The organism is Bacteroides faecalis, assembly GCF_003865075.1.
GTDB classification, from domain to species: domain Bacteria; phylum Bacteroidota; class Bacteroidia; order Bacteroidales; family Bacteroidaceae; genus Bacteroides; species Bacteroides faecalis.
In genome coordinates, this window is sequence record NZ_BHWB01000003.1 from 1 (window position 1) to 57,671 (window position 57,671).

The window sequence follows — 57,671 nt, forward strand, 5'->3', positions numbered from 1 at the left end:
TCGTGACAGCCAAAGCTTTCTCCATGGTGAACTTGTAATAACATCATTGGTCGTCTTCCCCTGATACCGGTTCGTATATTCCGAAGCAGTATTGCGGATATCGGAGAAAGAAAAACCCTTGCTATGCGGTCCCAGATCAATGGCCATCTCCGAAGAATCCCCCGGATTATTGACCACCGTTCCCGTCAGGGCAGTAGTAAGATTCCCATTACTTGCCCCATCCGTAACCACATAGTACGTTCCCGGCATAAGCAGTGGAATATTGATACAAGCACTTTTCGTATTGCTGCAAGCACCACTGCCCGAATAATCATCATTGAAGTACAACACCCGTTGCCTGTCGGAAGAGAACACTTCAGATATGTGTCCGCTACCGCAGAACCACAGGTATTGATCCCTATTCCCATCGGCTGGGTAATGGTAATAAAACGGTAATATACCTCCTTGCCCGCCTTTTCCGGTTGTTTGCTACTCGAAAAGTTGGAAGTACTTCGCGTATCGGTATAGGTAAAGTCGAAAAAACGGCTGCCCACCTCTACCGGATAGGAGAAGTCACTGCCCACAGGCGGGAGAGTCCCACTGAAATTAAAGCTGAACTCGGAAGTTCGAAGGCGCCTTCCCCAGCCATAAATATAATACTCTCCCGGTGAAAGCTCCACTTGCTGGGCATTATTATCCCCACTATTGGAAACACAAATCGTATCCCCGGCAGCATTCATCAGGCTGGACTGCGAATAATCATATTCATCCCAGACCCCTCTTTGCCTTAAGCTCACCTTCATCGGATTTTCTAACGTGAAACGGTAAACAACGTCATGCGTATATCCATCCACCCTCACATCCTTGGCTGAGCGATAGTCATTTCTAAACTGATCGAAATCCTTCACACTGGGAGTCAGATCGAAGTTATCACGAAAGCTCCCCAGCTCAAAAGGATAACAGAAATCCTCTCCCGCAGTACGCTCACCTCCCTCAATCTTCACATCGATTGTTACATCGGGCACAGGAACATTCAAATTACCCGACTGCTCGCCCTCCACTACAAAATAATAGATCCCGGGAGTCAATCCGAACACAATATTGGAGTGCAATTTGTATTCCCACCTCTTACCGGCATCATCCAACAACATAACATTGGTCCAACAGCGGTCAGGACGGGTCACATTAAACCTTACGGTCATTGAATTAGTCAGTGTAATCCGGTAAAAGATCTCTTTAACGCCAAGGTAAGGAGGATAATCCACATCCCAGTAAAAATCATCCCCGAAATCCCCCGTATACCGGCTATCGGTAAATGTAAAAGGGCTGTCATGCGTGCCGATGTCAATAGCTGTGTCCATACGGTGTTGATAAGTCGGTTGCCCGAACATCACTGCCGAGAACAAACCAAACAATAAGATACAAATATATTTTTTCATATGTTTCTTCTTTTTTTAAGTTCTGTTATTGTATTTCATTTCTTGTGTTATTTCCCCAAACGGTAGATATACTGCTGCAACATCACCTTCTGCAAATCGGGATCCACGTAATAGCTGTCCGTCAAGCGGTTATAATGGTCATACTCAAAACGGGTCACTACACCATTCGGGTCCGTCACTCCGGTAAGCCCCTGCACCGGATCGTAATCGTAGAGCGTCACCCTGGCACCCGGAAGTCCGTTCCGAAGAGAAGCGATCTTGTTCAGGATATCATCCGAGGGTTCCACAAAGCCCGACCAGGCATCCAACACATTCGTATCTGTTGCCGAATAGCCCATTCCGACCAACACCTCATCGCGGGTGGCATTTTCAATCTTAGCTATCGGAAAACGGTTAAGACAGCCCCACAGGAAAGTGACGGGAGTGCCATCTTTACCTTTAATTTCAGCTACATTATTGTGACCGTCATAAGCCGTATAAATCACTTCGTCACGAAAGTCAGACATCCGGTCCGTCTTGCTGCGGATACGTTCCGGGAAACAAGTACCATCCTTGAACAGGATGCGGTTCTCACGTGAATGCCCGCCTTCACTATGCTTGTGATACGAAAGGACAGCAGGAAAACCACCCAGAAACTCATATTCATCCGTAACACTAGTACCGTTACTGTTGGCTGTTTCCACCTTCCCGGGTTCCAGCGAAACTCCCGGATTAGAGAAATCGATGTTGTACGAATATTCCTTCGTCGTCACAAGGCTGTCACGACGTCCGTTGGCCGAATAATACTCGGTCGTTTCTTCCTTGCTGAGCACACAGTAGTTGGTCACATCCAGAAAAAACTCAGTCTGCACCTTTGCATTCTCATCACTGGGCGTATAATAATTACTGGCGACAAAAAACTCCTTGCCGCTGAGCGTACTTGTATTCATGTATTTGCGATAACTGTCGGTACCAATCGAAATCAGCCGTACCGGAAGATCGACAAAAACACTCCCGTTGGAAGAGACCCTGGTATTTTCATAATCCGTACGTGAAACCAGCTCATCCTTCCTGAAACAATTCTTACGAATCAAGCGCCCATAAATCTGATAACTATCGGAAGGGTGTCTGGACAGGTCATCCGAAGGTTCCTGCGGATGGGCGGGGAAAGGACGGAACAGTTTGCGCAACTCTTTCTCCGGCTTGTTTTCCAGAAACTGCTTAACCATATCGGTCTGCCCGTCATACCAGCTCAGCACTCCCTCGTAATTGTGTAGCTTCACATGATAATAGTAATCCGTACGGATAGGCTCCATCTCCTCTCCGCTGATTTCTTCGCGGACAATATTATACATCACCGCACTTCCGTTGTTGAACGTAATGTGGAGTGGGGCATGGAACGATACGTGGTCAGGTACTCAAACCAGGTAAAGTCGTTGGTGGGACCTTCTACAAAATTACTCATGCCCGAGCAATAATCCCGTTCGCTGACAATGTGCTTGATGGCGCCACCGCCCCAGATCGGTTCATAACCGGCATTATTCACTTTGGTCAGTCCATACCGATACGATTTAACCGTACGGCGGTTCGTATGCGGATCGGTGGTAACAATGCTCTTTACGCGCAGCCCGCCTACCGGATGAAGATAATTGCGGTACTTGTCCGAACGGTCGGGGTCGCGGAACCCACCGTAATTCCCCTCATACTCGAAAGTCGTCTGTATCCCTTGCGGATCGGTGATACGGCTGAGAATACCGGACGCAGCCCACCCGGCATTCGCTTCCCGGTTCCTGCCCGAATGTTCAAGGATAGTTTCCAGTGTTTTACCTATCCCGTTGGGCACATACACTTTTCTGCGGAAACTGGGAATATTCTTTTCGTCTTCAGTGGCGGTATTGGCACCGTTACAGAACCCCCAGTGGTCTACCGCTACGGTGTAGATGGAAGGGACACTATAAATATTATTATAATGAAACGCATACACCTTTGTTTCTACTCCGGGAGCCGAGACACGCACCGAGTCGAGTTTGGTCAGGGAGGTGGAGCTGTTGTAAAGGCTGATAAAAAACTCGATGGAACGGATCGTTTCACCCCGGGCATTGGTCACATCCATACGGTCGTAAGCATCTGTTGCCGTCACATCGGAACCGACTGTCCTGTAAGAAACTGAAAAGGTGTTACCGAAATAATTAATCTTGCTCAGACGTGCCTCTTCACCACGTCCACCCAGAAATGAACCGCTCGTAGGATAATGCACGCCTGCCTGCGCCTCCGAAAGGGGAGTGAGTTTGGCGTTATAAGGCAACGTGTAGCCGTCAGTGTCAATGCGATAATGTTCGTTGGGCTTTCCGGGCACCAGTTTTGAGAAGACAATCTTGGGAGCACCATTCTGGATATCATTAATGATGATCCGGCTGTCCATGTTAAAATAAGCGCCCGGATGCAGTCGTGTTCGAGTCGTAGTATATTCAAAGGTGACCGGATGACCGGTCTGACGCGGAGAACGGATGGCCGTACACATCCAGCGGGTGATGATATCGTCCGCTTTCTCGTTCACACCGCCAAACTCGTATTTCACGCCGTTGCCGTCGGTGATATCCATACGTGTTCCATGGTAACGGACGTCATCATTGGTTAGGGGGATGCAACGCATGGAACTGAACGACTCTAGGAAATATCCGCTTCCGCCACCATGGGGAAGCTTGTAGACAAACTTGTCCGGTTGCGTGTCGTATTGGTTGTCCACCTGGGCGTTATAATACCTCAACCGCTCCACCTTGTCTGTCGGGACCGGGCTGTTGCGGGTGTTGAACCATCCGTATGTGTCGCTGTCAGCGACACCTTTGACCTCTCGCATGATGGATGGTTCCAGGTTCAGTGTCCATCCCGTACCGGCAAGTCCGCTGCGTTCTTTGGGTTTGAGCCCCGAGGCATGGTAGGATAGGGAGACTGGAATGGTTATTTCTCCTGCTACGATTTCATACAGGGGGATGGTGATGTTGGGAACTCCCGTACAATAGTCTACTGGGTAGGACTGGTACTTCTCCATGGCTGCCGCCTCCGGTGATACGGGGACGATACGGGGAACGTCCAGGCTGATCTCATGAGGTTGTTGCGCGTGTATTCCTAGTAGCGGAAAACAGACGAGTAAAAGAAGCAGGGATAACTTGTTTATGCCGGTTATCCGGCTTATCCTGTTTTTAGAATGGATCGTATTAAAAATATTCATTATTGTCTTGATTTAAATGGGTTTAGTAGTTTATTTGCTAATAAAATCTTGGTAGACAATCCCCTTGGCAGAACCAGGTTCCTATCCGCAGGGGATTGTACCGATGTTTGTGTACCGAAGCTGTTCACAAGATTCTTTGATAGAATCTGTCTACAATGCTACAGGTTCATTGCATTGCCTCCCAGTGCGCCGAGCACTGCCGAAGCTACAGCGATAATCGCTTTGAGGATGATATCCCATGCTGATTTCTTCATTGCCATCATTTTCTTACCTCCTTTCCGGGGCTTTTAAGTGGTTTAATCGGTTTTGTTATGTTCCTGAAAGTGGCTTTCAATCACTGTCAGTTGGTTTACTATTAATTTTCAATCAGTCGTCGATCAACTCCGGATTAGCTCTTTCACTTCGGATACGGATATGTTCCGACCCTTCAGATAGAGCGTACAACTCCCCTTCATAGTAAGGGTGTTTACTACGATCAGATTGATTATTAATAAGTTAGCAGACAATTGCTAGTAATTGAAATGTCTCATTGCCTACGGTGGTGAATGACACGAGGGCGTGTAAAGTTCGCGTCCATTGGAGAATTTGTTGCTACGTAATGGAGCTCTCTCGTTTACCCGCATATCCTGAACTTGCGGCGCCTCAGGTTCAGTCTTGCCGGCATGATTTGTTGATTGCAGCCGTTCTGCATTGTCTCTCAGGACGAAATTATTCGATGTTATATCGGGATTTAATTTGTTCATTGGTATATTATCTTTTTAGTTTCACAAAATGATTTTAATGTTCAATACTCTACTTACTTTATTCCTTATGATTCGCGACTACCGGCAGAGTGTGACAAGCTGCAAGAAATCAAATGCTTCTGTATTGTATTACTAAAAGCTGCGAAGATATTTCAGTCGGTATACTCCTTTTTAATGTTTTTTAGTTGATGGCATAAATAAAAGTAAGTATTCCCGTATCTCAGGTACTATTGAAATGATTCCTGTAAGTACTATGAAAAAATATTGTATAGTATGTATTCATAATCCTGTCTCCTTTCAATAAAGTATTAATTAAATGTTAGTAAAATAAGTCATAAAAAGTGCATGCATGTTTGTGCTCGGCAAACATTTTTTCCTCTATTTATACTAAAGAAGTATTCAACACTGCAAATATACTAACTATATTGTATCATACAAAATATAGGTTAGTATATTGACATCATTTAACTAACTAACATATAACAGGTAATGATTGCTAGTAAGCAAAAATAGATAAGAGAGGATAAAGGAGCTATTGCTATAGGAAGAATAGGGGATAGATAAGAAGATGAAAATGAAGATGAAACTAACCTTTGTAGCTTTCATTAATTAAAAAGAAACTAATACTAACATATTATCCTTTGCGTAATAGTTAGGTGTAACCAGATTCATGTATGATCTACTTTATCTCTAGAGAATATAAAGCGACTATTTATTGTCACTTGTCACTTTTCGGAATTAAGTCTCAGATAATCAATAGTAAAGTGGTGATAATAGACAAGTGACAATAATAGACAAGTGACAATAGAGTGACAATAGAGATTTATAACATTTCTATTGTCACTACTATTAAGCAATTCAGTTATTTAAATATATGATTGTCAGTCATTAAATATAAAATTCGATTACCGGTCCCCCGAGTGGTAAGAATCCCTTTATCCACTAGATTATTGAGTTCCCGCAGTGCTTTTCCCTTCAATAAACCTGTTATTTGAGTATATTCTTTGCGGGTGATGAAGTGATTTTTGGTTAAAAACGCTTGTAGTCGGGAGTACCTTGTTTCTTCCGGTATATTCGACGATTGTTGGAAACCGGACTTGGAACGGGATACCGTTCCTGAACTACGTCTGCGAAACCATTTTGTAGCTCTGAAATTCACATTATCGAAAGAAATGGATACTGAGCGAATCTCTTTTTTATCCATTACCGGACGTGCCTTCAGACTTACCGAGAAATATCCGAATTCTCCCAGTTTAACGTGATAACCTTCACTCAAATAATAAGAAACTTTCTCTTGGAGAGATACCATAATACCAGCCAAATCCCCTTCCGTAAAAGAAGAAGCTTCCGCTATCTCACGGAACAACTGTTTGCTGTCTACCGTCCCTTTCGATACAATTCGGGGATATAAAGGTTGGATTTCCCCGTCTCCATTCTCATTTGGTTTTCTTCGAAAATCATAATCTGCTGCCATTGCATTATTTGTTTTTTGGTTAGTTAATAGAATTGTTATTCAACTGATACTACGTGTAGTAGAACAAATACTAGTAACCTTAATGTACTGACAAGGCTCGACTAATGTTTTTTGTAAGGTGCACGTTCTCGTTTCATGTACGTGAACCATTCGGATGATGTACGTGAACCCAAAGGATCACGTACGTGGAGCGATGGGATTATGTACGTAAAACGATTTTTATCATTGCAAAGATACACTAATTGGAGCTTTAAAACAACTAAATAAACGGTTTGTTTTCTCTTAAATAAAGGGAATTACGCAATTTTATACGCTGAATTTATTCAATTGAAATAAAAAGGTAAAAAGATTGTTTTTGTGCTATTATTTTATTTATCTTTGAAGAACATATAAACATTCAAGAAGAAAAAATGAAGATAACACAAATCAGGGAGAAAGAAGGCGTAGAAGCGTTGAGTATAATAGAGTTTGAATTGTTGAAGGAGAAAATAAAAACAGAGATAAAGACATGTCCGGTCACCGGATTACGCCAGGCCCTGCATTATGTTTTACCCGGAGATACTTGTACGTTAGCTCAAAAGCTTCCTAAAGTAATGCCTGCTGCCGTCTTCGGACGTGTTAATGGCGTAAGGCGTATGAAAACATACAATGGAGTTGTTGAACTAAGTGTCGGTCCGTTGGCTGGAAAGGCAGAAGTCGAGTTAGTGAAGAGAAAAGCGGCGGAACTGCCGCAAACCATGTTTGCCTTTATGGGGTCGAGTGGGAAATCGGTTAAGATATGGACATGTTTCACTCGTCCGGACGGAACATTACCTCAGACTTCGGAGGAAGCGGAGATCTTTCAGGCTCATGCTTATCGGTTGGCTGTGAAGTGTTACCAACCCCAAATTCCTTTCGACATTCAGTTGAAAGAACCTACCTTGGAACAATATTCACGATTAAGTTATGATCCCGAGCCTTTTTATCGGGTGAATTCCGTCGCTTTCTATTTATCTCAACCTTTGGGCATGCCTAAGGAAACAACTTACCGCGAAAAAGCAGTTGCTGAGAAATCTCCTTGGCAACGTATTGTACCCGGGTATGATGCAAAAGACGCATTAGCATTACTTTACGAAGCAGCTTTGCGGAAAACGTTGGAAGAAATGAAGGAAGGGTGGACGCCGGAGACAGATTTGCAACCTTTGGTGGTACAGTTGGCTAGGAATTGTTTTCTTTCCGGTATTCCGGAAGAAGAAGTGACTCGAAGGACTATTCATCGGTATTATGTTGCCGCACAAGCAATGCTGGTCCGGGCGATGATAGGAAATGTATATAAGGAGTGTAAAGGTTTCGGTAAGAAAGACGGACTGACAAAAGAACAATACCTTGCTTTGCAAACGGAAGAATTTATGAATCGACGTTATGAATTCCGCTATAACACACAGGTAGGAGAGGTCGAGTATCGGGATCGTTGTTCGTTCTATTTTCGTTTTCGGCCATTGGATAAGCGGATGCAGAATAGTATCCTATTGGATGCACAAAGTGAAGGTATTGCGGTATGGGATCGTGATGTGGATCGTTATTTGCATTCAAATCGTGTACCTGTTTATAATCCGTTAGAAGACTTCATCTTTCATCTTCCCAATTGGGATCGGAAAGATCGGATAACGGAATTGGCAGCTCGTGTTCCTTGTGATAATCCACATTGGAACATGCTTTTTCATCGTTGGTTTCTGAATATGGTGTTACATTGGCGTGGAGTTGATAAACAGTATGCAAACAGTACTTCTCCCTTATTAGTGGGGGCACAGGGAACTCGTAAATCTACCTTTTGTCGAGATTTGATACCACCCGAACTTCGTGGCTATTATACCGATAGTATTGATTTTAGCCGAAAGCGGGATGCGGAAATGTATCTGAATCGCTTTGCGTTGATTAATATTGATGAATTTGATCAGATAACTCTTACGCAACAAGGTTTCTTGAAACATATTTTGCAAAAGCCGGTAGTTAATCTTCGTAAACCTTACGGAAATTCGGTACAGGAACTGCAACGTTATGCTTCATTTATTGCCACTAGCAATCAAAAGGATTTGCTGACTGATCCTTCGGGTAGTCGTCGTTTTATCTGTATAGAGGTAAAAGATGCTATTGATACGACTCGTCCGATTGACTATCAGCAGTTGTATGCACAGGCGATGTATGAGATTTATCATGGGGAACGGTATTGGTTTGATGAAAAAGAGGAGGATATTTTGAAGCAAAGTAATCGGGAGTTTGAGCAGACGCCTCCTGCTATTCAATTGTTTTATCATTATTTCAAGGCTGCAGGAGATGAGAGGGAAGGAGAGTTCCTTTCTCCGATGGAAATTCTGGATTATTTGCAAAAAAGGACGACTATTTCTTTATCTTCCGGCAAAGCAAATCACTTTGGAAGATTGCTTCAAAAAGCCGGAATACCTTCAAGACACACCAACAAAGGGACTGTGTATCGGGTAGTTAAGTTGTAAAATGAGTTAATGATAATATAGAAATTAGTGGCAATAAAGTGACAATAGAAACTGATATTTTTCTATTATCACTTTATTGTCACTGCCTGTTGTCACTGATTTGCTCCTGATTATTAGTGACTTAACTATGAAAAGTGACAAGTGACAATAAAAAGGACTTATAAATCATAGAGTGCCTTGAGTTCAAGTTGTAACCGTTGGTTTATAATCTAGTATAGAAAATTAATATTAGAGAGAAGCCATTGAAAAAGTGTATTTCCTTATTGAGTTATCAGATATATTCCTTAATCTCCTCGGCAGAATCTACAATATAAGAGGGATTGAACTTTTCCAGTTCAGTTCGTGGACGAAATCCCCACGTAACTCCACAAGCAGTAATTCCGGCATTAGCGGCTGTTTGCATATCTACTCCCGAATCTCCCACATAGAGCACTTCTTTTTTGTCTACGCCGGCTATTTTTAGTATGTCAAGAACAATGGTCGGATCAGGTTTCACATTCTTTCCTTCGCGCTGACCAAACACTGCTGTAAAATGGATTTCGGGGAAATAATGTTCAATCAACTTTTGTGTTGCCGAATGATATTTATTAGAAGCAACGGCTAACTGAATACCGGCAGTTTGCAAATTGGATAATAATTCGGGAATACCGGGATAAGGGCAACTATCATCTGCATTATGTTGATCGTAGTAAGGGATAAATTGCTTGCGGACACGAAGTACATTCTCTTCACTTTTCTCTCCTTCGGGAAGTGCCCGTTCAAAGAGTTTATTGATTCCATTTCCTACCATGAAGTGATATTGGTCAATTTCATGAGTAGGATATCCTAATTTATTTAAAGCATAATTAGTACTATGTGCCAAGTCGGCAATTGTATTGAGTAAAGTACCGTCTAAGTCGAATATAACTAGTTTTTTCATTGTGATTTTGAATGTCAATTATGTGTAACTAAAAATTCATTTACTTAACTTTGATTGTTATCGGATGATCTAATTCTTCTTTCCATTGGCGAAGATAGGCGAACCACGCTTCAGGTGTTTTATATCCGAAAGTCTCTTTCATAGAGGTGAAAGTAGTGTAATAATCGAAATAATTGGCCTGCGGTGCACCAACCGTATACAGATAGTTATCTTTGTCTTTCTCTTCCGATTGAACGTAACGTTGAGGAATACATGTTCCCAGCCCAACCGTTTCTTTGGCATATTTGACAGTATCATTTACGGGCCAGTCTGTTCCCCAACTACCCACTAATCCTTTGTGGTCTGAGTATGAAACAGATCCGATAATATCTTGTACGCCTGTACAGAAAGTTTCATTTTTTAATGGCTCGTCAAAGAAGGCTTCAATATGCAGGTCACGATGTCCGGCATAAAGGGTATAACGTGTCGTCATATTCAATTCCGCACCTTGATATTTCCATCCTGTAACTTCAATCTCTGCAATCACACGAACTGGTCCATAAGATATAATACGTTCGGTACGGGTGTCCACAGGAGTGATATGTGTTGCTTTCTTTCCATTCCAACCTTTGAAAGCTCCCGGTCCGCAACTATCAAATACGCGGAGTACGTCGTCGCCGAATCCTTTTGCTAATTGTGCATCTGTAGGATAGAACTGAGACTCTTTGATTTCAAGACCTTTATTGAACTTACCGTAAATATCCGGTGTCTGTTTCTCGTTGAAGTAAAGACGATACCCAACCAATTCCGACTCCAGAACCGGACCATGCGGACGTATCATATTATAGATATCACTTGAACCGGGCACTGTGATAGATTGTACCGATTGGTGCTTGTTTTTTCGTGGTTCTGCAATAAACATCTCCGAGTAGACACGTGCAGGGTAAGTCTTGGAACTTTTTTCCGAAGAGAGCATGACTTTAAAAGTCTTTTTCCCTTGAGCCGGAAGATCGGTAACGAACACGAGTTCGTCCATCTTGTGATCTCTGTCCATATCATCGAGTTGAGAAGGTATTTCTATATTCTCTTCCGTTACAACGGCTGATTTTATTTTAAATCCTACTTTTAGTTTCTGTAGATTGATAACAACGGCTGCATCTGTCTTTGCTTGTTCCCAGTTATTGCTGACTTCTATGGTGAGTGACTTTTCTTGTTTTTGTGCATTTAGTGGCAGTGAACAACAGCCTATTAAAAGTGCGATGATGATGAAATTTTTTTTCATGATTCGGAAAATGATGATAATACCTTTATGTTTTTATGATGCAAAAATAATTGAAAAAGTGGCAAGGTGTTTACTTATTTGCACACTTTGCGTGTTTTTATGCAGAAAGTTTCTATCTTTGCACAAAATTTAACTGTTATAAGATATGAGTTACAACTTGTTGAAAGGAAAAAGAGGTATAATCTTCGGTGCTCTTAACGACCAGTCAATTGCTTGGAAAGTAGCAGAGCGTGCCGTAGAAGAAGGTGCAACTATTACATTATCAAATACTCCAATGGCTATCCGTATGGGTGAAGTTAATGCATTGGCAGAGAAATTGAATTGTCAGGTCATTCCTGCAGATGCGACTAACGTGGAGGATTTGTCGAATGTATTCAAAACCTCTATGGACATACTGAATGGGCAAATTGACTTTGTTCTTCACTCTATCGGTATGTCTCCCAACGTGCGCAAGAAACGTACTTACGATGACCTTGACTATGGAATGTTGGATAAAACATTGGATATTTCAGCTGTTTCATTTCATAAAATGATTCAGGCTGCTAAGAAGTTGAATGCTATTGCTGATTATGGCTCTATCGTGGCATTGAGTTATGTAGCTGCACAGCGTACATTTTATGGATACAATGATATGGCAGATGCAAAAGCATTGTTGGAGTCTATTGCACGTAGTTTTGGTTACATTTACGGACGTGAACATAGTGTACGTGTGAATACGATATCTCAGTCACCTACTTTCACTACAGCCGGTTCGGGTGTAAAAGGTATGGATAAGCTGTATGACTTTGCAAATCGTATGTCTCCATTGGGAAATGCAACTGCTGACGAATGTGCTGATTATTGCATCGTTATGTTTTCAGATCTTACCCGTAAGGTTACAATGCAGAATCTTTTCCATGATGGCGGATTCTCTAGTGTAGGTATGAGTCTTCGTGCAATGGCTACTTACGAAAAAGGTCTGGATGAATATATGGACGAAAACGGTAATATTATTTACGGATAAAAAGATGAAACTACGGATCTCTCTTCTTGTTGTATTAATAAGTATGCTTTTCACCTCCTGTGGGATAAGCACATGGACGAACGGGCAGAAGGAAGAAGAGATTTCTGTTCTAAGATATGATAAGCTGTTGAGCGAATATGTTCGCTCTAACAGCTTTTCTGCTAAACAAAAATTGATAATGAACTATCAGCAACCTACCAAAATCTTGATAGAAGATGTGTTGTCGATAGGTCAAGTGAGAGATGATGCTATTTCTCAACGCTTGCAGAGTTATTATTCGGACACTACTTTGATTCGTTTGCTGAACGATGTAGATAAGAAGTTTCCTAATCTGAATGCAGTGGAGAAAGATTTGAATAAAGGCTTTCGGAAACTAAAAAAGGAAGTTCCTGAGACGAAAGTGCCGTTTATTTATTCACAAGTGTCGGCATTTAATGAGTCCATCGTTGTAGTTGATACCTTGTTAGGAATCAGCCTTGATAAATATATGGGGGAAGATTATCCTCTTTATAAGCGTTTTTATTACGATTATCAGTGCCGTTCCATGCGTCCGGAACGAATTGCTCCGGATTGTTTTGTGTTCTATCTCTTGAGTCGTTATGGGCTGGATTATCATGAGGGTACATGTTTGATCGACAGGATGCTACATTATGGAAAGATTCATTATGTGATGCAGAGTCTGTTGGATTATGACAATATCGGTGAGGCAATAGGGTATTCTGAAGAAGAGCATAAATGGTGTAAGGAACATGAAAAGGATATTTGGAATTATATTCAGACTAATGATCACCTACATGCACGCGACCCGATGATTATCCGGTATTATATGCAACCGGCAGCGGCTATCGATATGTTGGGTGAACAAGCTCCGGCATCGATTGGCACTTGGATGGGAGCACAGATTATTGCTTCTTATATGAAGAAGCATAAAGAACTCAAACTGAAAGACTTGCTGGAAATAACCGATTATCATAAAATGCTTAAAGAATCCGGTTATCTGGCTTCTTAACTATATCCAGTTTCATTCTTCATTCTTAACTCTTTATTAAAAAATGGAAACTGCTCTTTATCTGTTACCTGTTACGTTGGGTGATACATCCATTGAGAAGGTGTTACCTTCCTATAATGCAGAAATAATTCGTGGTATCCGGCATTTTATAGTCGAAGATATCCGTTCGGCTCGTCGTTTTCTGAAAAAGGTTGATCATGATATCGATATTGACTCATTGACATTCTACCCATTAAACAAACATACTTCTCCTGAAGATATTTCCGGCTATTTGAAACCATTGATCGGAGGTGCTTCTATGGGAGTAATTTCCGAAGCGGGTTGTCCCGCAGTGGCCGATCCGGGAGCAGATGTTGTTGCCATTGCACAGCGTAAAAAATTAAAAGTGGTCCCCTTGGTCGGACCTTCTTCTATAATTCTTTCTGTGATGGCTTCGGGATTTAATGGTCAGAGCTTTGCATTTCATGGATATCTGCCGATTGAACCGGGAGAACGTTCGAAAAAACTGAAAGCTTTGGAACAACGGGCTTATACTGAAAACCAGACACAGTTATTTATTGAGACACCTTACCGTAATCATAAGATGATAGAAGATATCTTACAGAATTGTCGTCCTCAGACTAAACTCTGTATTGCTGCTAATATCACTTGTGACGATGAATATATACAAACTCGTGCAGTAAAGGATTGGAAGGGAAATCTTCCCGACTTATCTAAGATTCCTTGTATTTTTCTCTTATACAAATAACATCTTTAAGGTGCTCGTATTCCTCTTCGAAGCAGCTGCTAAAGAAGCCTTTGTCCAAATTTTCCTCTATCTGTTTGAAACTCCATAATTTGCTGTTCTTAAAGCGTGGGCTGCAAAGTATGGAATCGTCTTCTATATCTACTATGAATAGGTAAATAAGGCGGTTGGTTACTTCATTCTCAAAGTGATAGACGATATTAAATTTAGGTTTGATTGATTGATCCACATGAGGAAAGGCGTTATTGAATAAGCGGGTGACACCGTCTGATAAAGATTCACCAAAACGGAGATAACATTCCATGGGTATATCGGTTTTGCCTTTATCCAATATGGCAGTCATCGGTCGGTCACAGAGAAATAACATTCCGTGAGTGGAAACGGCTATTCTGATAACAGGGTTTATATATGCATTCTTATAATTGATTGCTTCAATGGCAAGGCTTTTTCCTATCACGTCTCCTTTGGTATTTACAATAGGAACATATTCGGTATGAGCCATTAAATGATTGAAATACCGGATGGCAATTTGATTGAACAAAATACTGATAATAAAGACACAAGGGGGAAGTATCCTATAAAGAATAAGCATACTTGTTCGAGTCTCAGTATCTTGGCAAACAACTACAATGCTGATAATTAAGAAATGTAAAATCCCGAATATTAGAGCAATACGGGCAGAAACTATAGATGATTCCGCCCCTTGGGCATATAAACGTTTGTTACAAGAACCTATTTGTCGCAAAAAATGATTGATAAATCTTTTTTTGTGCATATAGAGTATCAGCATGGGAATAAGAACACTTACTTCCAAAGTAAGTGGAAGAGCTCCCTTAGGAACAAAGTCGCCCGGAATAAACGTGGCAAGTGTCAGCAGGGATAATATTCCGGTCGATATATATAGAATGAAATTAGGTATTAGTATACCTTTGCGATGAAGCAATAGGTAGATACCCACGATACCCAAACCTGTACCAATGTAAATTGCCGTGTCTTGCGTTATAAATTCACACAGTAAAATGGAAATAATAACGGGGATAAAACCCAATGACATGTTAAACGCTGAAGATAGTACTCCTTTATGCTGCATCTCTCTTGTATTATTATTTGCCGGTGTTATACATATAGAACAAATAGCGAATGTGTTTTGTTTTCTATCGTATATGTTTCTCTGCATGATAGGATGAACGAACAAGTGGAGCACTCTCTACAATGTTAAATCCTTTTTCTAAACCGATTGTTTTATAAATAACGAATTGTTGAGGGGGGACATACTCTGCAACCGGATAATGACGATGACTGGGTTGTAAGTATTGTCCAATAGTAAGTATTTGGCAACCGACCTTTAATAAATCGTCCATCAATTCTTCCACTTCTAGGGGAGTTTCTCCCAAACCTACCATAATACCACTTTTCGATTTAATGCCGCTTTGTGAAATATGTTCAATGACTTTCAAACTAGTGTCATAATTGGCTGCGCTACGTACTAACGGACTAATACGTCGTACCGTTTCCATGTTATGAGAGATGATGTCAGGGCAGGATTCAATGACCAAATCTAATAATTCCATCTTTCCTTGAAAATCAGGAATAAGCACTTCGATAGTTGTTTTAGGGTTCAGACTTTTAATTTCCTGGATTGTTTTTGCCCAGTGGCTAGCTCCTAAATCGGGTAGGTCATCCCGATCGACAGAGGTAATAACTGCATGGTCGAGTTTCATCAAAGTGATGGATTCGGCAACATGAGTAGGTTCGCTATTGTCCAGAGGTTGAGGATGACCTGTTCGCGTGTTACAGAATTTGCAGCTGCGGGTACAAATGTCACCTCCAATCATAAATGTTGCTGTCCCCTTTCCCCAACACTCACCCATATTAGGGCAACGCCCACTGCTGCATATCGTATGCAGGCAGTGGGAGTCTACGATTCGTTTTGTTTCAGTATATCGTTCGTTAGCACCGATATTGATCTTCAGCCATTCAGGCTTACGTACTCTATCAGTCATTACAAGTTATTCAGGAAAAAGTTAGTTATCCGGTTATATAAATGCTGGCGAGTGTTTCCACCATATATGCCATGGTTACGATTCGTATATATCTGCATGTCGAATTGTTTCCCGAGTTGTACTAATTGCTCCGCATATTCTGCACAGTTCTGGAAGTGAACGTTATCATCAGCCATACCATGTACGAGCAATAAATTGCCATGTAGCTTGTCGGCCCGAGTGAATGCAGAAGATTCTTTATATCCTTCCGCATTTTCCTTTGGAGTACGCATAAAACGTTCGGTATAAACTGTATCATAGAAACGCCAGTCGGTTGGAGCCGCAACAGCTACTCCTGCTTTAAATACCGGAGTTCCTTCACTCATACTCATGATAGTCATATAACCACCGTAACTCCAGCCCCAGATTCCAATACGATCTTTGTCTACATATGGCTGTTTGCCCAGATAAAGAGCTGTTTCTACCTGATCTTTCGCTTCTTTTACACCAATTTTTAGGTAAGTACATTTTTCGAATGCTTCTCCACGACCTCCGGTTCCACGACCATCTACACATACTACGATATAACCGAGACTTGCCATATAAGTTTCCCAACTGATTTCCCAAGTGTCGAGAACTTGTTGAGAACCAGGTCCGCTATATTGGTACATAAGCACCGGATATTTCTTTGAAGCACTGAAATCAACAGGTTTCATCATCCATCCATTGAGTGATACACCATCTGTTGTTTGGAAAGAGAAGAATTCCTTTTTCGGTATGGCATATTCTGATAAAGCCTGTTTCAATGGATCATTGGTAATGAGTGTTTTTAATGTTTTACCAGTGTTATCATTGAGCGTGATGAGTAATGGAGTATCTAGGTTCGAAAACTTATTCATATAATACTTCATCGTTTTACTGAAAAGTGGAGTATTTGTGCCCACCTGTTGAGAAAGCTTTATCTTATTCCCTTTTTTATCTATTTTATAGACTGCTTTACGTAATGGGCTTTCTTCGTTACTGGTAAAATAGAAAGAACCATCTTCTTCACTATAGCCCAGAAAGTCCTTGACTTCGAACTTACCATTCGTTACTTTCTTTATCAGGTTACCGCCCATGCTATACCAGTACAGATGACTGAATCCATCACGTTCGCTAAGCAAGCTGAAATTATCCGGATAGAACTGTATATTATCTAATACATTCTCCTTTATATAATAAGGTGATTCATCGCGTAGAATTAATTTGCAGAGTGTTGAGCGGGGATCTGCAAAATAAAGATCGAAACGATCCTGATGACGGTTTAATGTCATAATAGCTAGTTTGCTGGCATCCTTCGTAAAGCGTATACGGGGAATATATGCGTCTGGATCAATCGGGAGTTTCATAGTACGGGTAACGTGAGACTTAATGTCATAAGTACGCACTTCTACTTTAGAGTTGGGATATCCGGCTTTCGGATATTTATAACTGTATTGGCCCGGATAATCTTTTAATGCATCGATACGGGGAGCTTCTCCGGCGAAAAGGGGGAAAGAGTAGGAGGGAACTTCCGATTCATCGAAACGGATAAAAGCAATCATGGTATTATCCGCACTGAACTCTAAAGCACTATTGAATCCGAACTCTTCTTCATATACCCAATCCGGTACACCATTGATAATTGAGTTTGCTTTCCCATCTTCAGTAACCTGACTTTCACTGTTGCCATAAAGCATTTTTACGAGGAAAATATTGTTGTCTCTGACAAATGCAATCATTGTCCCGTCCGGAGAAAAGACGGGGGCCTGTTGAGGCCCACCGTCAGACAGCCGTTCAATTATGTTGTTTGTCGTAACTCCTTTGTCATTGCGTTTCAAAGGGTAAATATAATGTACAGCTGTGTAAGAACGCCGATAAATCGGGGTTGTTTGGGTTGCAATCAATAATTGTTTTCCGTCCGGAGAGAATTGATAACTGTCGAAGCTCTTGAAATCACATTCACGAGCGGTATTTACATCAAAGATAACTTCTACTTTTTCTCCTGTACGGAAAGAGTACTTGATGATTTGTGTTCTGTTGGCATTCATTTGTGTGTAATGTTCACCATCAAGCATTGGGATTACTCCTTGGATGTTTTCCGTACGGAAACGTCCGGTGGTAATATCTTTAAGATCAAGTGCCTTTTGTCCTTGTGCCATTCCGGCGAGACTGAGAAGGCAAAAGAGCAGGGCCAAACTTACTTTTCTCATTTTATGAATCGTTTTATATTTTATTTTTAGTGGATACGGTAAAATTCAATGTTGCAAAAGTAACAATAAACTTAGATACCTCAAAGTACGAGCTCTTTTTTAGTCTGTGATAACCTCTTGTTTTCTTTACTTTTATGTTTGTTTAGTATCCAATTGCGGCTATTTAGTTGATTTGGCGGTGATGACTTTCGATTTTTTTTGTAATGTGACTGAATTTTATAAGTACTCAGTACGGATTATAAAAGAGATTCAATATCTTTGTGAAAAGTACTTTAAATAATGACCGCTATGAATTCAAAAAGAAAAGATTTACAGTATGCTTCCGTTTTTCTATTGGCAGTAGTATTGACCTTCTTGATGGGAAAAGGTGATAATTTGTGGCTAGTCTCATGGGGTGATTTGATTCCTAGTTTGTTTGTGCTATTTATTGCAGGTGATTGTTTGCATAGTTCTTTGCTTCGCATAAAAAGTGGGGAAGAAGGAATGAAAGCTCGTTGGAGTACTTGTTTTACATTTTTAGTATTTGGAGTTGTGTTTATTGGTGATCTGTTTTTTATTGGAAATTTTATTATAGATAAACTCCAGGGATACTAATTGTACATTGTATTGCAATAAATATCAAATAAATTAAGCGTATCATTTTCTTAATGGTGCTTCAATATCACGGGAATATAATCTTCATTTAATATCTTATTGTTTTATTTATAGGTATATACATATCCGCGTTTTATACCATGATCTTTCCAACTTGAATTAAATTAAAGAGATAAACTAAAAGCTTTAGTTTTATTTAACTATAAAAATTAGTTTATGAACTAAAAACTCTCGTTCTTTGCGGGAAACAAAGTAGAATATATGAAAGGACTGACAGCAAAAGAAGAAGAAATCATGGGGCTTTTCTGGGAGAAGGGCCCTCTGTTCGTGAAAGAAATGTTAGCGTTCTATGAAGAACCTAAACCGCATTTCAATACACTCTCTACCATTGTACGTGGATTGGAAGATAAAGGATTTCTAGCTCATTTTATTTTTGGTAATACTTATCAATATTATGCGATTGTTAGTGAAGAAGAGTTCCGGAAAAGAACATTACGGAATGTAGTTAGCAAATACTTTAATAACTCTTATTTGAGTGCTGTTTCTTCACTTGTGAAGGAAGAGAATATTTCATTGGAGGAATTGAAACAGCTGATTGCTGAAGTAGAACAGGCAAATCGTAAGAAATAAGGAATTTACTTAAGTATAAAATAATGCTATGGAACTCTCATTTTATATATATATTCTGAAATCGGCAATCTGTCTGTCATTATTTTATTTATTTTACGGTTTTCTGTTAAGCAAGGAAACGTTTTATCGATTCAATCGGATGGCATTATTAGGGATATTATTTTTATCTCTCTCTGTTCCTTTAATAGAAATAACGACAACTCAGCAGACAGAAATATATCAAGCAGTGCAGACTATTGAGCAATTTTGGGTGACAGCAGAAACAATGAATTCTGTAAAGGTTATAACTGCGCAACCGAAGGATATTTCTATAACTTGGACACAAATCTTATTATTTGTTTATTTACTCGGAATCCTGTTTTTCTCATGTCGGAATCTATATTCTTTATCACGTTTATTGTTATTGATAAAGTCCGGAAAACGCGAAAAATTAGAAGGAGGAATCACATTAATTGTGCATGAGCGCAAAATTGCACCCTTCAGTTGGATGAAGTATATTGTTATCTCCCGGAAAGATTTGGAGGAAGATGGTAAAGCTATTCTTCTTCATGAAATGGCTCATTTACATAACCGACATTCAATAGATTTACTTCTAGCTGATATTTGTGTTTTTTTCCAATGGTTCAATCCCGGTGCATGGTTGTTGAAACAGGAACTGCAGAATATTCATGAATATGAAGCAGACGAAACAGTAATCAAAAAAGGGATAGATATAAAAGAATATCAATTATTATTAATCAAAAAAGCTGTTGGCACAAGGCTCTACTCTATGGCCAACAACTTTAATCACAGTAAACTTAAAAAACGTATCACTATGATGTTAAAAGAAAAATCAAGTCCATGGGCACGTTTGAAGTATATATATGTACTTCCATTAGCAGCCTTTGCAGTGGCAGCTTTTGCCCGTCCCGAAATCTCAGAAAAAGCTGAAGAGGTTTCTGCCGTCAAAGTTAATGATTTTGTTGCAATTTTCGATGCAAAAGTGGAGAAAATAAGCAATGATAAAGATTCACTAAAGCAAAAAATAGCAGGCTTACCATCACATATGCCTTTGGCCTATTCTGCAGATTCACTCGCAGTCAGTGAAGAGTCATGTGTATTATATGCTCCTACCATAAATAAGATGAGATCAGATGGTAAAAAGCCGTTGATTATCATTGATGGAAAAGAAGCAGTGGGAGATGATCCATTCTCTAAAATCTCTCGGGATAGTATAGCAAGTCTTACTGTTTTACAAGATAAAGCTGCCCTTGAAATGTATGGGGAGAAGGGGAAAGATGGTGTTTGGATAATAGAGTCGGTTACTAATAAGAAACCTATAACTGCCCATGTGAAACAAGATTAGCACATGACGAATATAGTGAGTGAAAAGAATGCTGCCCGAGATGGTAATGGGAAATATATTGATACTAAACAAATGGCTTCTTTAGGGATGGTTGACAAAGAACCTATTTATATAGTTGATGATAAAGAAGTTTCTGAAAAAGATTTGATTTCCATCTCGGCCAATGATATCAAAGGATTAAATGTCTATAAGAGTTCTGATGGTAAGAGGGTATTTGAGTTTGATACCAAAAATAATGTTTCTACTTATGTAACAGTGCGTGGATTGGTCAAAGATACAGCTGGAAATACTCTTCCAAAAGCTAAAATTAACGTAAAAGGAGGTGCTGTAAAAGGAACTGTAACTGACGAAGAAGGATATTTTGTATTGAGAGTTCCTAAAAATGGAATTCTTCAGGTAAGTTATAAGGGTATGGCTACAAGTACATTAAATGCTTCTTCACAATTAATGGTAACTATGAAAAAAGAGGAAAGTAGATAATAAAAAAGCAAAGAGATTGTATAAGTTTATATTAAAAAAAATAATCTGAAGATAGGCGGAGATATTCAAGTATCTCCGTTTCTTGTTCTGGATGGAACCAACGTATTTCTTCATCTCTTTTAAACCAAGTCATTTGTTTACGAGAGTAAATACGTGAATTCTGCTTGATTTTTTCAATTGCAAAAGGTAATTCCCATTCACCGTCCAGATATTTGAATATTTCTTTATAGCCAACTGTATTGAGTGAATTTAGATGGCGGTAGGGGAGAACAGACTTTACCTCTTCCAGTAATCCTTCTTCCATCATCAGATCAACGCGTCTGTTGATACGGTCATAAAGTTCTTCACGATCACGAGTCAGGCCAATTTTCAAAATACGGAAAGGGCGTTGTTTTTTCTTTTGAGTACGGAAAGACGTATAGGTTTTGCCAGTCATATAACAGATTTCTAAAGCGTGGATCACTCGTTTGGGATTTCTCAAGTCTACAATACGGTAATATTCCGGATCTAACAAACGTAGTTCTGCGCAAAGCCTTTCAAGTCCTTCTTCTTCATATTTCTTCAATATTAGTTGTCGGGTTTCCATATCAACTGTAGGAATATCATCGATACCCTTACATATAGCGTCTACATACATCATTGAGCCTCCGGTAAGAATCACGACTTCGTGTTGAGTAAATAGACGAGTCAGAACTTCCATCGCTTCTGTCTCATATTGAGCTGCACTATAATAATCGGTCAGATGAAGAGTACCTATCAAATGATGAGGTACACGTTGGAGTTGGTCGGTTGTGGGAGCAGCTGTTCCTATTTTAAGCTCTGCATATAATTGTCTTGAATCAGCCGAGACAATACTAGTATGGTAATGTTCTGCCAGCCGCAGACTTAATTCTGTCTTTCCTACACCGGTTGGTCCGATTAATACAACGAGAGTGGGCATAAAATAAATGAAGAATGAGAATTGAGGATGAAACTGAGGAAAAATAACTTAATATCTTTTAGTTATGAATTACACGAATAATGTGTTAATTTCATTCGTGTAATTCGTAACTAATTATGTGATTATCGAAGTGCTAAAAATAGATTAATTCTTTCTTGTTAGAACTTTTCTTCGTCAAAAGAAGTGCTTGCATCACCACCTATGTCGAAGCCTTCCTGATCAAAGTCTTCCATGTCAAAATCTTGATCACCGTAGAAGTTTTCGTCAAGGTCGAGCGAGCCACTGCTAGTAGCCATTTCTTCAAAATCTACAGTTTGCTTGGGGGCATTACCAGTTTTTACGGTGCATTTGGCACCATCCATATCTTTTCCTGTGATGATTTCGGTCAATTCAATAAAGAAACAGCGTTCTGTCATGTAGTCGAATACATAAAGCAGTTTTTGTTTTTCATCTTCCACTAACTCATTGATAGCAGTTTCTTTCATTACCCAATTATCTATTTCAGGATTATCATCCATCTCTTCCAAGGTCACTTCTTTTTCTTTTTCCCAATCTTCATCGCAGATAAAGAAAGAAGTCATCTGATCATTTGTATAACCTACTGATTTCAGTATTGCTTCATGGAAGTCAAAAAATGTAGCTTCCGGATCAATTTGTATTTCTCTGACAAAATCGTCAATTTCATCAGATATAATGGTAAATCTGTATATCATAATATGACTATTTTGAACTGTTTTATTTTATAATTCCACGCTCTGAGCTACGGATAAAATTAACAATATAATCAATCTCCGGACTCTTTTCAAATTCATTTTCGATCTTCTTCAATGCATCAGTCGTATTCAGACCGCTTTGATAGATAATACGATAAGCATTGTGGATACTTTCAATCGCTTCATTAGAAAATCCCCGACGACGGAGACCGATAATGTTGATTCCGCAGAAAGCAATTGGTTCACGTCCCGCAATGATATACGGAGGAATATCTTTGCTAAAACGACATCCTCCTTGAATCATCACATGACCACCCACATGACAGAACTGGTGCATCAGTACGTTAGCGCTAATAATAGCGTTGTCATCAATTACAATTTCTCCTGCCATTTTGGTAGAATTACCAATGATGCAACCGTTACCGATTAATGCATCATGAGCAACATGCATACCCTCCATCAGTAAGTTATTGCTACCTACAATTGTACGCCCTTTAGCGGCTGTACCGCGGTTGATTGTTACATTCTCACGAATCAGGTTGTTATCTCCTATTTCCGCAGTGGTTTCTTCTCCCTGAAATTTCAGATCTTGAGGAATGGCTCCAATAACGGCACCCGGAAAGATTGTATTTCCATTACCAATGCGTGAACCATATAAAATATTGGCATTAGCCATGATCTTATTATTATCGCCAATTACCACGTTTTTATCAATAAATACAAAAGGCGCAATTTCTACGTTTTCTCCGATCTTTGCTTCGGGATGAATATACGCTAAGGAACTTATCATCTTAAATACTTAATTATGAATTACTTGTTTTTTACTATCTGTGCCATAAATTCTGCTTCGCAAACTACTTTCTCGCCAACAAATGCATATCCTTTCATTGTAGAGATTCCCCGACGGATCGGAGCTAGTAATTCAACACGGAAAACTAATGTGTCTCCGGGAACTACTTTCTGGCGGAATTTAACTCCATCTATTTTCATGAAATAGGTAGAATAGCGTTCCGGTTCGTCTACAGAGTTTAGAACAAGTAGCCCCCCAGTTTGTGCCATTGCTTCAACTTGAAGTACTCCTGGCATTACGGGCTCTTGCGGGAAATGTCCCTGGAAGAAGGGCTCATTGCCTGTAACATTCTTAACACCTATGATGTAGTTAGCACCGATTTCGATCACCTTATCCACCAATTGGAATGGATAACGATGTGGCAATAATTCACGAATACGGTTTACATCCATCACTGGTTCACGATTGCAATCGTAAGTTGGTGCCTGAATTTCGTGCAGACGGATTTCTTTTCTCATCTGGCGGGCAAACTTATTGTTAATTGTATGACCGGGACGAGTAGCGATAATACGGCCTTTGATTGGTTTGCCTATCAATGCGAGGTCACCAATTACATCCAGCAGTTTATGACGGGCACATTCATTCGCCCAAACCAGTGGCTTGTGGTTGATGTATCCCAGTTGGTTAGCATCCATGTGAGGTACTCCCATGATGTCTGCCAGCTTATCATAACTTTCCTGCGACATTTTGCGTTCGTAGATAACAATTGCATTGTCCAAATCACCTCCTTTGATTAAGCCTGCAGCAAGAAGAGGTTCTATTTCGCGAACAAAGACGAATGTACGGCTGGCAGCCACTTCGTCTTTGAACTTGTTCATATCTTCAAGTGTAGCAAACTGATTCGGGATAATCATTGAATCATACGAAACCAGTACGTTCAAACTAAAATTCTCGTCAGGTAATACAATGATCGAGGAACCGGTCTCTTCGTCACGAAATTCAATTTTCGATTTGATGATATAAAAGTCTTTAACAGCACTTTGTTCTACTGTTCCTACACGTTCTATTTCTTGAACATAATATTGTGCACTACCATCCAGAATGGGAAATTCCGGACCATTGACCTGGATAAGACAGTTATCAATGCCCAATGCGTAGAGGGCTGCCATACCATGCTCTATAGTGCTTACCTTAACTCCGTTTTTTGATAACACAGTACCACGAGTCGTTTCTGTTACGTTGTCGGCTACTGCATCAATAGTTGGTTCTCCTTCCAGATCAATACGTTGGATTTTATATCCATGATTATCCGGGGCAGGATTGAATGTAACAGTGAGATCAAGTCCAGTGTGAAGACCTTTCCCGCTCAGTGAAAAGCTATCTTTCAGCGTTTTTTGTTTCAGCATTGGTTACTTATTTAATTGTTGTTTTAATTCTTTCAATTCCTTGCGTAGGTTATTCAGTTCTGTGTACATGTCCGGCAATTTCTTTGCCATAACAGCAGCCTTGAAGTAGGGCTTGGGTTCCATAGGAGGTGTTCCGATAAGTACACTATCCGGTTTGATACTGCTTGGCACACCGGATTGTGCTCCTAAATTGACACGATCGCCTACTTTAATATGTCCGGCAATACCTACTTGTCCACCAAACATACACCATTCTCCAATTTTGGTTGAACCGGCAATACCTACCTGAGCAGCCATAACTGTGTGCGAACCGATTTCGTCATTATGTGCAATCTGCACAAGATTATCTATTTTAGCACCACTATGTATCACTGTAGCTCCCATTGTTGCACGGTCTATACAAGTGTTGGCGCCTATATCAACTTTATCTTCCAGAATGACAATACCTATCTGCGGAATCTTATCATAACCGTTTGATGTGGGAGCGAAACCAAATCCGTCTGCTCCTATTACAGCACCCGAATGCACAATACATTCATTACCGATGCGACAGTCATGATAAACATTTACATTAGAATAAAGCAGGCAACTGTTGCCTATTTTCACGCCATCTCCAATGAAAGTATGTGGATAAATCTGGGTATTATCACCAATAATGGTATTTTCGCCGATGTATGCAAAAGCACCTATATATACGTTCTCACCAATTTTGGCACTAGGTGCAATAAAAGCCAATGAATCGATTCCTTGCTTTTTAGGCTTACTCATTTCGTAGAGGTTGAGCAACTTTGCAAGGCTTTCATAAGCATTGTCTACTTTGATAAGAGTTGTTTTAATTTCTTGCTCGGGAACAAAGTCCTTATTTACCAATACAATACTGGATTGTGTATCGTATATGTAAGGTGTATATTTAGGGTTTGATAGGAAAGAAATAGCTCCGGGCATTCCTTCCTCAATCTTGGCGAATGTATGTACCGTTGCATTTTCATCTCCTACGATTTCCCCTTGGATAAATGCTGCAATTTGCTTAGCCGAGAACTCCATGTCTTTTTTTAAAATTTAATTAGTTCACAAATAACGGACTTTTTTTTCAGATTTCCGTACTATTGAATGAATATTTTATACTTATGTATGCAATCTATGATAGCAGAGATAGTATTTCTTTACCTTTTTAGACAGCAAGGAGATATTTAGCATATCCGATGCTTCGGCAATATTTTTAATAGTGCCGTCTTTGTAGATAATGTCAATACTGTCATCGGCCGGGTCGTACATATTCTTTTCGATGCTGGGGGTAGAGACGAAATAGTGCGCTTCGGAAAGGGGTATGTCTAGTTGTTGACTAATTTGCAAAGTCAACTCTTTTATTCTATCCTCACCAATGGGTTCGGAAGAAATTTCCACTTTAAAGATGTTACGATTAATCATTCCCAAACTTAAAGTCGAAAGAACTTTATCCGGATGAGAACTCCATACTTTTAATGCCGTCCAAATATCATTGTCGTCTAGCTGGATAAATTGCTCTAGACAGGCAGAATTGCTATAGAATTCTTCATGATTAATGTCGTTATATAAGAAAAAATGTAATGCAGGTGAAGCAAACAATTCCATTCTTTGAGAGGCTAGTTCTTTGGCACGAAGCAATGTACTGATTAGCATTCGCTCATAGGCTACTGAAGTCTTATGCAGATATACTTGCCAGTACATCAAGCGGCGTGCCGTAAGAAAGTTCTCGATGGAATAAATACCTTTAGATTCGATAACCAACCGGTCATCAGCTACATCGAGCATTTTGATAATACGTGCAGAACCGATGTTACCTTCCGTAACACCTGTGTAAAAACTATCCCGACGAAGATAATCAAGTCTGTCCATATCCAACTGACCGCTAACAAGCTGGTGCAGAAAACGCTTCGGATATTCATCTTTGAAGATTTGAATGGCAAGGTTAAGTTGCCCATTCATATCTTTATTCATCTGTTCCATAAGCATCAGGGAAATCTCTTCATGAGAAACCCCTTTGACGATGGTATCTTCAAGTACGTGTGAGAAAGGGCCATGACCTATATCATGCAACAAAATAGCGGCTTGTACTGCTTCCGCTTCACTGTCAAAGATAAAGTTTCCTTTGGATGCCAATTGGGTGATGGCTTCACTCATCAGATAAAAAGCGCCTAAAGAATGTTGGAAACGGGTATGCTGTGCTCCAGGATATACCACTGAAGAAAGTCCTACCTGCTTGATACGGGTGAGACGCTGCAAAAGGGGGTGTTGTACAATATCGTACAACAACCCCTTTGGGATATTGATAAACCCGAATACCGGGTCATTGATTATCTTTCTTTCGTAAGGCATTCGTTTTTTAGAGAATTGCTTTTAGTTGTTCAGCCATTTGTACCTGTACTTCCTGTGCAGCTTTGCGGGCAGCTTCTGCAAACTTTTCTGTTTTATCTACGTAGATAATACCCCGCGAAGAATTGACAATCAGTCCACAAGTACTGTTCATGCCGTATTTGCATACTTCATCGAGTGAACCACCTTGAGCACCTACGCCAGGAACCAATAAAAAATGATTAGGAACTATCTTACGAATATCTTCGAAAGCACGTCCCTGAGTAGCACCTACCACATACATCATGCGGTCGTCGCTGCCCCATTCTTGTGATTTACGCAGTACTTTCTCAAACAGACGTTCACCATTTAAATCTTCTGTCAATTGGAAGTCGTGAGAACCTTTGTTTGAAGTCAGTGCTAACAAAATTACCCATTTCCCTTCGTAAGTAAGGAATGGGGTCACACTGTCTTCACCCATATAAGGGGCTACAGTTACTGAATCTATGTTTAATTCTTCAAAAAAGGTACGCGCATACATGGCTGAGGTATTCCCGATATCACCGCGCTTTGCATCAGCGATAATGAATTGATCTGGGTAGTTCTTTTTAATATATTGCACTGTCTTTTCGAAAGCAATCCAACCTTTTACACCCATGCTCTCATAGAAAGCCAGATTAGGTTTGTAAGCGATACATAAATCGGCTGTAGCGTCGATAATAGCTTTGTTAAAAGCAAAAATTGGATCCTCTTCCTTCAACAGATGTTCAGGAATCTTCTTAATGTCTGTATCCAAACCTACGCAAAGGAATGATTTTTTGCGTTTTATGTTTTCAAATAGTTGTTGTTTATCCATATCTATTATTACAAATTACTAATCGTTTAAAGCTCGCTTTCCTTCAGTCGTTCTGCATTTTCTGCTACAATCAGATGGTCGATACAATCTTGGATATCTCCGTCCATAAAGGCTGCAAGGTTATAAATAGTATAGTTGATACGATGATCGGTGATACGTCCTTGCGGATAGTTGTAGGTACGAATCTTTGCTGAACGGTCACCGGTTGATACCATTGTCTTACGTTTGGAAGCAATATCATCAATATATTTTTGATGTTCTTTATCGTAGATGAATGTACGAAGTCGAGCTAAAGCACGTTCTTTATTTTTGGGTTGGTCGCGGGTCTCAGTACATTCGATCAGGATTTCTTCTGCTATTCCTGTATTGGGATTTTTCCATATATATCGCAAACGTACACCAGACTCTACCTTATTTACGTTCTGTCCGCCGGCACCACCACTTCGGAAAGTATCCCATTTGATTTCTCCTTCGTTGATAACTACATCAAATTCTTCGGCTTCGGGAAGTACGGCAACAGAAGCTGCTGAAGTATGTACACGTCCTTGAGTCTCTGTTGCAGGTACGCGTTGTACGCGATGAACGCCTGATTCATATTTCAATGTTCCATAAACACTATCTCCTGTGACGCTACATATTATTTCCTTATATCCGCCTGCTGCTCCTTCATTCGCACTGGAAACTTCCATTTTCCAACCTTTAGTTTCGAAATATTTGGCATACATTCGGAAAAGGTCACCGGCAAAGATAGCAGCTTCATCGCCCCCCGTTCCACCACGAATTTCAAGAATCGCATTTCTGCCGTCTTGTGGATCGGCAGGGACAAGCATTAGTTTGATTTCTTCCTCTAATTGTGGAAGACGATCCTGACTGTTGTCCATTTCTTCCTTTGCCATCTCACGCATTTCGAAGTCTGACTCGGTTGCCAGAATATTTTTTGCTTCTTCGATATTCCCTAATAATTGGATATATTCCTTGCGGGCTTTCATCAAATCATCCAGCTCTTTATATTCCTTCGTCAGTTTGACATAACGCTTTTGATCGGCAATGACTGCCGGGTCGGTAATAAGAGTAGATATTTCTTCAAAGCGGGCTACAAGCCCGTCCAGTTTCTCTAATATGGTACTGTTATCTGCCATTCTTTAATATCTAAATTCTCCGAATTCGCTCTTAATGATTAACTCTGTCTTATCACACGCCTCAATACGACCTACGATCTGTGCCGGAATCCCGAATGATTCAGAAATCTTAATGACTTCTTCTGCATGTTCAGGTGACAGATAAACTTCCAGACGATGTCCCATGTTAAATACCTTATACATTTCAGCCCAATCCGTACCACTTTGTTCTTGAATAGTCTTGAACAAAGGAGGAACCGGGAACAGGTTGTCTTTGATGACACGTACATTTTCTACGAAATGAAGTACTTTAGTTTGTGCACCACCGGAACAGTGGACCATACCATGAATATTGGGACGAAGAGCATCAAGTAATTTCTTCACTACCGGCGCATAAGTACGGGTAGGAGAGAGAACTAGCTTTCCTGCATCAATCGGAGAATGTTCGACTTGATCAGTCAGTTTTAACTTACCGGAATATACCAATTCTTCAGGAACGGCAGCGTCGTAACTTTCAGGATATTTATTGGCTAGGTATTTGCCGAAAACATCGTGACGAGCACTGGTTAAACCATTGCTACCCATTCCTCCGTTATATTCTTTTTCATAAGTTGCCTGTCCATAAGACGCTAAACCGACAATAACATCACCCGGACGGATATTTGCATTATTAATAACGTCCGAACGCTTCATGCGGCAAGTAACGGTTGAATCAACGATGATGGTGCGTACTAAATCGCCTACATCAGCAGTTTCACCACCGGTAGCATATACACCTACACCCATATCACGAAGCTCGGCTAGTAGTTCATCAGTTCCGTTGATAATGGCGGAAATCACTTCCCCGGGTATTAATAATTTGTTACGTCCAATGGTAGAGGAAACAAGGATATTGTCTACAGCACCTACACAAAGCAAGTCGTCGATGTTCATAATCAAAGCATCTTGTGCGATACCTTTCCAAACGGAGAGATCACCTGTTTCTTTCCAATACATATACGCTAATGAGGATTTGGTTCCTGCACCGTCAGCATGCATAATATTGCAATATTCCGGATCACCGCCTAAAATATCAGGGATGATTTTACAAAAAGCCTGCGGAAAAATACCTTTATCTATGTTTTTGATGGCGTTGTGCACATCCTCTTTTGATGCGCTTACGCCACGCATCATGTATCGTTGATTACTCATGAGTTATAGAATTTTGTATACGGCTGCAAAAGTACGGCTTTTTTTTCGGACAGGCAACTATCTTTATAGAAATGGCATTGCCTAAAAAAGTTTTCGTATCTGACTGAATGCGAAAACTTTTTTAGGCAATGAATATCTGTTAAGTAATACTTGTCTTAGAACTCTACTTTTGGAGCTTTTTCACTTCCTTCTTCCGCCTGGAAATAGGCCTTTTTGTCAAAACCGAACATTCCCGCAAAAATGTTTTTCGGGAAACGACGGATGTTAGTATTGTATGCTTGTGCAGCATCATTGAAATTCTTACGAGCTACATTGATACGGTTTTCCGTGCCTTCCAACTGAGCTTGTAATTCCAAGAAGTTCTGGTTAGCTTTCAAGTCCGGATAGTTCTCTGTGATTGCAAGTAATTTGCCCAAAGCTGATGTGACAGCGCCTTGTGCTTTCTGATATTCCGCTAATTTTTCCGGAGTGAGATCGGCAGCATCCACTTTGATTTGCGTGGCTTTGCTACGTGCTTCAACTACACCTTCCAGCGTTTCTTTTTCATGAGTTGCATATCCTTTTACTGTATTTACCAGATTTGGAATCAAGTCTGCACGACGTTGGTATTGAGTTTCTACATTTGCCCATTGCCCGTTTACATTTTCTTCCATTGCCACCAGACCATTATATGTACTGACAGCCCAGATAACAAGGATTACTACAATAGCTAAAATGATAATAATTGACTTTTTCATGTCTCTTGCTTTTATTAAGTTTGAAAATCAGATTTCTTATTAGTTGAGTTCAAATTAATTTCTCTATAATTAGAATCAGAATCGTGAACCGGCACCACCTCCACCGCCTGAACCACCGCCAAAGCTTCCTCCGCCGAAACCGCCTCCAAAGCCTCCGCCATTTCCTCTTCCTCCACCGAAGCCACCAATAAACGGACCACCTCCACCACCTCCTCTGTGACGGTAGTCGTCATCATAACTTTGTTGTTGTCTTTTGACTGTATGTCCACAATTTCTACATGTGTAAACAACCTCTTCTGTCTTGATTCCATTTACAGTTGAAATGGGTCTGCTGCTACTCCTTTGCAATTTATGCTTGCCACATTTGGGACAACGACTCTGATTCCATGAGGCATAGAAAGCTGCTCCGATACCAAAGGCAATAAAGCAAATGATAGCAATAATCATATCATTTGAACCACTTCCTTCTGGCTCGGAAACTGAATCGTTCTCCATAGAACCGTCCAAACGCTGACAAGTGGCTTTTAACCCAGCCAACATTCCTGCATCCCAATTCCCATCTTTTAAATATGGAATCATATATCGGGTCTGGATCCTTTTGCAGATTGCATCAGGAAGTACGCCTTCCAGTCCGTAGCCGGTATAAAATTGGATACAACGTTGATCTGTCACTAGTAAAATGACTAATCCGTTATCCTTATCTTTTTTCCCCACTCCCCACTTATTCAGTAGTTGATGGCAGAAATGAAAACAGGATTCTTCTCCAATTGAAGGAACTACGGCCACTACTGTTTCAATTCCGGTTTGTTGTTCCAAGACGTAAAGCATAGCGTCAATAGAGTCGCAAGCAGCTTGCGATAGTATACCTGTCGGGTTACAAACATACTGCATTTTATTTTGCAGATGCACTTTTGGAAGATTGTCTACCGTATATACTTTTTCTTGAGCTTGCAGAGGTGTCAGTAGAAAAGTAATAAATAACAGTGTGAATATTGATTTCATAACAGTTGTTTTACTTTTGCAAATATATAAACTTTTTCTATTACGAATTTCAAACTCCCTGTTATAATAGGTTTAATGAATATACTGCCTGACGAATTCACGAACTTTCTCGGTATATTCCTTTTTATTCTCTTTGTATGAAACGGCATGAGTCGCTCCTGGGACAATCCACAGAACTTTGGGTTCTGGTTTGGCTTCGTAGAGTGGGTAAACCATCCAGGTAGGTACATACGTATCCTTGTCTCCATGAATAAAAAACATAGGTAACTCACATTTTGCAACTTGTTTTAACGAAGAGGCTTCTTTGAAATTCCAACCGTATTTTTTTTCACACAGCCAACTGGTAGTATGTAACAATGGGAAAGGAGGAAGATGAAAGGTTGATTTTAATTCGTGTGCAAACTCATCCCAAACGCTAGTATAACCACAATCTTCTACAAAACATTTCACAAAAGGTTCTTGTTGTTCACCAGATACCATCATGGTTGTGGCAGCTCCCATAGATATACCATGTACTACCATTTGTGTGCTGTCTCCAAAAATATGGTTCGCAATATTCATCCATTGCAACACGTCAAGTCGGTCTTTCCAACCCATCTGAATAGCAGGACCTTCGCTTTCTCCTTGATGTTGTAGTTCGGGCAAGAGAATATTATAAGCTAAATCCCGATTATAAAGATAACCGATCATAAACATACGGATCGCATTATCCGTATATCCGTGCACAATGACGGCCGTTTTATTGGTAGGTTGTGGAGCGGCGACATAAAATGCATGCAGTTGTCTTCCTTCCGGATTAATAATAAAAGTGTCCCTAAGTGCATCCACTTGCCTCAGGCTGTCTACCCATGAACGGAGGAATGGATAGTTTTTGTACATAAAAGGATAAGAGTCTGCATTTTTAGATAATATCTTAGCATTCGGAGTTAAAGAGAAGTTGAGCATATAAAAACTTCCTCCGATTGTGCAGCCGGTAAGAACCAGCAAAATGATAATAATGATGTAAATATACTTCTTCATAAGTCCGAATCTCTTTTCACTTTTATTTTTTTTCCTTAGAAAAGGAATGGAGAAGAGGCTTTACTTATGCCAAATCTCCCAAGCTGCAAATGCCTGCAATAATAGCATTTCCAATCCATTTTTAGTAACGGCGCCCTGCTCTTCTCCTTTTTTCATGAAGAGAGTGACGTTTGGATTATATAACAAATCGTAAAGTAAATGGTTCGGAGTCAGTTGGTCATACGGGATGTTTGGGCAAAAGTCCACTTTAGGATACATACCTAATGGGGTACAATTGACTATTACAGTATATTCCGCCATGATTTCAGGAGTAAGTTCTTCATAGGTTAGCAGACCGTTCGCTTTGTGAGTACGGGATACAAATACACTTTCGATTCCCAGATTCTGAAGTCCGCGATACACTGCTTTGGAGGCCCCGCCTGTGCCAAGAATCAAGGCTTTCTTGTGGTGAGGTTGCAGTAATGGTTGGATAGATTGGGTAAATCCGATAATGTCAGAGTTATAACCAATTAGTTTAACTTTACCTTTCTGCTGGCGGATAATTTTGATTACATTTACAGCACCGATTTTTGCAGTATCAGGGTCTAACTCATCCAAAAAAGGAATAACCTGTTCTTTATAGGGAATGGTAACGTTGAGTCCGTATAGGTTCGGATTCTCTTCGATGACCTCCATAAAATCGTTAATACTGGGAATCTCGAAGTTTACGTATTCCGCGTTAATATCTTCTGATTTAAATTTCTCGTTGAAGTAGCCGATAGAAAACGAATGTTTTAGGGGGTAGCCAATTAAACCATATTTTTCCATAATACGAAAGAGTTAAAATGATTAGTTTTGCTTGAGTTTTATTTAGTAGCCATATAAAGTGTGCAGATACCAAAAGTTAAACGTCGGAAATTCACTTCGCTGAAACCGGCTTTAGTGATGACTTCTTTCATGACTTCCCCTTGGGGGAATACTTTGATAGTGTCTGGCAGATAGTGATAGGCACTGTTATCTTTAGAGAGTAGTTTGCCAAGCAACGGGATGACAACTTTTGAATAAATAGCGAATAATTGCTTCATCGGGAATCGATCCGGGGTGGTCAATTCGAGAATGACAAGATGTCCGCCGGGGACTAATACACGATACGTTTCTGAAAGTCCCTTGTCAAGGTCTTCAAAGTTACGTATACCGAAAGCTACAGTAATAGCATCAAAACGGTTGTTGGCAAATGAGAGAGAAGTACAGTCCTCCCGGGCAAAAGAGATTTTGTCCGAGAGTCCTTCTTTCTTAGCTTTTTCACGACCCACATTCATCATACCTTCCGAAATGTCCGTACCGATCAATTCGGTAGGCTGCAATTCGCGACAAGCGAGGATAGCAAAATCTCCGGTTCCGGTAGCAACGTCCATTATGCGTTGCGGACGGTAAGGGCGGAGCCAGGCAATTGCTTTACGGCGCCAACTGCGGTCAATACCCAAAGATAAGGTATGATTCAGTTTGTCATAAGTGTGAGCGATGTTATCAAACATCTTTTCTACTTGTTCGGTCTTTTTACCTTCTTCGTTGTAAGGTTTGATATGTTGTTGTGGGTAATCCATTCTTATTTAGTCAGGAAATTCATTACATTCTTTTCGATACGTTCAGCAATATTGCTGGTATCCTCTTTTACAAATTTCTCACCAGTGATATTCTCGAATAATTCGATGTAACGGTCGCTGATGCTCTGTACAATTGCCGGAGTCATTTCAGGAACTTTCTGTCCATCTTTGCCTTGGAAGCCATTCTCCATCAACCATTCACGAACGAATTCTTTAGAAAGTTGTTTTTGAGGTTCACCCTTTTCGAAACGTTCCTGATAACCTTCTGAATAGAAATAACGGCTGGAGTCCGGAGTATGAATCTCATCCATCAAATAAATCGTACCATTGTGCTTCCCGAATTCATATTTAGTATCAACGAGGATCAATCCACGTTCAGCAGCCATTTCAGTACCACGTTTGAAGAGAGCCAATGTATATTTTTCAAGAATAGCATATTCTTCCGGAGTAGCCAGACCTTGTTTCAGAATTTCTTCTTTAGAGATATCTTCGTCATGAAGGCCCATTTCAGCTTTAGTAGTCGGAGTAACAATTGGTTCCGGGAATTTCTGGTTTTCACGCATTCCATCCGGCAGTTTCACGCCACAGATTTCACGTACACCGCTTTTGTAAGTACGCCAAGCACTACCGCACAAGTAACCGCGTACGATCATTTCTACCGGGAAACCTTCGCACAATACACCCACAGTAACCATTGGATCTGGTGTAGCCAGTTTCCAGTTCGGACAGATGTCAGTAGTGGCATCAAGGAATTTTGCTGCAATTTGGTTCAGCATTTGTCCTTTGTAAGGAATACCTTCGGGCAATACTACGTCAAAGGCCGAAATACGGTCAGTTGCTACCATAATAAGTTTTTCGCCATTGATGTTGTACACATCGCGCACTTTTCCGTGATACACACTTTTCTGTCCCGGAAAGTTGAAATCTGTTTTTGTTAATGCTTTCATCGTTTTTATATAATTATAAATTACAAGTTCCAATTTACAGCAACACTAGTTATTCGCCAACCAGTTTAGATTGGCATTCACCATTGATGATCAGTTGCTCTTTCTTCCGATTTATCCGTTCAATCTTCACCTCTTTGTCGAATTTATCATAAGCATCTACGATACGTTCTACTAATTTGTGGCGTACAATATCTTTCTTATTTAGTTCTACGAAACTGATACCTTTTACTCCTTTCAGGATACGGAGTGCTTGGACCAGTCCTGATGTTTGTGAGGATGGTAGGTCGATCTGAGTCATGTCACCTGTTACAATCATCTTGGTATTCATACCCATACGGGTAAGGAACATTTTGATTTGTTGCGTAGTTGTATTCTGTGCTTCGTCCAGAATCACCACTGCATCATTCAGCGTACGTCCACGCATGAAAGCCAATGGAGCAATCTGAATAACATTCAAGTCCATGTATTCTTTTAACTTGGCAGCAGGAATCATATCTTGTAGCGCATCATATAATGGTTGCAGATATGGATCTATCTTATCCTTCATGTCGCCGGGCAGGAATCCGAGCTTTTCTCCGGCTTCTACAGCGGGGCGGCTCAGAATAATCTTTTTGATTTCTTTATTTTTCAGAGCACGTACAGCAAGTGCAATGGCAGTATATGTTTTTCCCGATCCTGCCGGACCGATAGCGAATACCATATCATTCTTGGAAAATCCTTCTACCAGTTTCAATTGATTCTCACTTCTGGGAATAATTGGCTTACCTGTGACACTGAAAACAATTACATTACTTGTTTGCTCTGCCTGTGGGGCATTGCCTTTGATAATGTCGATGATGACTTCCTCTTTCAGTGAATTATATTGAGCACAATATTTCTCCAGTTTGGTGATATTCTCTTCGAAGGCGCACATCTCTTCTTCATCGCCCAGCACTTTGATTACATTACCACGTGCGACGATACGTAGCTTCGGATATAAAGCTTTAATTAACTGTATGTTGGCGTTGTTTACACCATAAAAAATAACCGGGTCAATATCCTCAAGAACAATCAGTTTCTCTATCATTGAATCGTATTAAAGAAAAATTTCTGCAAATTTAATGAAACGTTTTGGATTCTTAGATTGTTTAGGAATGAATTTTATTTCTCTTTTTATTCTACCTGTCCACTTCTCAATGTTTCTTGTCTCGTTGCCGAAGTTTACACCTATTTTGATGAGTTTTCGTTCATCAGCAGAGAAAGCTTGGGCGTGATACTTCTCGTTAATTTGCTTCAAAGCTTCTTCAGCCGTTCCTTTCATTTTGAATTCCATTATATAAATGAAACGCTCTGTTTGTAGGACAAGGTCAATTTGTCCTTGTGAAGTATGATACTCAGCTTTTACATAGAATCCTATCAACTTGAATACGATAAAAAGAACATTTTGATAATACATCTCTAAGTCGCGAATCAATTCGTAAGGAGGATCTGCAAAGAACGGCGGAAGAAAGCGTTATAATCGCCCTGTTCTATTCCAGTTACAAATTTGCGTATCTGAAGGAGATTCAATGGCGTACACATTGGCGTAAAAGGGGAGAAGATATTTTACGAATCCTTCTTTTACCTCTCGGTTGGGGAAGCCTAAACGGTAGATATCAAATTTTTTATCATATCCTTTAATCGTCAGATAACCGCTTTGATAAATTACAGGAATAAGATTCCTTGAAGTTGAATCAATACTGTTTAATACGTTAGAATCTGTTTCTTCACTTGCCATGCGTTGAAGATGTTTCAATAGTTTTACCAGATAAGTAGGAGTACTGGTTTCAAATCAATAACTCCCGAAGTTCTTATAAAATGTATTCAGCAAACTGAAAGGATTGGATAATACCTACTGAGTTTTCTACCAAATGATAACCATCATAACATTCTTTCAGTTCATGGTATACTTTTTCATAGGTCATTTTTGACTTTCTGCTAGGATTTGCAAGTATTCTTCTAGATTATCATATCTCTCTTTTTCGGTGATGCCGCAAATCTCAACATATTGTTCGATCATTCAGATATCAATCAGATTATTCAGATCGCTGAATACACTCACTTTTCCGAATTTAGTGACACTCAATTTGATACAACCATCCTTCGTTTTAAGTACTCCGCAAAAAGGCTTTAACGTATTTCGATAATACTATTGTAGTTCTTCGTTGCCAATACCTGTAACATAGGCTTATCGTATTCATCTACTAGGATAACTACACGCTGTCCGGTTTTCTCATAAGCACGTTGGATAGTACCGGCAAAACGTAATGAGAAAGATGTTTCGGAGGGGCGGGTACCATAAAGACTTTCCCAATGTTCCAAATTGTTATTCAAGATTTTATCTAAACTTTCCGGATTGTCATATTTTTCAATGTTCAGGTCCAGATGTAATATCGAATGTTTTAGCCAATCTTTTTCCAATTGTTCGATAGCAAGTCCTTCGAAAAGTTCTTTCTTTCCTTGAAAATATGTTTCAAGAGTAGAAATTAGTAAGCTTTTGCCAAAGCAGCGGGGCGGTTAAGAAAATAGTAGCTTTGTATAACACAAAATTAAAACGAATGGTTTTATTTCATCCTGCCATATACATTAGAGAATCCTATTCATCGCGCTGTAATGTGGAAACACCCTTGTTTCAGTTCATACTTTATATAGCATTTATCAGCTTGTCGTAAATCTCTTAGTACTTCGGACAAAACGAGTTTTAGCGTATCTGAACTTACATCCTGTAAAGGACGTCCGTCTTCATCCTCCACTTTTTTGAAGCGTTTCCAACTGACATCGAAAGTAGTACCATAACAGTGTGCGGAGTTTGCAGAAGCATTGCCATTGCGGCGGCGAAGACGTTTTACGTCTTTATTGGTGCGAAGTACAGAAGTAATAATTATCTGATTAGGATTTAGACCTTTGGAAGTTAATGAGTCGAGGAAATTAGAACCGATTGTATCAAGCAACTCGCTGGCACGGGGAACTAGATAGGGGATAGAGTGCGTCAGTGAATCAACAGAATAGAACTTGTTGTCAGTGATATGTATCAATTGTCCTTTCATATTTTCGGCCTCTTCGCGATCTTCCAATGGTTTGATACCTATATTTTGAGCAACGGTCAAATGCCTTTCGTTTAAATCAGGGAAAGAACGTTTATAACTAATTACACCGTGGATATTGCGAGGCTCGTTTACTTTGAGTGACATATCCTTCTTCTTGCAACCGGCAGTGAGAGTAAATAAAGCAATGATAAAAGTAATTGGAAATAAAATCTGATTTTTACGGGCGTTCATAGTTGTTATATAAATCTTTATGTTTTTACTATTTATACTTTCCACGTATTGTACACTTTTCCGGCAGCAATATATATTATATAAGTAGCGAAATTGTCATATCCATCAATCAAAATATAAAGCTTAGGCAAATTATGTACGCGGACAAATATGGATAATAATATATTGGTTATGCTTTTTCGTAGGATATGCACCGATCCACGTGCCGCCGAACAGTGCTTCAAAACGATGTGCTTTGCTACGGTCGTAATAATGCGCCAGTGTAGATACCAATAGACTTTTTCCAAAACGACGTAGGCGCGGAAGACAGGAACATTATATTGCTCCGGGCGTGGAATGAATCCGGTTTTATCTACATAGTAGAATCCCTGTTCACGTAAGTCGGCAAAATTGGCTACAGTATAAGGTATAGTGATATTCATTGTCTTTTTTATGTAATACCAAACAAAGGTAATGAATTTCTTCTGAAAAACACAAATAAGCGCAGACTGATGCGAAAATATAATTGGCATCCATCTGCGCTTAATTCATTATTTAGCTTCCGGTATAGTATTGAGACTATACCGGATACATGCTAGAAACTATTATTTCTTCTTTTCTTCAGTTTTTCCTTCCGGCTCCTCTTTATTTTTGCTATTCGGATTAAGAATACCTTTCACTGTTTCTCCGATAGGCAACTTATCGAGTACTCCAAGACTCGGTGCAACTGTTTTCACTAACGTATTCAGGAAATTACTTGTACTGCCGTTTCCTCCATCGAATACGGTGATATTTCCTAAATTCATGTGTTCGAAAGCTTTTACCTGTTCACCGGCAATTTCCTTCCATTGATCCACCATCTTGTATTGGATAGCGATAGACGGATTTGATTCGGCAGCTCTTACCATTGCTTCGAATCCTTCTGCTTCGGCAAGCAATGATTTTTTCTTACCTTCTGCTTCCGCTTCCAACTTCAGTTGGATGGCTTTAGCTTCTGCTTCCGCTTGTGCTAAAGTCGCTTTAGCACGTGCTTCCGCTTCACGAGTAATTTTTTCAGCAATAGCATTTGCCTGAAGAATAGCTTCCTGACGGGCTATTTCTGCCGGCACGATTTTCTCAGCTTTCAAAGACGATTCTACTTTACGGGCTTTCGCTTCTTCTACTTCCTTTTGGGCAATTTCTCGTGCGGTCTGTACGGCAGCTTCTGATTTAGCAGCAGCTTCACCTGCCTGTTTATCTGCATTAGCTTGAGTTACTGCTAACTCAGAGTTAGATAAAGCGACTTCTTTTTGTGCTTCATTTCGTCCGATGGCAGCTTTTTTCCCAGCTTCTGCTTGCTTGATTTCCATGTCAGAGTTCAATTCGGCAATTCGGCTTTCCTTTTCAGTGTTAGCTTGTTCGATACGGATATTTTTTTCTGCTTCAGCTTTTGCAACTTGTGACTCTTTTTCTGCATTTGCGATGGCCACTTGCGAGATTCTATCCTTGTCTGCATTGGCAACCGAAATTTCCTGCAACTTCTTTGTTTCAGCTATAGCAATGTCTTGATCTTTACGAGTTTCGGCAACTTTCGTTTCACGTTCTTTAATTTGATTGGCAATTTTGATAGCACCTAGCTTTTCTTGTTCTTCAATATTGGCTTGTGCTTCGTTCAAGGCCTTACTTTCAGCTTCTTTACCCAAGTTCACGATATAATTGGCGGCATCACGAATATCACTGATATTGATATTCATCAGGTAAAGACCGAATTTGCGGAGTTCAGTGTCTATGTTATCCTTTACTTTAGCCAGAAATTTATCACGATCGGAATTTAATTCCTCAATGGTCATGTCGGCAATTACCATACGCATCTGACCATAAACGACATCGGTGATTAAGTTTTGCTTGTCGTCCATGTTCAATCCCAGCATACGTTCAGCTGCATTTTGCATCACTTCAGGATCAGTGCTGATAGCTACAGTAATAGTGGTAGGAACATCCACACGGATATTTTGTGCGGAAAGAGCTCCGGTTAGTTTACATTCAATTTGCAGTGGCTTCATTGACAGGAATTCATATCCCTGTATAATAGGCCATACGAAAGCAGCACCTCCATGGTATAACTTAGCTGATTTTTTGTCTCCTCCCGTCTTACCGTATACAACGAGGACTTCGTCGCTTTTACATTTACGGTAGCGTGACAGGATACCGATGAAGGTGAGCAGGATGACCGCTACTAAGATAGCAGCCATAATAAGCATTTCTTGTGTCATAAATAGTGTGTTTTAAAATGGTTATTTTATTGAATATATAATATTCCGTTTTTATAGTTACTGATAATAGTTTTGTCTCCCGTTTGATATGTTTTACCCGATTCGGAGATTACGTCTACTTCACGCATAGCGCCATCTCGGCTAGTTTGTACAGTATATTTATTTCCACTTTGTTTGAAGTATATTGTACATTCTCGTCCTACTAGCTGTTCTGTTTGTTCAGAAGAATTGACTTGCTGTAGTTGATATGCCTTTTTGTAAAGGAACCAAACAGCAAAGACAAAAAATAAACCAATAAGGATAGCAATGACGAAACTCTGGATTTCAGTATTTCCGGCAAGATACATATACCAGCCGAAACCGATTCCGAAGTGGGTGAGTCCCTTAAAGGAAACAACGCTGCTAATGTCTGCGTCCACATCTACATCCGCGTCCATATCTCCAAAGAAGATGGACAGGACGAATTGAATAGCAAATATACCAGTTGTTACGAGAGCGATGATGAGAAAAATTGTGTGGCTCATAATGTTCATTTTGTTAGTTATCGTACAAATATAGTCTTTCCATTTGAACAAACAAACGAAAAGTAAGAAAGTTATCGCGCGTAAGTTATATGATCACGTTTTTCAGCCATTTTCCGAAGAAACAATCGTAGACGATGTAACCATCCGAAGTATTGTAGAAGATCTCTTTGTTTAATAATATTTTTAAAGCAACGTTGATGCTGCTAAGCGTTTTTTTCTGATTATCTTTCATACGGTGGAATACGTTCTTGATTAGTCCTGTTTTCTCCATACGGCGGGGAGCTATCAAAATCAGATTGCGTTCGTTGTAGAGTACTGAGATTATTTTCTCAGTTTCCTTTTTCTGATCACAGAAATATTCTGGACTGTTATAGCCATATTTTATGTTACACATTTTATGTAATATAAAGAACGTGATAAAATTCCATATATGCAAAAAAATCCCCACCCACTCAGGACTACCTTCGCAGGCGGTATCTGAGTGGAATGAGGAACACAAACAAAACAAACAATTTTGTATAAATCTAATATATTATGGGGAAGTGATCCGTACGCTTACGGAAGTAACACACCATTAAAGATTTTTAATTGCTGCCTGGGCAATTAAGCACAAGCAATGAATCTTCACACAGCGTAATGGAACATTTTTCCAGAATGCTGAGGTCGATTTCTACTTTCATTCTTCCGCAGACATCTTGCACTTTGTGTTTGAAGTCTACAAAACCTTTCACAAATTTTTCGATCCGGTTGGCTGAGTGCTCGTAAGCGTACCAATGTCCGTTCTCCTCAAACAGATAGGCTTGCCGTGTATCTGTTGATTCTAGCTGTAGGATGTCATTCGGTTTCATAATATTTTAGTATTTAGTAATTAGTCTTTTAAGTTGATATTGAACGTATAATTGTTGTTGCGATAAAGGGAATAATTACGGTTAGGGGTTCCTGGAGCATCACACCCTAATACTACAGTATAAGACTTCGCTTTCCCCCACCTATATTGATAATTTGGTCGGTACGAGGAGCCAGCATTATATCGTTCTCTTTTCTGAGCTGTTATTATTATTTTCGTTTGGTTCTTTTCGTTAGGTGATATATTTTCTCCTATTTGATAATAGAAAACTAATTCCCTTATTGTTTTATTGTTAATTTGATTGTTGCTGCTAAACGTTTCAGAGATGTCACTGCCACTGCTAAAGTTCCCATCGGTTGAATTGTGAGGAAAAAAATAACTTTGTCTTGGAGTATTGATTATTTCTATTTTATTAATTTTATAAGGAGAAGATTCGTTTGCTCCTGTTGCTGTAATCACAAACTTCAGAGCTGCTGCTATACGTCCCATCATAATATTTATATTTTGACCAGCTGTAATAATACCTTCATAATAGCCAAACATGTACATTTTTCTTTCAGCAATCAAACCGCTATTGCCAAATTTCAAATCTACGCAAGTTTCCTTTAAATCAGCTAATCTTTCAGGCCATGGTGTCGGATAATTTCCTTTCAGGTTTGCAACTAAGCAAAGAGTTTCTGGATTCGTGTTTTGCTCTATTGTCAAAGTAGGACTCCATGTATATTTAAGAGCTGGTTGGTCTTCTCCAAAATCTTTTAGTTGTGTATCTCCTTTGATAAGCTGTCCTTCACTATTATAATGTAATAAACAAAGGTTATACATCGGGTTATCAGTTAGCGGATCTTGTGGAGTAGTAGAACGAGTATTTACATCTATCTCTACATTTTGTATATTTAAGTGTACTACTTCTTGCTGAGTACTTTTCTCTTCATTCAACCATTCGTTGTCCTGTGTACAAGCAGTTAACAATAGGCAACTCATCAGGAATATGTAATATCTATATATTTTCATAATTACTTATTTTAATTTGTTTGATTTGTTATCTTGTAACAGTTGTTCCCCCACCGACATCTGTAGACCATGACGTTTCTTGCCAATTTGCTACTGTAATATTATCTTTGATTTTTACATTTACTGTATAGTCATAAGAATATCCGGCATAGAGAATTTTATTCACGATAGAATATGTAAACTGGGTTGGTACTCCATTTACCATTAGATTTAAAATAACAGTCATTGGAGTCGGACGATTATCTATCGGAAGTAGACATATTTCTCCTCTTAAACTTTTATCTTCCTGTGTAGTAATGTCCTGTTCCTTAATGTAGATTCGATTATAATTGGAAGTAATTATTGCTGCAATAGAATCACCTACATTATTTAATGTTATCGATCCTTCTCTGATTCTATCTATTTCAATGCCATCTTGCATCACGGATAAAGATGATACTCCATTTTCCACATCCCCTTTTAACGTGAAAGTCATACGTGCGGTAAGTTGCATAAGAGGATTTAATGGAATAACTTTACTGGCATCTCCAGCTTTAATCTCAATTCTGGTAGGTGCTGTTTGGCTCCAATGCTTATTGTTGGCAATCACTGATTCGCCATTGCTTATCTTTATTTCACCGTTATATTTGTGTGCCGGAGATATGGCACTAAATGTATAGGTTCCGCTAGGTAGATAAAGAGGATCTTTGCTTACCTTTATGATTTCGCCTGTCGTATTATCTATTTCACAAGGATATAGTGACTGCGATCCTCCGTCTGGTGTACGTACTACATAATCTTTAGTAGTAGGTGGCTCATTATCTTTTTGGGCAATTAATCTAAGGGTTGTTCCTTCCGGTAAATTGATAATATTATCTTTTAAATAGGGATGATCAATGGCACGTACACTTGACCAGTTACCTGGGACAGTAGCATATATACCGGATAACTCGGGAATAATTGCAATTTGCCCATTCCCTGTTGTTTCCAGTACTTCGTCTTGTTCGCATGCTGTAAAAGATACACCTGCCAAGATGAGAAAAAATAATATTTTATATACTAGTTTCATAATCTGAATTTTTGTTGTTTGTTTTTTTAGTTAGCTTTTGTATCACGAACACATCGGATTAGAGCTCCATTGTGACGGAATTCACTGTCACTTATAAAGATTGAATTACTACCTGAATCTCCCGCAAATTTGGCTCGCATTGTATAACTCGGATATGTACTCTTATTCGGATTTTCGTCTATGTAGTTTGTAGCACTACTCGTCCAATACACAACTTCCGATCCACTGTAAATGATACCTGCCCCATTTTCTGTTGAGTTAATATATCCACTTAAAGGCATTTTTAAAATGTCTACTGGATTATTCCAGTTTTTTTCAAAGACATTTATATCTGTTAATTCATCCGTTTGGGTAGCTCGATAACGGGAGATAACTAAAACATTTCTATATTTGTCACCATCACCAGGATTGTCTATTTGTTTAGTACCAGCCTGTTCAATATGCCATCTTAAATAATAGGCATCAGAAGCTCCTTTTTTCTTGAGTGCATATACTGTTCCTGTTTTTCCTACTGTTCCATTATTGTATCCTTTCTTTACTCCAATGTATTGTGTGTCATGACTATCTATTTCATTTTCAATTGTTTTGGAATAAGTATTACCTTTATGTATGTAGCCAGAATTATTCTGTAGCATGAACGAGATATCCCCACATTCTTCATTTCCCGGAAGGATTAAAAGATATTCGTCTTTAGTAGGGATACGCCATCCTTTGGGACAAGGTTGTTCACGTGTAGAAGTCCACGTCTTTATGGAGGTGCTATGACCAGTATCCCAATCTCCCCACCAACTCCATGAAGAGTTATAATAGAAGTAAAAATTGAATTTCTTATCGTTGTCTGTAGGATTGATTGCTACCTTATTCTTATCATATGTACTTCCATCAGTCCAAGTCTCATTTGGGATGTAGTTTGTAGCTAATGCTTTATCAGTCATATGACCGGGTATAAATGGCAAAGGTCTAACATTTTCATTCGACTTGTCTTTTCCATACGAATAAATCGATTCAATCCCCTGTTTATCTTTATATGTTTTAATATAATAAGGAATATTTCTTCCATATTGGTAATAGTACCCGCGACTATTTTCCCAAGCCTGTTCACTTGCTAACGGGTCTCCGCTAGTTGCCCCTAAATTCCTATCCATCCAAGTGATACCACCGACTGTCATTGAACCATTAACTTCATCCTCCTCTTTCAATTCTTCTTCCGGTATCCAATCATAAAGTCTTGGAACGATGGTTACTACCAGTGAACTCTTTGTGATAGTGATAACCATATCATACTCGTGGTTACTTTCAAATGCAAATGGGACTTCTTTAGTTGTAGTACTACCGGCACCTTCTGCCATTATAGATGTTATCTTGATTGTTTTTATAGTTTCTTTACCTCCAATAGTTGTTGTTACAGTTACTTTAGTAGAATGATTCTCGATGTCACTGGTTGTTAAATTCTCTTTTTCTTTTCTTATGGGAAATATTGTTGGAGTTACAGCTACCTTTTCATTCTTCACTGTTTCAGCTTCCGTAGTAACTATTTGTGTTCCACCTGTATAAACGGTACATGAATAATCTCTTTTGTCGGTATTCGATAAATCATATTTACCTGTCTGCATATTTAAAGAACCACTTCCGTAATCTGTTAGTGAGATACTATTTAGAATAACATTGGTATTTTGGTATTCTGAGTTCTTCATTACATACAAATTTAACTTAGAAAGAGTATGTCCGAATAAAAGTTTGATAACACCGGAATTTTTGTAGCTTTGATTTTCTTTTTTTGCCCACATTACGTTTTTCAATGGGGTCAAATTGTTTTTATATTCTATATGACATGTTGGTACAGATTTTCCGTTTGGAATAATCTCTACCTCTTCGCTAGTACTGTTTGTTACCGCATAAAAATTCAGTGTTCTGCCATTGAATTTGTTAAATGTAATATCATCAATATATTCATGACTATCAGATTCCTTTCCTGTCACAGGACCAGAACTGGCAGGATTTTTTAAGTAATTGTGTTCAAAATCGTTGTTGTCAGCGTTAATCGCATAAAGCTGATAAGTAGTTCCTTTTGAAAAAGTCTGCTCAGTACTCGCTGCACGAGTAAATGCCCCTTTATCAGAAGATAACAGGAAAGTACCATTACTACTGAGCTCTTGGTCGGTTGCATCGTCAGTACATGAAGTGATTGCAAGTATCACTATTACTGACATTATACTGTATATTAGGCTCTTTTTCATCTTTCTATCATTTTGATTGTTTGCTTTTACGGTTTTACTGGAACATAAATTAACCCTCCCTGTTCCCAGTTGTCCATTTGTCTGGCAATAAGCGTAAAAGAGTTTTGCTGGAATCGGATGCATACTTCGTATGCTTCGCCCGGTTGGGCATTTAGGACTTCAGTATTATTATCTTTTTCGTACAATTGAATTGGCTTTAAATCTTCGTTAATTTCTCTCTCAACAGTACTACTATTGGTTAGGAGAATTTCTGCTGTCAGGTGTAACAATTCTAATTTACCAGTATTAGTGGTAGGTAACATTAAGTAAGCTATACCTAGATCATCAGTATTCGTTCCAACAATAATATCTTCATGTCTAAAAATTAAATCTGTTGTTGCTTGTCTATTCTCGTTTATTTTATATTTTTTCTGATTTGCATCCCAATTCCATTCTATTGGTAAATATTCATTTGGAATAGTAAGTTTAATATTTCTTACGTCACGGCTTCCTACCATTGTTTGGTCTCGTTGAACTTTGAAATATATCTTGGTTAAGGTATGTTCAAAATTTATAGTTTCTTTGAATGGTGAGTTGCGGTTTCCTTTGATCGCTTTTTCGGCAGTACATACATCGGTGATACCTGACTTTTCTTCAGATAACGTTAATGTCTGAAAACCGTTACTATCTTGCATATTTGCAGGAGAGAATCCTGTAGCATAAATTGTTGTGTTATCATTGGGATAAAGCTCTCCGGTATTGTATTTACTATCACTGTATTTATTTAAATCATCTATTTGAGTATTAAATAAATCATTTAGTGTTTTTTTCCAGAGTACTAAAGTACCGGAAGTAACTGATGAAACATCATTAAAAGAACTACGTGTAAAACGAACTTCAATCTGTCGCTCCTCGTTGGAGATGATTGACTCATCATCCAATATACTGTTACAACTACTTAAAATAGTTGTTGTAATGAACAGTAGGTTGAATATGATATATTTTATTTGTTTCATTTTTCTTTTCTCCTTTAATTATTGTTTCCTATTTCAACATCAATAGTAGTTTTTCCTTTGATAGTCCAAGAACGTATTATGGTATTCACTTCTATTGTCTTCTCTAATAACGGAGCAGTGAATGACGTTATGTTGATGATGTAATAATTATTACGTACTATATTGGCTCTATCACTGAAAACCGGTGAATTTACAAATGCTTCGTAATATTGCCATCCGCCTGCATGAGTGGTAAAATCTTCGTTATCAACAATCATATTATAGGTGCTCTTTAGATAATCAATTCCATTCTGTATACTACTGTAGCACATATATTTTGCATTATCCGGAGCTTTTTTGCAAGTATAGAAAGTTCCATCTGTTAGTTTGTTATTTGCATTAGCCTCTGATAAGTTTTGGCTTCCATCAATATTTTTGGGAGTGAATTTGGCTGCTATTTTCAAATAAGTGGCTATCTCTTTGGCATGCGTCAAATCTTCTTGGTTTACGCTGAATGTATTTTCCAGGCAATAGAGACCTTCTGTATATTTATTTGCACCTTCTTGCACTCTGTTTGCATCATATTTTACAGCAGTTTCTTCATTCTTTGGTTTATTGGTTGCGGAAAAGAAATCGCTAGCATCTGTTTTACTCATATTGAAGTTTGGATCTTCATTACTTGGTTTTGTAAAAGGGAAGAACTTTTTATTGGTTGTGTCCAAGACATAATGAACATTATCCAAACGTATATAACCATTATCTTGTATCAACTTTACATATTTGTCATTATTTTCTTTAGTTGAACAAGTCAGTAATACTTTAGACACGACACGTGTCAGAGTGGCTTTAACTTTCGTTGTTTTCTCTGCCTCGATATTTATTGTTTTATTGCCATCTTCAGTTACAGCTTGCCCCGTCATTAGGAAATTGTTATCTGCAGTGATATCTGTAATATTACTTATTGTTAGTGCAGGATTATGATCTGTTGCTTCTTTTATCTTAGCGATCTGGGCATCAGACATATTCACTGCAACAAATATCTTTTTTTGACCCTTGCTTGTCTCTATATTGAAAATCAAACTCTTGTTTTGTAAGTTATCTCCTCTGACAGAATAATCCTGAATACCACTTCCATCAGCATTCATTATAAACAATGTGAGGTTACGACATTCATTCTCGACATCTTTTCCTGTGAGTGTCGTTTCTTCGGCACGTGTACCTGTTTGGGGAGTACTAACAGATAATATTAGCTGAGCCTCTATTTGGGGCTGTTTCACATCTTGCTCTTCCATCTGCTCATCCTGTGAGCATCCGGATAAGCTGACAGCTGATACCAGCGCAAATAAAAGATAATATGTTAGTTTTAAAAGTCTCATTGTTCTTTTTATTTAGAGTTCGAAATCATTAATGTTTATTACCCAATCGTTAATCTGAATGACTGTATTGATTAATGTCAGGTTCTCATCCACAAAGAAAACCATGCCATAAGAGTCTTGGCGGTCCAAATATTCCTGAAGTGGCATATCTATGAAGTTCTGTTCTTTCAGTAATCCGAGGTAACGGATGAGGGCTCCATTAGGTAATAGTTCCGTTTGATTCTCTTTGTTGTATATCTTTAGTTTTGGATTTTGAGTTTCTACCAGTCTTGCTACACTGATTTCAGCTACTGCTGCCGGATAAGTATTGGCTGCTTCGTTTTTGTCACTGAATGCTCTGGTTGTCACTCTATCTGTTTCTGTAACAAACGGCTGATAAGTGAGCAGGTTATCCTCCATCAGGGAGTTGTCATAATTCATTTTTCCATTGTCATCGTAGATAGCGTATGTGAACATATCATCTTTGATAGCTCTTGCTGCCGGAATTTCTTTTTCTGGGTGTTGGTTTACTTGTGCTACAACGACACGTATATTGTTTGTGTTCTTCATTAATCCGATTGTTGTAACTTCTTCGCGAATACTATTTCCTGAGGCTGGTGTGGTATAAAGTACACTTTTCCCTTTGATGGCTTCACCATGCCATAATGGAGAAAGGTTTTTCTTTACAATATATTGGTCTTCTTCACCTTCTGCGGCGCGTGTGGCTGGATCGCGGAGTGTCAAAACGGTGAGGTCTGTTATTTCTGATTGTTTAGTCATCACAGGAACAGCGAACGATTCGTTATCAAGTCCTGCCCATGTGACAAGGTGGTATTTTTGCGGATCGATGTCTACGTCCATAGCGTAGCTTCCGTCTGCCAAGGGTTCACCCTGGTCTGTCTTTTGGTAAACGAAGTTACCATCGTCATCAAAAGCATAAAGCGTGACTGACTTCACATTTTGTGCGAAAGCGTCTACTTTCTCCATATTGTAGTCATACTTGAACTTTACTCGGTATTTGATGTCACAATCGCCGTCCTCAAAATCGAGGACAGAATCACAAGATGCGATTGCACCAGCCAATACGATGAGTAGCACCAGTTTGCTTACTTTTTTCTGTATGTTAGTGAATATCCGTTTCATGCCTTTAGGTTTTTTCTATTGAAATTCTTGTATTGCTTTGTTTGGCAATTTTTTTAAATTAAAGAGGGGAGGGAAGTCCCTTCCCCTCCTTTTATAAGTTTGTTTGTGTGGGATGCGATTTAGAGATCAAATGCGTTAATGTTCACTGTCCAAGGTGTAATATCTACTGTTAAGTCAAGTAATGTAAACTTCTCGTCTGTTTTTGGAAGATTTGTTCCGATCTCTTTAATAGAACTTACAGAAAGATTATAGATGTTATTACGTACAATCTCCGCTTTGTTTGATGCGTTGGTCTTTATTTGACCTACATAGTAGCATTCTCCATTTACATATTTCTTTAATCCGAATTTCTCAAGGCATTCTTTAATAGTGCTTGTCTCAGTCAAACCATTATAATTATAACCTCCTTCTTTCAAGTCATTTATACTTGTAAATAGTTTGTTGTCAGCAGTGATATAAACAGCTCCGTCTATTGTTACAACTTGGTTTTTTGCATCTTTTATGCTGATCAATCCTTTATAGATAATATTCGTTGTTGTTTGAAGATTTGTTCCGATTTTATTTTCCATGCAATAGTTGGTAACTCCACTTGCATCGGTCGTTGCTTGGTATGCAAAGTCTGATGTTGAATCAAATGCTTTAAAGAGATTAATCTCTGATACAATACCACCATTCATGATTGAAGTATTTTGTGCTAAACCTGCGTATGAGAAATCTGTTATATTTACGCTGATTTTATATCCTCTAGGATTATCATACTTGTTTGCAACAGGATAGGCTGTTGTTTTATTTGTTTTTTCTACTAATTTAGCAGCTACACGACTAACTGGTACTGTTACTCCTTTAGTTTCTCCCTTTGTGAATTTTTCTACAATAGCTGTACCACTAGTATTACTCATTAAAAACTTATTTGCTGTTGCGATGTTGTTTTTTGTTAATGCGTCTATACCGTCAGCGAAAGCAACACTTGCTATTAAAGTGTTATACTGATCTGTTGCTGTTTCTTGTAGACTTCTCTTTAAAGCATCTGATGCATTTAAGAATACAAATATCTTTGCATCTCCAGATTCTACACCTATCTTTTCTTTTAACCATAACTTATTGTCAGTAGTTGAAAATTCATCTTTTACAAACGTATGTACACTTTTGCCACTCGCTTGTTCTATTACAACAGTAGCATCAGTAAAATTGTCTTCGACAGAAGGTATTCCTACTTCTCTAACTCCTGAAGATGCAGTATTTGCAAATGCAATTCCAAATTGAAAACTAGCATCTTCTGTTCCAACGACGCCGTTATCACCATTATTGATAATCTCGTTATTTTCATTGCTACAAGATGCCATTGCAAATGCAGCGATACCTGCTAAAAATAAATTTCTAAGTTTCATAATTGATATTTTTAAATGATAATTATTTGATTCTTTAGTTTATCTGTAATTCTTTTGTTTTTTCTTTTTTGGAGAGAATCATTATTAAGAACCGGAATTGATAATAATGTGAGAGCTTGTTTCATTTGCGGGTTCAAGTTCCGGAGAGGAACTTCGGAAGTCCTTATGTATAATTAAGGAAGAGAGTTGCTTCCGTGAAGTGGTTGTTTTTTCCTTTTCGATAGGCAATGTTTGTTTATTTGTTTTTTACTACTTATTATTTTATAATTGTTTTGTTCTCAATCGTTTCGAGGAATTTGTATGTCCCTTATCTACATTGCAAAGATATGGGGGATTTGTAGTTTTGAAGATTGGCATTTTTTTCAATTTTCAGGGTGGTTTCTGCAAACTTTTGATTTTACTATTTGGGATGGGTACTTTGTTCGTTTATTGAATAAAATAGCGTATATTATGAATGAATTACCCTCTTTGCTTATGATTTAACATAGGTATTTCTTCTTTGCTTTTTATCATTTGTTTTTGTTGAATCAGATGAATTTTTGATCTTCTTGTGAGAGTAAGAGGCTCATATGCTTCTTGAATGATTTACAGATGTTTCTCTTTGGGGTTAATTTCTACAGAAATTCATGAGTCTCTTTGTATGAGCTATAAAGCACACTTATCATATCAGCTCATATATAATGGTGAAATTCACTGACTTTATGAATAATTCATTTGTTATTAATAAATATTCTCCATCTCATTAATAACAAACTTTTTGTTCTTTAATACTTAACTTCTTTTCTTTTAATAGAGAAATCATTCTTTATTATAAGCTATCTATAAATGGAAGTTGCGTTTACATAAACAGAAGTTGCATTTATATAAACGCAATCTTTATTTGTATAAACGCAACTTCCATTTATAGATTGTAATTAATAAGAAGCAACTTTACTATTAAAGAAAGTAAAGTTGGTAATAGGGGGAGAAGCACTAATCTATTAATACTTATGCTCATGACTTATAGTATAGCCGGAAATGGATATGGAAAACCTAACTCAGTAATAAACGGAAGATGGGAAGAGGATATTAAATTTGCAACGGTGGCTGCATAAGTGTTAATGGGAAGTTTAACGAGTGACAATAAATAACTACTTTATTTTCTCTAAGAACAAAAGACACGATGAAATAAGCCTTATAATTTCCTTATTTCTTCTATAGATATTCCTGTTGTTTTAGCTATGAAGTCGTCAGATATTTCGGTAGACTTTAAAGTACGGACAATTATTAGACATTCTTCTTCTCGTCCTTCTTCACAACCCACTTTAAGTCCTTCCTAGTGGCCTTCTTCTTTTACTGCATCCATTACGAATAGATATGCGTACGATACACATTCACGCTATTTTGATAACGTTCGTGCTCCTCTTTGCTTAAAGAAGCTACATCGGCAGTTTCTTCTAATTTCTTGAAGACTGCCTTGTGTGCCTTGAAAGGTATCCGTTTCAGTGTCTCCATATTTTTTAATGTATAAATCCAATGTTCAAAATCATTATCACATTCATGCTCTTCTTTGCGGAAAAGTGGTAGCACGATGACTATTTTTCGCATCCTGTCGCTAAACAGTTCGCTTGTCTCACGGTCAGCAAGTATCACGTTCGTGCGTAATTTAACATTGTCGTTGATCAAAAAGTTCATAAAGAACACTCCGTATACTGCCTTTAAATTAAACTTCCATTTTGTTCCGGCTTGGCTTTGCCTTGTTGTGCTATTGTATTGGACAGATAGAATAAAGCACGTTTTTTTTATGTAACTGTGATTTCTTCTGCATTTTTACAATAATCTTTTCACCTGTATCAGTAGTATTGTAATAGATGTCGTAGATATAATTCCGCATCCCTCATCATATTGCGGTAATTGCTTGTTGTTCAGAAAAGTAAGGTCTGTTATTACTCGCTCTCCTTTTAATAAATCATTTAAAAAGTCTATCAATAAGTCTTTTGATATCTCTTGGCCGAATATTTTTTTTATCCATAATCGGTAAACGGATTAATAAACCTTCCCATTTCTTACCTTCGTTGGAGTTGTTTGTGATACAGAGATGGTATAAATAAGCGCACTACCTGCGAAGGTCGTGCGCTTATTTATACCCATCTTTGGGTTATATGAGGTTGGAGAACTAAATAATATTGTATTTAACTTTTTATTTTGTGGGATAACTTTGTTTCTTTGACAGTTCTTTTAAGTTGGCATTGGCTTGTTCTGTGAGTCCTGCTGTTTTTGCTGCATTAAAATATTTTTCTGCGGTTTCCAGATCTTCTTCCATCATTGCAACGATACCTAAATTATTAAGTGTCTCAGCTGCTTTTGGATTAGCCTTTGCCAAATATTTTTTGGCAACAGTCAGATCTCCACCTTTCTGAATCTCTACTGCAGCAGCATTCAGGTTAGCAGTAGGATCGTTCGGGAACATTAGGGCAGCCACCTGAAAAGCATGATTGAATTCTTCGCTTCCTGTCTTGTAGCTTTGGGCAATGAGATAAAGCTCTTTCAGGCTTAATTGCTGTGGATGTTTGTCGATAATCTCCTTTGATTCTTCCAAGTCGAAACCGCGTACAGTGTAGCTTACTACATAATCTGAATGACGTAATGCCGGATAGCATTCTTGCAGGAGATATTGATAAGCTTGCGGGCCGACTAGTTTTGATATACTGTGTTCCTTTATATCTGCGTCCATATTTGCATCATCCATCAAGCGTATTATCTCATCTTTCTTATCCATTGTAGAGACAACGACAAATTTGCGGAAACCTTCCCAATCTTCCGGAGTTGAATCTGAAGTGATGAGTTTGTGATCAAAGTTGTAATAACTGGTCACATAATCCACAAGTGCCTGAGTACGATTCTTTGCTAAGTACGTGTTATGTGCATAACTTCCCTCAGGAGACGCATATCCATGAATACTGATACCAGTAAGTTTAATATTATTGTCATTACGTACTGTATCGATGGTGGCGCGCACTTTGGCGAGTTCATCCGCATTCCGGCGATATTCCGGATAGATGATGAATTTATTAACCGGAAAATCCAGAAAGGCTCTTCCTTCCACTGCGCGATGTTTCACTGCTTCTTCTTGAGGAGTGATATATGCTACTGCCGGTTGAAGTTTCAAAGGGGCGATGTTTAATTGGGCGATTTTCTCGCCACTATTTTGTTCTATTATGTCGCAACAACCACATACATCTACATTCAACTTCATATTTGCCTGACGCATCCATCCTTCATATGGAATCTGTATCAGATAGTTCAAGGTCTGTTCCGTTTTGTCTTTACGGCGAACAATCGTGTAAGCCGATTCAGGAGTCTGATGGTTTCGTTGGTTGATGAGTTGGCGTTTACGGCCATAGATAACTATGGAAGGCAGTTCTTTTGTGTGTCCGTTGGCTTCGAGAAACGGAATCAGGGTGGTGGCATTGTTGGAACTCATTTTAAGATTCGGTTGCAGAACGATGTCCATGCTTATTGTCAGGCGGTTGTCGTCACTACGTGTAGCCGATTCTTTTTCTATGCGTATCTGATCTTTATAGATTGTCTGCGCTTTTCCACCTAATACAGGCAGCAGACAGAAAAGGATATATAGAATCTTTTTCATATTTGTTTTGTTTTTAGAATAAATAGATTACCTTAATTCCGCAACACTATTATAAATTAAACTTTTTAAGTACCTGAGCAACAAAAAGTTGCTCAGGATTTTGCCATGTCAGAATTTTCACTTATCTTAGTGTTGCAAAAAAAACAAGAGAATCCGACGATAGACATGGCGAAGATACAAATTAAATCTGAGAGACTCACTCCTTTTGGGGGATTATTTTCAATCATGGAGCAATTTGACTCCACATTATCATCTGTAATCGACTCAACCCTCGGTCTAAGGTGTAGATCGTTCGGTTATCAGTACAGCGAAATCATCCGTTCTCTCATGAGTATCTACTTCTGTAGCGGTTCATGTATTGAGGATGTCACTACTCATTTGATGAACCACCTCTCGCTTCATCCGACACTTCGCACTTGTAGCTCTGATACTATCCTCAGGGCGATAAAGGAGTTGACGCAAGAAAACATTTCATACACATCAGATATGGGCAAGACCTACGATTTCAATACGGCTGACACTCTCAATACTTTATTGCTCAATTGTATATTTGCATCTGGCCAACTGAAAGAGGGTGAGATGTATGATGTTGATTTCGACCATCAGTTCATAGAGACAGAGAAGTATGATGCAAAGCCTACATACAAGAAGTTCCTTGGTTATCGCCCTGGCGTGGCGGTTATTGGCGATTTGATAGTCGGTATAGAGAATAGCGATGGTAACACAAATGTTCGTTTCCATCAGAAGGACACGCTGAAGAGGTTCTTTGCGAGATTTGAACAGAATGGGCTCACTATCAATCGCTTCAGAGCTGATTGTGGATCATGTTCCGAGGAAATCGTGGAGGAAATAGAAAAACACTGCAAGTCCTTCTATATCCGTGCTAACCGCTGCAGTTCGATCTACAATGACACCTTTGCTCTCAAAGGCTGGAAAACTGAGGAAATCAATGGCATTGAGTTTGAATTGAACTCTATCCTTGTTGAGAAGTGGAAAGGTAAGGCATATCGACTTGTGATTCAAAGACAGAAACGGATGGATGGTGTGCAGGATTTTTGGGAAGGAGAATACACATACCGTTGTATCCTGACTAACGACTATGATTCTTCCGTAAGAGAAATTGTCGAGTTCTATAACCTTCGTGGAGGAAAGGAACGTATCTTCGATGATATGAACAATGGTTTCGGGTGGGACAGATTGCCCAAATCCTTCATGGCAGAGAACACAGTGTTCCTTCTTCTTACAGCACTTATCCGTAACTTTTACAAGGCCATTATTCAAAGACTTGACGTAAAGAAGTTCGGGCTCAATGCAACAAGTCGCATAAAAGCGTTTGTCTTCAGGTTTATCTCTGTACCAGCCAAGTGGATCAGGACATCAAGGCGGTATGTGCTGAACATCTATACCTGTAATAATGCTTACGCAGATGTTTTCCAGACTGATTTTGGATAATGCCTACAACTTATGGGAATGATATTGTGTATTGCCTCAAGTCACATTGTGGGGTAAGGGGATATTGTAGGCAGAAGTGGGTGCTTCAAGTTCAAATTATCTGCAAATTCAGTAATGAGAGGACGTGTAAACGCAATAAGGACGTTCAAGGGCTTAGTTGCGGATTTGAGGGATTAAACTAATAGCAGCTTTGGTGGGACCCACGTAATTCTTGTGTCCCTCGCCTTTCTTTTCACCGCAAGTCTTACATTCAAATTGTTCATACTTGACACGCGCATACCCGAAGCCGATATTTCCTTCCAGATTCCAGTGCTTACCCAAAATCCATTGGTAACCGTAGGATACACCCGCACCATAGAAATGGCCTTTGAA

The 57,671-nt window shown here is 39.1% G+C and carries 50 protein-coding genes and 4 pseudogenes (1 of these 54 running past the window's edge); 9 read left to right on the forward strand and 45 right to left on the reverse strand.

Annotated elements, in window-relative coordinates; all coding sequences use genetic code 11:
- The 6 genes from EJF25_RS05415 to EJF25_RS05435 form a co-directional block, all read right to left on the reverse strand.
- Positions 1 to 249: hypothetical protein (locus EJF25_RS05415; RefSeq protein WP_148098085.1), on the reverse strand; the 249-nt coding region annotated here is incomplete at its 3' end.
- Positions 186 to 1,418 (reverse strand): DEAD/DEAH box helicase family protein, encoded by a 1,233-nt coding sequence (locus EJF25_RS05420; RefSeq protein WP_125040383.1) that lies wholly within the window; start codon positions 1,416 to 1,418, stop codon positions 186 to 188. The genes EJF25_RS05420 and EJF25_RS05415, both read right to left, overlap by 64 nt.
- 47 nt (positions 1,419 to 1,465) lie before the next feature.
- Entirely contained in the window at positions 1,466 to 2,755 is a 1,290-nt protein-coding gene (locus EJF25_RS05425; RefSeq protein ID WP_125040384.1) for an RHS repeat domain-containing protein, read from the reverse strand.
- Positions 2,752 to 4,050 (reverse strand): hypothetical protein, encoded by a 1,299-nt coding sequence (locus EJF25_RS05430; RefSeq protein ID WP_125040385.1) that lies wholly within the window; start codon positions 4,048 to 4,050, stop codon positions 2,752 to 2,754. The genes EJF25_RS05425 and EJF25_RS05430 overlap by 4 nt, the downstream gene beginning before the upstream one ends.
- 734 nt (positions 4,051 to 4,784) lie before the next feature.
- Complete coding sequence (locus tag EJF25_RS24830) at positions 4,785 to 4,880, reverse strand: smalltalk protein (protein WP_159106368.1); 96 nt, start codon at positions 4,878 to 4,880, stop codon at positions 4,785 to 4,787.
- Between the two features lie 1,351 nt (positions 4,881 to 6,231).
- Positions 6,232 to 6,843, reverse strand: a complete 612-nt coding sequence (locus tag EJF25_RS05435) for an HU family DNA-binding protein (RefSeq protein ID WP_125040386.1) — start codon at positions 6,841 to 6,843, stop codon at positions 6,232 to 6,234.
- A 410-nt stretch (positions 6,844 to 7,253) separates the two neighbouring features.
- Between EJF25_RS05435 and EJF25_RS05440 the strand changes: the two genes are divergently transcribed.
- Positions 7,254 to 9,332 carry a BT4734/BF3469 family protein gene (locus tag EJF25_RS05440; RefSeq protein ID WP_125040387.1) on the forward strand — a complete coding sequence of 693 codons (2,079 nt, stop codon included), beginning with the start codon at positions 7,254 to 7,256 and terminating at the stop codon, positions 9,330 to 9,332.
- Between the two features lie 271 nt (positions 9,333 to 9,603).
- Here EJF25_RS05440 and EJF25_RS05445 read toward each other — a convergent pair whose 3' ends face one another.
- Both EJF25_RS05445 and EJF25_RS05450 read right to left on the reverse strand, forming a co-directional pair.
- The gene (locus tag EJF25_RS05445; RefSeq protein ID WP_125040388.1) at positions 9,604 to 10,251 is read right to left on the reverse strand and encodes an HAD family hydrolase; all 648 of its coding nucleotides are present in this window, start codon (positions 10,249 to 10,251) and stop codon (positions 9,604 to 9,606) included.
- A gap of 40 nt (positions 10,252 to 10,291) precedes the next feature.
- Complete coding sequence (locus EJF25_RS05450; protein ID WP_125040389.1) at positions 10,292 to 11,512, reverse strand: DUF4861 domain-containing protein; 1,221 nt, start codon at positions 11,510 to 11,512, stop codon at positions 10,292 to 10,294.
- Positions 11,513 to 11,657: 145 nt separating this feature from the next.
- Between EJF25_RS05450 and EJF25_RS05455 the strand changes: the two genes are divergently transcribed.
- Genes EJF25_RS05455 through EJF25_RS05465 form a run of 3 tightly spaced genes read left to right on the forward strand, consistent with a single transcriptional unit; the run spans position 11,658 to position 14,272 of the window.
- On the forward strand, positions 11,658 to 12,515 hold the full coding sequence (locus EJF25_RS05455) for an enoyl-ACP reductase FabI (RefSeq protein ID WP_025074255.1): 858 nt from the start codon (positions 11,658 to 11,660) through the stop codon (positions 12,513 to 12,515).
- A gap of 4 nt (positions 12,516 to 12,519) precedes the next feature.
- Positions 12,520 to 13,524 (forward strand): gliding motility protein GldB-related protein, encoded by a 1,005-nt coding sequence (locus EJF25_RS05460; protein WP_125040390.1) that lies wholly within the window; start codon positions 12,520 to 12,522, stop codon positions 13,522 to 13,524.
- Between the two features lie 43 nt (positions 13,525 to 13,567).
- Positions 13,568 to 14,272 (forward strand): SAM-dependent methyltransferase, encoded by a 705-nt coding sequence (locus EJF25_RS05465; RefSeq protein WP_125040391.1) that lies wholly within the window; start codon positions 13,568 to 13,570, stop codon positions 14,270 to 14,272.
- Here EJF25_RS05465 and EJF25_RS05470 read toward each other — a convergent pair.
- The 3 genes from EJF25_RS05470 to EJF25_RS05480 all read right to left on the reverse strand — a co-directional run bounded on the left by EJF25_RS05470 (position 14,238) and on the right by EJF25_RS05480 (position 18,482).
- Positions 14,238 to 15,359: a hypothetical protein gene (locus tag EJF25_RS05470; protein ID WP_125040392.1), complete on the reverse strand. Its 1,122-nt coding sequence runs from the start codon at positions 15,357 to 15,359 to the stop codon at positions 14,238 to 14,240. The genes EJF25_RS05465 and EJF25_RS05470 overlap by 35 nt on opposite strands.
- A gap of 64 nt (positions 15,360 to 15,423) precedes the next feature.
- On the reverse strand, positions 15,424 to 16,272 hold the full coding sequence (gene lipA / locus EJF25_RS05475; protein WP_125040393.1) for a lipoyl synthase: 849 nt from the start codon (positions 16,270 to 16,272) through the stop codon (positions 15,424 to 15,426).
- A complete protein-coding gene (locus EJF25_RS05480; protein WP_125040394.1) occupies positions 16,272 to 18,482 on the reverse strand; it encodes a S9 family peptidase in 2,211 nt (736 codons plus the stop codon). The genes lipA and EJF25_RS05480 overlap by 1 nt, the downstream gene beginning before the upstream one ends.
- Before the next feature lie 288 nt (positions 18,483 to 18,770).
- On the opposite strand from EJF25_RS05480, the gene EJF25_RS05485 reads away from it, so the two are divergent.
- From EJF25_RS05485 to EJF25_RS05500, 4 genes are all read left to right on the forward strand, one after another.
- Positions 18,771 to 19,076, forward strand: coding sequence for a G protein-coupled receptor family protein (locus EJF25_RS05485; protein WP_125040395.1), 306 nt, complete (start codon positions 18,771 to 18,773; stop codon positions 19,074 to 19,076).
- Positions 19,077 to 19,337: 261 nt separating this feature from the next.
- On the forward strand, positions 19,338 to 19,706 hold the full coding sequence (locus EJF25_RS05490; RefSeq protein WP_125040396.1) for a BlaI/MecI/CopY family transcriptional regulator: 369 nt from the start codon (positions 19,338 to 19,340) through the stop codon (positions 19,704 to 19,706).
- Between the two features lie 28 nt (positions 19,707 to 19,734).
- Entirely contained in the window at positions 19,735 to 21,051 is a 1,317-nt protein-coding gene (locus tag EJF25_RS05495) for a M56 family metallopeptidase (RefSeq protein ID WP_125040397.1), read from the forward strand.
- Between the two features lie 3 nt (positions 21,052 to 21,054).
- Entirely contained in the window at positions 21,055 to 21,531 is a 477-nt protein-coding gene (locus EJF25_RS05500) for a carboxypeptidase regulatory-like domain-containing protein (protein ID WP_125040398.1), read from the forward strand.
- 31 nt (positions 21,532 to 21,562) lie between these two features.
- On the opposite strand, the gene miaA is transcribed toward EJF25_RS05500, so the two are convergent.
- The 33 genes and pseudogenes from miaA to EJF25_RS05660 all read right to left on the reverse strand — a co-directional run bounded on the left by miaA (position 21,563) and on the right by EJF25_RS05660 (position 55,847).
- The gene (gene miaA / locus EJF25_RS05505) at positions 21,563 to 22,471 is read right to left on the reverse strand and encodes a tRNA (adenosine(37)-N6)-dimethylallyltransferase MiaA (protein ID WP_125040399.1); all 909 of its coding nucleotides are present in this window, start codon (positions 22,469 to 22,471) and stop codon (positions 21,563 to 21,565) included.
- A 158-nt stretch (positions 22,472 to 22,629) separates the two neighbouring features.
- On the reverse strand, positions 22,630 to 23,184 hold the full coding sequence (locus tag EJF25_RS05510; RefSeq protein WP_125040400.1) for an IS1096 element passenger TnpR family protein: 555 nt from the start codon (positions 23,182 to 23,184) through the stop codon (positions 22,630 to 22,632).
- 22 nt (positions 23,185 to 23,206) lie between these two features.
- On the reverse strand, positions 23,207 to 23,974 hold the full coding sequence (gene lpxA, locus EJF25_RS05515; RefSeq protein WP_125040401.1) for an acyl-ACP--UDP-N-acetylglucosamine O-acyltransferase: 768 nt from the start codon (positions 23,972 to 23,974) through the stop codon (positions 23,207 to 23,209).
- 20 nt (positions 23,975 to 23,994) lie between these two features.
- Positions 23,995 to 25,380: a bifunctional UDP-3-O-[3-hydroxymyristoyl] N-acetylglucosamine deacetylase/3-hydroxyacyl-ACP dehydratase gene (locus tag EJF25_RS05520; RefSeq protein WP_125040402.1), complete on the reverse strand. Its 1,386-nt coding sequence runs from the start codon at positions 25,378 to 25,380 to the stop codon at positions 23,995 to 23,997.
- 3 nt (positions 25,381 to 25,383) lie between these two features.
- On the reverse strand, positions 25,384 to 26,424 hold the full coding sequence (gene lpxD, locus EJF25_RS05525) for a UDP-3-O-(3-hydroxymyristoyl)glucosamine N-acyltransferase (protein ID WP_125040403.1): 1,041 nt from the start codon (positions 26,422 to 26,424) through the stop codon (positions 25,384 to 25,386).
- 81 nt (positions 26,425 to 26,505) lie between these two features.
- The gene (locus tag EJF25_RS05530; protein WP_125040404.1) at positions 26,506 to 27,735 is read right to left on the reverse strand and encodes an HD domain-containing protein; all 1,230 of its coding nucleotides are present in this window, start codon (positions 27,733 to 27,735) and stop codon (positions 26,506 to 26,508) included.
- 7 nt (positions 27,736 to 27,742) lie between these two features.
- Positions 27,743 to 28,567 (reverse strand): orotidine-5'-phosphate decarboxylase, encoded by an 825-nt coding sequence (pyrF, locus tag EJF25_RS05535; protein ID WP_125040405.1) that lies wholly within the window; start codon positions 28,565 to 28,567, stop codon positions 27,743 to 27,745.
- 26 nt (positions 28,568 to 28,593) lie between these two features.
- Positions 28,594 to 29,706, reverse strand: coding sequence for a peptide chain release factor 1 (gene prfA, locus EJF25_RS05540; protein ID WP_125040406.1), 1,113 nt, complete (start codon positions 29,704 to 29,706; stop codon positions 28,594 to 28,596).
- 3 nt (positions 29,707 to 29,709) lie between these two features.
- Positions 29,710 to 30,876 (reverse strand): AIR synthase-related protein, encoded by a 1,167-nt coding sequence (locus tag EJF25_RS05545; RefSeq protein WP_125040407.1) that lies wholly within the window; start codon positions 30,874 to 30,876, stop codon positions 29,710 to 29,712.
- A 155-nt stretch (positions 30,877 to 31,031) separates the two neighbouring features.
- The gene (locus EJF25_RS05550; RefSeq protein ID WP_125040408.1) at positions 31,032 to 31,613 is read right to left on the reverse strand and encodes a LemA family protein; all 582 of its coding nucleotides are present in this window, start codon (positions 31,611 to 31,613) and stop codon (positions 31,032 to 31,034) included.
- A 75-nt stretch (positions 31,614 to 31,688) separates the two neighbouring features.
- Positions 31,689 to 32,615: a TPM domain-containing protein gene (locus EJF25_RS05555; RefSeq protein WP_125040409.1), complete on the reverse strand. Its 927-nt coding sequence runs from the start codon at positions 32,613 to 32,615 to the stop codon at positions 31,689 to 31,691.
- A gap of 72 nt (positions 32,616 to 32,687) precedes the next feature.
- Positions 32,688 to 33,635: an alpha/beta hydrolase gene (locus EJF25_RS05560; protein ID WP_125040410.1), complete on the reverse strand. Its 948-nt coding sequence runs from the start codon at positions 33,633 to 33,635 to the stop codon at positions 32,688 to 32,690.
- A gap of 60 nt (positions 33,636 to 33,695) precedes the next feature.
- Positions 33,696 to 34,442 carry a shikimate dehydrogenase family protein gene (locus EJF25_RS05565; RefSeq protein ID WP_125040411.1) on the reverse strand — a complete coding sequence of 249 codons (747 nt, stop codon included), beginning with the start codon at positions 34,440 to 34,442 and terminating at the stop codon, positions 33,696 to 33,698.
- Positions 34,443 to 34,480: 38 nt separating this feature from the next.
- Positions 34,481 to 35,218, reverse strand: coding sequence for a bifunctional demethylmenaquinone methyltransferase/2-methoxy-6-polyprenyl-1,4-benzoquinol methylase UbiE (ubiE, locus tag EJF25_RS05570; protein WP_125040412.1), 738 nt, complete (start codon positions 35,216 to 35,218; stop codon positions 34,481 to 34,483).
- Between the two features lie 2 nt (positions 35,219 to 35,220).
- Positions 35,221 to 36,165, reverse strand: a complete 945-nt coding sequence (locus EJF25_RS05575) for a phosphoribosylaminoimidazolesuccinocarboxamide synthase (protein ID WP_125040413.1) — start codon at positions 36,163 to 36,165, stop codon at positions 35,221 to 35,223.
- A 49-nt stretch (positions 36,166 to 36,214) separates the two neighbouring features.
- Positions 36,215 to 37,231 carry a PhoH family protein gene (locus tag EJF25_RS05580; RefSeq protein ID WP_125040414.1) on the reverse strand — a complete coding sequence of 339 codons (1,017 nt, stop codon included), beginning with the start codon at positions 37,229 to 37,231 and terminating at the stop codon, positions 36,215 to 36,217.
- A gap of 9 nt (positions 37,232 to 37,240) precedes the next feature.
- A pseudogene (locus EJF25_RS05585) lies at positions 37,241 to 38,717 on the reverse strand (PD-(D/E)XK nuclease domain-containing ATP-binding protein); the annotation flags it as partial.
- A gap of 66 nt (positions 38,718 to 38,783) precedes the next feature.
- On the reverse strand, positions 38,784 to 39,461 hold the full coding sequence (locus EJF25_RS05590) for a DUF5715 family protein (RefSeq protein WP_125040415.1): 678 nt from the start codon (positions 39,459 to 39,461) through the stop codon (positions 38,784 to 38,786).
- A 153-nt stretch (positions 39,462 to 39,614) separates the two neighbouring features.
- Positions 39,615 to 39,883 (reverse strand): annotated as a pseudogene (locus EJF25_RS05595) (AAA family ATPase); the annotation flags it as partial.
- Between the two features lie 162 nt (positions 39,884 to 40,045).
- Positions 40,046 to 41,692: a flotillin family protein gene (locus EJF25_RS05600; RefSeq protein ID WP_125040416.1), complete on the reverse strand. Its 1,647-nt coding sequence runs from the start codon at positions 41,690 to 41,692 to the stop codon at positions 40,046 to 40,048.
- A gap of 26 nt (positions 41,693 to 41,718) precedes the next feature.
- On the reverse strand, positions 41,719 to 42,216 hold the full coding sequence (locus EJF25_RS05605; protein WP_125040417.1) for a hypothetical protein: 498 nt from the start codon (positions 42,214 to 42,216) through the stop codon (positions 41,719 to 41,721).
- 85 nt (positions 42,217 to 42,301) lie between these two features.
- Positions 42,302 to 42,448, reverse strand: a complete 147-nt coding sequence (locus EJF25_RS26815; RefSeq protein ID WP_502697242.1) for a hypothetical protein — start codon at positions 42,446 to 42,448, stop codon at positions 42,302 to 42,304.
- Positions 42,443 to 42,610, reverse strand: a pseudogene (locus EJF25_RS05610) (AAA family ATPase); the annotation flags it as partial. The gene EJF25_RS26815 and the pseudogene EJF25_RS05610, both read right to left, overlap by 6 nt.
- 190 nt (positions 42,611 to 42,800) lie before the next feature.
- Positions 42,801 to 43,064, reverse strand: a complete 264-nt coding sequence (locus tag EJF25_RS05615; RefSeq protein ID WP_125040418.1) for a hypothetical protein — start codon at positions 43,062 to 43,064, stop codon at positions 42,801 to 42,803.
- Positions 43,065 to 43,084: 20 nt separating this feature from the next.
- Positions 43,085 to 44,074 carry a DUF4906 domain-containing protein gene (locus EJF25_RS05620; RefSeq protein ID WP_125040419.1) on the reverse strand — a complete coding sequence of 330 codons (990 nt, stop codon included), beginning with the start codon at positions 44,072 to 44,074 and terminating at the stop codon, positions 43,085 to 43,087.
- A 28-nt stretch (positions 44,075 to 44,102) separates the two neighbouring features.
- Positions 44,103 to 45,122, reverse strand: coding sequence for a BF2992 family fimbrillin-A clan protein (locus EJF25_RS05625; protein ID WP_125040420.1), 1,020 nt, complete (start codon positions 45,120 to 45,122; stop codon positions 44,103 to 44,105).
- Between the two features lie 26 nt (positions 45,123 to 45,148).
- Entirely contained in the window at positions 45,149 to 47,359 is a 2,211-nt protein-coding gene (locus EJF25_RS05630) for a hypothetical protein (RefSeq protein ID WP_125040421.1), read from the reverse strand.
- A 26-nt stretch (positions 47,360 to 47,385) separates the two neighbouring features.
- Positions 47,386 to 48,354 (reverse strand): fimbrillin family protein, encoded by a 969-nt coding sequence (locus EJF25_RS05635; protein WP_125040422.1) that lies wholly within the window; start codon positions 48,352 to 48,354, stop codon positions 47,386 to 47,388.
- Between the two features lie 14 nt (positions 48,355 to 48,368).
- Positions 48,369 to 49,709: an Mfa1 family fimbria major subunit gene (locus EJF25_RS05640; RefSeq protein ID WP_125040423.1), complete on the reverse strand. Its 1,341-nt coding sequence runs from the start codon at positions 49,707 to 49,709 to the stop codon at positions 48,369 to 48,371.
- 12 nt (positions 49,710 to 49,721) lie between these two features.
- Complete coding sequence (locus EJF25_RS05645) at positions 49,722 to 50,831, reverse strand: FimB/Mfa2 family fimbrial subunit (RefSeq protein WP_125040424.1); 1,110 nt, start codon at positions 50,829 to 50,831, stop codon at positions 49,722 to 49,724.
- Between the two features lie 119 nt (positions 50,832 to 50,950).
- A complete protein-coding gene (locus EJF25_RS05650) occupies positions 50,951 to 52,219 on the reverse strand; it encodes an Mfa1 family fimbria major subunit (RefSeq protein WP_125040425.1) in 1,269 nt (422 codons plus the stop codon).
- A 1,344-nt stretch (positions 52,220 to 53,563) separates the two neighbouring features.
- A pseudogene (locus EJF25_RS05655) lies at positions 53,564 to 54,187 on the reverse strand (PD-(D/E)XK nuclease family transposase).
- A gap of 211 nt (positions 54,188 to 54,398) precedes the next feature.
- Positions 54,399 to 55,847, reverse strand: coding sequence for a DUF3868 domain-containing protein (locus tag EJF25_RS05660; RefSeq protein WP_125040426.1), 1,449 nt, complete (start codon positions 55,845 to 55,847; stop codon positions 54,399 to 54,401).
- A 165-nt stretch (positions 55,848 to 56,012) separates the two neighbouring features.
- Between EJF25_RS05660 and EJF25_RS05665 the strand changes: the two genes are divergently transcribed.
- Complete coding sequence (locus EJF25_RS05665) at positions 56,013 to 57,299, forward strand: IS1380-like element ISBf12 family transposase (protein WP_009040242.1); 1,287 nt, start codon at positions 56,013 to 56,015, stop codon at positions 57,297 to 57,299.
- 153 nt (positions 57,300 to 57,452) lie between these two features.
- Here EJF25_RS05665 and EJF25_RS05670 read toward each other — a convergent pair whose 3' ends face one another.
- A protein-coding gene (locus tag EJF25_RS05670; RefSeq protein ID WP_125040427.1) for a DUF3575 domain-containing protein crosses the window boundary here: on the reverse strand, positions 57,453 to 57,671 show its 3' end. It continues 357 nt past the right edge of the window; the window shows 219 of its 576 coding nt (coding positions 358–576); the start codon falls outside the window, past its right edge; the stop codon is at positions 57,453 to 57,455.

What these genes read in the sequence shown, in the direction of transcription:
- EJF25_RS05500 (WP_125040398.1), top strand. Translation starts at nt 21,055, where the DNA reads ATGACGAATATAGTGAGTGAAAAGAATGCTGCCCGAGATGGTAATGGG.
- EJF25_RS05625 (WP_125040420.1), bottom strand. Translation starts at nt 45,122, where the DNA reads ATGAAACTAGTATATAAAATATTATTTTTTCTCATCTTGGCAGGTGTA.
- lipA (WP_125040393.1), bottom strand. Translation starts at nt 16,272, where the DNA reads ATGACTGATAGAGTACGTAAGCCTGAATGGCTGAAGATCAATATCGGT.
- EJF25_RS05620 (WP_125040419.1), bottom strand. Translation starts at nt 44,074, where the DNA reads ATGAAAATATATAGATATTACATATTCCTGATGAGTTGCCTATTGTTA.
- prfA (WP_125040406.1), bottom strand. Translation starts at nt 29,706, where the DNA reads ATGGCAGATAACAGTACCATATTAGAGAAACTGGACGGGCTTGTAGCC.
- lpxA (WP_125040401.1), bottom strand. Translation starts at nt 23,974, where the DNA reads ATGATAAGTTCCTTAGCGTATATTCATCCCGAAGCAAAGATCGGAGAA.
- EJF25_RS05510 (WP_125040400.1), bottom strand. Translation starts at nt 23,184, where the DNA reads ATGATATACAGATTTACCATTATATCTGATGAAATTGACGATTTTGTC.
- EJF25_RS05480 (WP_125040394.1), bottom strand. Translation starts at nt 18,482, where the DNA reads ATGAGAAAAGTAAGTTTGGCCCTGCTCTTTTGCCTTCTCAGTCTCGCC.
- EJF25_RS05560 (WP_125040410.1), bottom strand. Translation starts at nt 33,635, where the DNA reads ATGAAGAAGTATATTTACATCATTATTATCATTTTGCTGGTTCTTACC.
- ubiE (WP_125040412.1), bottom strand. Translation starts at nt 35,218, where the DNA reads ATGGATTACCCACAACAACATATCAAACCTTACAACGAAGAAGGTAAA.
- lpxD (WP_125040403.1), bottom strand. Translation starts at nt 26,424, where the DNA reads ATGGAGTTCTCGGCTAAGCAAATTGCAGCATTTATCCAAGGGGAAATC.
- EJF25_RS05590 (WP_125040415.1), bottom strand. Translation starts at nt 39,461, where the DNA reads ATGAACGCCCGTAAAAATCAGATTTTATTTCCAATTACTTTTATCATT.
- EJF25_RS05600 (WP_125040416.1), bottom strand. Translation starts at nt 41,692, where the DNA reads ATGACACAAGAAATGCTTATTATGGCTGCTATCTTAGTAGCGGTCATC.
- EJF25_RS24830 (WP_159106368.1), bottom strand. Translation starts at nt 4,880, where the DNA reads ATGAAGAAATCAGCATGGGATATCATCCTCAAAGCGATTATCGCTGTA.
- EJF25_RS05550 (WP_125040408.1), bottom strand. Translation starts at nt 31,613, where the DNA reads ATGAAAAAGTCAATTATTATCATTTTAGCTATTGTAGTAATCCTTGTT.
- EJF25_RS26815 (WP_502697242.1), bottom strand. Translation starts at nt 42,448, where the DNA reads ATGAAAGATAATCAGAAAAAAACGCTTAGCAGCATCAACGTTGCTTTA.
- EJF25_RS05430 (WP_125040385.1), bottom strand. Translation starts at nt 4,050, where the DNA reads ATGCGTTGCATCCCCCTAACCAATGATGACGTCCGTTACCATGGAACA.
- EJF25_RS05495 (WP_125040397.1), top strand. Translation starts at nt 19,735, where the DNA reads ATGGAACTCTCATTTTATATATATATTCTGAAATCGGCAATCTGTCTG.
- EJF25_RS05565 (WP_125040411.1), bottom strand. Translation starts at nt 34,442, where the DNA reads ATGGAAAAATATGGTTTAATTGGCTACCCCCTAAAACATTCGTTTTCT.
- EJF25_RS05555 (WP_125040409.1), bottom strand. Translation starts at nt 32,615, where the DNA reads ATGAAATCAATATTCACACTGTTATTTATTACTTTTCTACTGACACCT.
- EJF25_RS05530 (WP_125040404.1), bottom strand. Translation starts at nt 27,735, where the DNA reads ATGCCTTACGAAAGAAAGATAATCAATGACCCGGTATTCGGGTTTATC.
- EJF25_RS05435 (WP_125040386.1), bottom strand. Translation starts at nt 6,843, where the DNA reads ATGGCAGCAGATTATGATTTTCGAAGAAAACCAAATGAGAATGGAGAC.
- EJF25_RS05445 (WP_125040388.1), bottom strand. Translation starts at nt 10,251, where the DNA reads ATGAAAAAACTAGTTATATTCGACTTAGACGGTACTTTACTCAATACA.
- EJF25_RS05580 (WP_125040414.1), bottom strand. Translation starts at nt 37,231, where the DNA reads ATGATAGAGAAACTGATTGTTCTTGAGGATATTGACCCGGTTATTTTT.
- EJF25_RS05440 (WP_125040387.1), top strand. Translation starts at nt 7,254, where the DNA reads ATGAAGATAACACAAATCAGGGAGAAAGAAGGCGTAGAAGCGTTGAGT.
- pyrF (WP_125040405.1), bottom strand. Translation starts at nt 28,567, where the DNA reads ATGGATAAACAACAACTATTTGAAAACATAAAACGCAAAAAATCATTC.
- EJF25_RS05605 (WP_125040417.1), bottom strand. Translation starts at nt 42,216, where the DNA reads ATGAGCCACACAATTTTTCTCATCATCGCTCTCGTAACAACTGGTATA.
- EJF25_RS05650 (WP_125040425.1), bottom strand. Translation starts at nt 52,219, where the DNA reads ATGAAACTTAGAAATTTATTTTTAGCAGGTATCGCTGCATTTGCAATG.
- EJF25_RS05615 (WP_125040418.1), bottom strand. Translation starts at nt 43,064, where the DNA reads ATGAAACCGAATGACATCCTACAGCTAGAATCAACAGATACACGGCAA.
- EJF25_RS05465 (WP_125040391.1), top strand. Translation starts at nt 13,568, where the DNA reads ATGGAAACTGCTCTTTATCTGTTACCTGTTACGTTGGGTGATACATCC.
- EJF25_RS05470 (WP_125040392.1), bottom strand. Translation starts at nt 15,359, where the DNA reads ATGCAGCATAAAGGAGTACTATCTTCAGCGTTTAACATGTCATTGGGT.
- EJF25_RS05520 (WP_125040402.1), bottom strand. Translation starts at nt 25,380, where the DNA reads ATGCTGAAACAAAAAACGCTGAAAGATAGCTTTTCACTGAGCGGGAAA.
- EJF25_RS05420 (WP_125040383.1), bottom strand. Translation starts at nt 1,418, where the DNA reads ATGAAAAAATATATTTGTATCTTATTGTTTGGTTTGTTCTCGGCAGTG.
- EJF25_RS05660 (WP_125040426.1), bottom strand. Translation starts at nt 55,847, where the DNA reads ATGAAAAAGATTCTATATATCCTTTTCTGTCTGCTGCCTGTATTAGGT.
- EJF25_RS05575 (WP_125040413.1), bottom strand. Translation starts at nt 36,165, where the DNA reads ATGAAAGCATTAACAAAAACAGATTTCAACTTTCCGGGACAGAAAAGT.
- EJF25_RS05630 (WP_125040421.1), bottom strand. Translation starts at nt 47,359, where the DNA reads ATGAAAAAGAGCCTAATATACAGTATAATGTCAGTAATAGTGATACTT.
- EJF25_RS05640 (WP_125040423.1), bottom strand. Translation starts at nt 49,709, where the DNA reads ATGAGACTTTTAAAACTAACATATTATCTTTTATTTGCGCTGGTATCA.
- EJF25_RS05460 (WP_125040390.1), top strand. Translation starts at nt 12,520, where the DNA reads ATGAAACTACGGATCTCTCTTCTTGTTGTATTAATAAGTATGCTTTTC.
- EJF25_RS05645 (WP_125040424.1), bottom strand. Translation starts at nt 50,831, where the DNA reads ATGAAACGGATATTCACTAACATACAGAAAAAAGTAAGCAAACTGGTG.
- EJF25_RS05450 (WP_125040389.1), bottom strand. Translation starts at nt 11,512, where the DNA reads ATGAAAAAAAATTTCATCATCATCGCACTTTTAATAGGCTGTTGTTCA.
- miaA (WP_125040399.1), bottom strand. Translation starts at nt 22,471, where the DNA reads ATGCCCACTCTCGTTGTATTAATCGGACCAACCGGTGTAGGAAAGACA.
- EJF25_RS05635 (WP_125040422.1), bottom strand. Translation starts at nt 48,354, where the DNA reads ATGAAACAAATAAAATATATCATATTCAACCTACTGTTCATTACAACA.
- EJF25_RS05485 (WP_125040395.1), top strand. Translation starts at nt 18,771, where the DNA reads ATGAATTCAAAAAGAAAAGATTTACAGTATGCTTCCGTTTTTCTATTG.
- EJF25_RS05490 (WP_125040396.1), top strand. Translation starts at nt 19,338, where the DNA reads ATGAAAGGACTGACAGCAAAAGAAGAAGAAATCATGGGGCTTTTCTGG.
- EJF25_RS05545 (WP_125040407.1), bottom strand. Translation starts at nt 30,876, where the DNA reads ATGAGTAATCAACGATACATGATGCGTGGCGTAAGCGCATCAAAAGAG.
- EJF25_RS05665 (WP_009040242.1), top strand. Translation starts at nt 56,013, where the DNA reads ATGGCGAAGATACAAATTAAATCTGAGAGACTCACTCCTTTTGGGGGA.
- EJF25_RS05455 (WP_025074255.1), top strand. Translation starts at nt 11,658, where the DNA reads ATGAGTTACAACTTGTTGAAAGGAAAAAGAGGTATAATCTTCGGTGCT.